The sequence below is a fragment of the Microcoleus sp. S13_C5 genome (genome assembly GCF_036700845.1).
Classification (GTDB): Bacteria; Cyanobacteriota; Cyanobacteriia; order Cyanobacteriales; family Microcoleaceae; genus Microcoleus.
Genome location: NZ_JAUBPR010000031.1, coordinates 1 through 57,671 on the forward strand (window position 1 = coordinate 1; position 57,671 = coordinate 57,671).

Annotated in this window: 52 protein-coding genes (1 of these 52 running past the window's edge); 23 read left to right on the forward strand and 29 right to left on the reverse strand. The window is 45.1% G+C overall.

Features of this window, described 5'->3' with window-relative positions; genetic code table 11:
- Positions 1-188: 188 nt before the first annotated feature.
- Entirely contained in the window at positions 189-569 is a 381-nt protein-coding gene (locus QUA04_RS11110) for a pentapeptide repeat-containing protein (RefSeq protein WP_333256708.1), read from the forward strand.
- Positions 542-667, forward strand: coding sequence for a pentapeptide repeat-containing protein (locus QUA04_RS11115; protein ID WP_333256710.1), 126 nt, complete (start codon positions 542-544; stop codon positions 665-667). Before QUA04_RS11110 ends, QUA04_RS11115 begins: the two co-directional genes overlap by 28 nt.
- 88 nt (positions 668-755) lie before the next feature.
- Here QUA04_RS11115 and QUA04_RS11120 read toward each other — a convergent pair whose 3' ends face one another.
- The 3 genes from QUA04_RS11120 to QUA04_RS11130 all read right to left on the reverse strand — a co-directional run bounded on the left by QUA04_RS11120 (position 756) and on the right by QUA04_RS11130 (position 3,037).
- The gene (locus tag QUA04_RS11120; protein WP_333256713.1) at positions 756-1,298 is read right to left on the reverse strand and encodes a hypothetical protein; all 543 of its coding nucleotides are present in this window, start codon (positions 1,296-1,298) and stop codon (positions 756-758) included.
- 101 nt (positions 1,299-1,399) lie between these two features.
- On the reverse strand, positions 1,400-1,915 hold the full coding sequence (locus tag QUA04_RS11125; protein WP_333256715.1) for an isoprenylcysteine carboxylmethyltransferase family protein: 516 nt from the start codon (positions 1,913-1,915) through the stop codon (positions 1,400-1,402).
- A gap of 177 nt (positions 1,916-2,092) precedes the next feature.
- Positions 2,093-3,037 (reverse strand): aldo/keto reductase, encoded by a 945-nt coding sequence (locus QUA04_RS11130; protein WP_333256835.1) that lies wholly within the window; start codon positions 3,035-3,037, stop codon positions 2,093-2,095.
- 151 nt (positions 3,038-3,188) lie between these two features.
- Between QUA04_RS11130 and QUA04_RS11135 the strand changes: the two genes are divergently transcribed.
- The 3 genes from QUA04_RS11135 (at position 3,189) to QUA04_RS11145 (ending at position 5,776) form a co-directional block, all read left to right on the forward strand.
- Positions 3,189-4,622, forward strand: coding sequence for a BCD family MFS transporter (locus QUA04_RS11135; RefSeq protein ID WP_333256719.1), 1,434 nt, complete (start codon positions 3,189-3,191; stop codon positions 4,620-4,622).
- Between the two features lie 93 nt (positions 4,623-4,715).
- Entirely contained in the window at positions 4,716-5,546 is an 831-nt protein-coding gene (locus QUA04_RS11140; RefSeq protein ID WP_333256722.1) for an inositol monophosphatase family protein, read from the forward strand.
- Between the two features lie 65 nt (positions 5,547-5,611).
- Positions 5,612-5,776 carry a hypothetical protein gene (locus QUA04_RS11145; protein ID WP_333256725.1) on the forward strand — a complete coding sequence of 55 codons (165 nt, stop codon included), beginning with the start codon at positions 5,612-5,614 and terminating at the stop codon, positions 5,774-5,776.
- 465 nt (positions 5,777-6,241) lie between these two features.
- On the opposite strand, the gene QUA04_RS11150 is transcribed toward QUA04_RS11145, so the two are convergent.
- The 4 genes from QUA04_RS11150 to QUA04_RS11165 all read right to left on the reverse strand — a co-directional run bounded on the left by QUA04_RS11150 (position 6,242) and on the right by QUA04_RS11165 (position 9,026).
- Complete coding sequence (locus tag QUA04_RS11150; protein WP_333256728.1) at positions 6,242-6,823, reverse strand: NAD(P)H-dependent oxidoreductase; 582 nt, start codon at positions 6,821-6,823, stop codon at positions 6,242-6,244.
- Between the two features lie 38 nt (positions 6,824-6,861).
- Positions 6,862-7,743 (reverse strand): ChaN family lipoprotein, encoded by an 882-nt coding sequence (locus tag QUA04_RS11155; RefSeq protein ID WP_333256731.1) that lies wholly within the window; start codon positions 7,741-7,743, stop codon positions 6,862-6,864.
- 549 nt (positions 7,744-8,292) lie between these two features.
- The gene (locus QUA04_RS11160) at positions 8,293-8,655 is read right to left on the reverse strand and encodes a cupin domain-containing protein (RefSeq protein ID WP_333256734.1); all 363 of its coding nucleotides are present in this window, start codon (positions 8,653-8,655) and stop codon (positions 8,293-8,295) included.
- Between the two features lie 95 nt (positions 8,656-8,750).
- Positions 8,751-9,026: a hypothetical protein gene (locus QUA04_RS11165; RefSeq protein WP_333173128.1), complete on the reverse strand. Its 276-nt coding sequence runs from the start codon at positions 9,024-9,026 to the stop codon at positions 8,751-8,753.
- 160 nt (positions 9,027-9,186) lie between these two features.
- Between QUA04_RS11165 and QUA04_RS11170 the strand changes: the two genes are divergently transcribed.
- From QUA04_RS11170 to QUA04_RS11185, 4 genes are all read left to right on the forward strand, one after another.
- On the forward strand, positions 9,187-9,825 hold the full coding sequence (locus QUA04_RS11170) for a peroxiredoxin (protein WP_333256737.1): 639 nt from the start codon (positions 9,187-9,189) through the stop codon (positions 9,823-9,825).
- 195 nt (positions 9,826-10,020) lie between these two features.
- Positions 10,021-10,602, forward strand: a complete 582-nt coding sequence (locus QUA04_RS11175; protein ID WP_333256739.1) for a Uma2 family endonuclease — start codon at positions 10,021-10,023, stop codon at positions 10,600-10,602.
- A gap of 65 nt (positions 10,603-10,667) precedes the next feature.
- Positions 10,668-11,642 carry a cysteine synthase A gene (locus QUA04_RS11180; RefSeq protein WP_333256742.1) on the forward strand — a complete coding sequence of 325 codons (975 nt, stop codon included), beginning with the start codon at positions 10,668-10,670 and terminating at the stop codon, positions 11,640-11,642.
- 141 nt (positions 11,643-11,783) lie between these two features.
- Positions 11,784-12,083, forward strand: coding sequence for a (2Fe-2S) ferredoxin domain-containing protein (locus tag QUA04_RS11185; protein ID WP_333256744.1), 300 nt, complete (start codon positions 11,784-11,786; stop codon positions 12,081-12,083).
- Between the two features lie 14 nt (positions 12,084-12,097).
- On the opposite strand, the gene QUA04_RS11190 is transcribed toward QUA04_RS11185, so the two are convergent.
- The 7 genes from QUA04_RS11190 to QUA04_RS11220 all read right to left on the reverse strand — a co-directional run bounded on the left by QUA04_RS11190 (position 12,098) and on the right by QUA04_RS11220 (position 19,699).
- Positions 12,098-13,330: a hypothetical protein gene (locus tag QUA04_RS11190; protein WP_333256747.1), complete on the reverse strand. Its 1,233-nt coding sequence runs from the start codon at positions 13,328-13,330 to the stop codon at positions 12,098-12,100.
- A gap of 164 nt (positions 13,331-13,494) precedes the next feature.
- Positions 13,495-13,782, reverse strand: a complete 288-nt coding sequence (locus QUA04_RS11195; protein ID WP_333256750.1) for an HNH endonuclease — start codon at positions 13,780-13,782, stop codon at positions 13,495-13,497.
- 163 nt (positions 13,783-13,945) lie between these two features.
- On the reverse strand, positions 13,946-14,569 hold the full coding sequence (locus QUA04_RS11200) for a heme-copper oxidase subunit III (protein ID WP_333256754.1): 624 nt from the start codon (positions 14,567-14,569) through the stop codon (positions 13,946-13,948).
- A gap of 150 nt (positions 14,570-14,719) precedes the next feature.
- The gene (gene ctaD, locus QUA04_RS11205) at positions 14,720-16,525 is read right to left on the reverse strand and encodes a cytochrome c oxidase subunit I (RefSeq protein ID WP_333256757.1); all 1,806 of its coding nucleotides are present in this window, start codon (positions 16,523-16,525) and stop codon (positions 14,720-14,722) included.
- A 78-nt stretch (positions 16,526-16,603) separates the two neighbouring features.
- Positions 16,604-17,605 carry a cytochrome c oxidase subunit II gene (locus tag QUA04_RS11210; protein ID WP_333256759.1) on the reverse strand — a complete coding sequence of 334 codons (1,002 nt, stop codon included), beginning with the start codon at positions 17,603-17,605 and terminating at the stop codon, positions 16,604-16,606.
- Between the two features lie 221 nt (positions 17,606-17,826).
- Positions 17,827-18,585 carry a class I SAM-dependent methyltransferase gene (locus QUA04_RS11215; protein WP_333256838.1) on the reverse strand — a complete coding sequence of 253 codons (759 nt, stop codon included), beginning with the start codon at positions 18,583-18,585 and terminating at the stop codon, positions 17,827-17,829.
- A 97-nt stretch (positions 18,586-18,682) separates the two neighbouring features.
- Entirely contained in the window at positions 18,683-19,699 is a 1,017-nt protein-coding gene (locus QUA04_RS11220; RefSeq protein WP_333256841.1) for an LD-carboxypeptidase, read from the reverse strand.
- A gap of 73 nt (positions 19,700-19,772) precedes the next feature.
- Between QUA04_RS11220 and QUA04_RS11225 the strand changes: the two genes are divergently transcribed.
- Both QUA04_RS11225 and QUA04_RS11230 read left to right on the forward strand, forming a co-directional pair.
- The gene (locus tag QUA04_RS11225; protein ID WP_333256762.1) at positions 19,773-21,206 is read left to right on the forward strand and encodes a carotenoid oxygenase family protein; all 1,434 of its coding nucleotides are present in this window, start codon (positions 19,773-19,775) and stop codon (positions 21,204-21,206) included.
- Positions 21,207-22,020: 814 nt separating this feature from the next.
- Entirely contained in the window at positions 22,021-22,842 is an 822-nt protein-coding gene (locus tag QUA04_RS11230; RefSeq protein ID WP_333098608.1) for an SDR family NAD(P)-dependent oxidoreductase, read from the forward strand.
- A gap of 428 nt (positions 22,843-23,270) precedes the next feature.
- On the opposite strand, the gene QUA04_RS11235 is transcribed toward QUA04_RS11230, so the two are convergent.
- From QUA04_RS11235 to QUA04_RS11245, 3 genes are all read right to left on the reverse strand, one after another.
- Positions 23,271-23,498: a type II toxin-antitoxin system RelE/ParE family toxin gene (locus QUA04_RS11235; RefSeq protein WP_333256844.1), complete on the reverse strand. Its 228-nt coding sequence runs from the start codon at positions 23,496-23,498 to the stop codon at positions 23,271-23,273.
- A gap of 77 nt (positions 23,499-23,575) precedes the next feature.
- The gene (locus tag QUA04_RS11240; protein WP_333256765.1) at positions 23,576-23,851 is read right to left on the reverse strand and encodes a type II toxin-antitoxin system ParD family antitoxin; all 276 of its coding nucleotides are present in this window, start codon (positions 23,849-23,851) and stop codon (positions 23,576-23,578) included.
- Between the two features lie 33 nt (positions 23,852-23,884).
- Positions 23,885-27,064, reverse strand: a complete 3,180-nt coding sequence (locus QUA04_RS11245) for a tetratricopeptide repeat protein (RefSeq protein ID WP_333256768.1) — start codon at positions 27,062-27,064, stop codon at positions 23,885-23,887.
- 147 nt (positions 27,065-27,211) lie between these two features.
- Between QUA04_RS11245 and QUA04_RS11250 the strand changes: the two genes are divergently transcribed.
- Together QUA04_RS11250 and QUA04_RS11255 are read left to right on the forward strand one after the other, a co-directional pair.
- A complete protein-coding gene (locus QUA04_RS11250; protein WP_333256771.1) occupies positions 27,212-27,475 on the forward strand; it encodes a hypothetical protein in 264 nt (87 codons plus the stop codon).
- Positions 27,476-27,535: 60 nt separating this feature from the next.
- Positions 27,536-28,366, forward strand: a complete 831-nt coding sequence (locus tag QUA04_RS11255) for a hypothetical protein (RefSeq protein WP_333256774.1) — start codon at positions 27,536-27,538, stop codon at positions 28,364-28,366.
- Positions 28,367-28,391: 25 nt separating this feature from the next.
- Here QUA04_RS11255 and tsaB read toward each other — a convergent pair whose 3' ends face one another.
- From tsaB to QUA04_RS11270, 3 genes are all read right to left on the reverse strand, one after another.
- Positions 28,392-29,093, reverse strand: coding sequence for a tRNA (adenosine(37)-N6)-threonylcarbamoyltransferase complex dimerization subunit type 1 TsaB (tsaB, locus tag QUA04_RS11260; protein ID WP_333256776.1), 702 nt, complete (start codon positions 29,091-29,093; stop codon positions 28,392-28,394).
- 2 nt (positions 29,094-29,095) lie between these two features.
- Positions 29,096-30,808, reverse strand: a complete 1,713-nt coding sequence (locus tag QUA04_RS11265; protein ID WP_333256779.1) for a serine/threonine-protein kinase — start codon at positions 30,806-30,808, stop codon at positions 29,096-29,098.
- Positions 30,809-31,027: 219 nt separating this feature from the next.
- Positions 31,028-31,276: a Ycf34 family protein gene (locus QUA04_RS11270; protein ID WP_006632635.1), complete on the reverse strand. Its 249-nt coding sequence runs from the start codon at positions 31,274-31,276 to the stop codon at positions 31,028-31,030.
- Positions 31,277-31,383: 107 nt separating this feature from the next.
- On the opposite strand from QUA04_RS11270, the gene QUA04_RS11275 reads away from it, so the two are divergent.
- The gene (locus QUA04_RS11275) at positions 31,384-32,640 is read left to right on the forward strand and encodes a CCA tRNA nucleotidyltransferase (protein ID WP_333256782.1); all 1,257 of its coding nucleotides are present in this window, start codon (positions 31,384-31,386) and stop codon (positions 32,638-32,640) included.
- 121 nt (positions 32,641-32,761) lie between these two features.
- On the opposite strand, the gene QUA04_RS11280 is transcribed toward QUA04_RS11275, so the two are convergent.
- The 4 genes from QUA04_RS11280 to QUA04_RS11295 form a co-directional block, all read right to left on the reverse strand.
- On the reverse strand, positions 32,762-33,109 hold the full coding sequence (locus QUA04_RS11280) for a DUF952 domain-containing protein (protein ID WP_333256785.1): 348 nt from the start codon (positions 33,107-33,109) through the stop codon (positions 32,762-32,764).
- A gap of 19 nt (positions 33,110-33,128) precedes the next feature.
- Positions 33,129-34,718, reverse strand: coding sequence for a CocE/NonD family hydrolase (locus QUA04_RS11285; protein ID WP_333256788.1), 1,590 nt, complete (start codon positions 34,716-34,718; stop codon positions 33,129-33,131).
- A gap of 161 nt (positions 34,719-34,879) precedes the next feature.
- Positions 34,880-35,332, reverse strand: a complete 453-nt coding sequence (locus QUA04_RS11290) for a cupin domain-containing protein (RefSeq protein WP_333256791.1) — start codon at positions 35,330-35,332, stop codon at positions 34,880-34,882.
- 213 nt (positions 35,333-35,545) lie between these two features.
- The gene (locus QUA04_RS11295) at positions 35,546-36,316 is read right to left on the reverse strand and encodes a cysteine hydrolase family protein (RefSeq protein WP_333256793.1); all 771 of its coding nucleotides are present in this window, start codon (positions 36,314-36,316) and stop codon (positions 35,546-35,548) included.
- A 548-nt stretch (positions 36,317-36,864) separates the two neighbouring features.
- Here QUA04_RS11295 and QUA04_RS11300 point away from each other — a divergent pair.
- The 5 genes from QUA04_RS11300 to QUA04_RS11320 all read left to right on the forward strand — a co-directional run bounded on the left by QUA04_RS11300 (position 36,865) and on the right by QUA04_RS11320 (position 42,501).
- Complete coding sequence (locus tag QUA04_RS11300; RefSeq protein ID WP_333256796.1) at positions 36,865-37,998, forward strand: serpin family protein; 1,134 nt, start codon at positions 36,865-36,867, stop codon at positions 37,996-37,998.
- A gap of 131 nt (positions 37,999-38,129) precedes the next feature.
- Positions 38,130-39,332, forward strand: coding sequence for a glycoside hydrolase family 10 protein (locus QUA04_RS11305; protein WP_333256800.1), 1,203 nt, complete (start codon positions 38,130-38,132; stop codon positions 39,330-39,332).
- A gap of 14 nt (positions 39,333-39,346) precedes the next feature.
- A complete protein-coding gene (locus QUA04_RS11310; RefSeq protein WP_333256803.1) occupies positions 39,347-40,024 on the forward strand; it encodes a TIGR02117 family protein in 678 nt (225 codons plus the stop codon).
- Positions 40,025-40,163: 139 nt separating this feature from the next.
- Positions 40,164-40,937, forward strand: coding sequence for a 1-(5-phosphoribosyl)-5-[(5-phosphoribosylamino)methylideneamino]imidazole-4-carboxamide isomerase (hisA, locus tag QUA04_RS11315; protein WP_333256806.1), 774 nt, complete (start codon positions 40,164-40,166; stop codon positions 40,935-40,937).
- Positions 40,938-41,091: 154 nt separating this feature from the next.
- The gene (locus tag QUA04_RS11320) at positions 41,092-42,501 is read left to right on the forward strand and encodes a cation:proton antiporter (protein WP_445242315.1); all 1,410 of its coding nucleotides are present in this window, start codon (positions 41,092-41,094) and stop codon (positions 42,499-42,501) included.
- 101 nt (positions 42,502-42,602) lie between these two features.
- Here QUA04_RS11320 and QUA04_RS11325 read toward each other — a convergent pair whose 3' ends face one another.
- The 4 genes from QUA04_RS11325 to QUA04_RS11340 form a co-directional block, all read right to left on the reverse strand.
- Positions 42,603-43,607 carry an ADP-ribosylglycohydrolase family protein gene (locus QUA04_RS11325; protein WP_333256809.1) on the reverse strand — a complete coding sequence of 335 codons (1,005 nt, stop codon included), beginning with the start codon at positions 43,605-43,607 and terminating at the stop codon, positions 42,603-42,605.
- A gap of 229 nt (positions 43,608-43,836) precedes the next feature.
- Positions 43,837-46,668 carry a PAS domain S-box protein gene (locus QUA04_RS11330; RefSeq protein ID WP_333256812.1) on the reverse strand — a complete coding sequence of 944 codons (2,832 nt, stop codon included), beginning with the start codon at positions 46,666-46,668 and terminating at the stop codon, positions 43,837-43,839.
- A 41-nt stretch (positions 46,669-46,709) separates the two neighbouring features.
- Positions 46,710-47,804 (reverse strand): BMP family protein, encoded by a 1,095-nt coding sequence (locus QUA04_RS11335; protein WP_333256815.1) that lies wholly within the window; start codon positions 47,802-47,804, stop codon positions 46,710-46,712.
- A gap of 110 nt (positions 47,805-47,914) precedes the next feature.
- Positions 47,915-50,089 carry a glutamine synthetase III gene (locus QUA04_RS11340; RefSeq protein WP_333256818.1) on the reverse strand — a complete coding sequence of 725 codons (2,175 nt, stop codon included), beginning with the start codon at positions 50,087-50,089 and terminating at the stop codon, positions 47,915-47,917.
- 918 nt (positions 50,090-51,007) lie between these two features.
- Here QUA04_RS11340 and QUA04_RS11345 point away from each other — a divergent pair.
- From QUA04_RS11345 to QUA04_RS11360, 4 genes are all read left to right on the forward strand, one after another.
- Entirely contained in the window at positions 51,008-51,271 is a 264-nt protein-coding gene (locus QUA04_RS11345) for an HNH endonuclease (protein ID WP_333160440.1), read from the forward strand.
- Between the two features lie 66 nt (positions 51,272-51,337).
- Positions 51,338-52,033, forward strand: coding sequence for a hypothetical protein (locus QUA04_RS11350; protein ID WP_333256822.1), 696 nt, complete (start codon positions 51,338-51,340; stop codon positions 52,031-52,033).
- Complete coding sequence (locus tag QUA04_RS11355) at positions 52,030-52,791, forward strand: DUF1822 family protein (protein ID WP_333256826.1); 762 nt, start codon at positions 52,030-52,032, stop codon at positions 52,789-52,791. Before QUA04_RS11350 ends, QUA04_RS11355 begins: the two co-directional genes overlap by 4 nt.
- 174 nt (positions 52,792-52,965) lie before the next feature.
- On the forward strand, positions 52,966-56,253 hold the full coding sequence (locus QUA04_RS11360) for a CHAT domain-containing protein (RefSeq protein ID WP_333256829.1): 3,288 nt from the start codon (positions 52,966-52,968) through the stop codon (positions 56,251-56,253).
- A 446-nt stretch (positions 56,254-56,699) separates the two neighbouring features.
- On the opposite strand, the gene QUA04_RS11365 is transcribed toward QUA04_RS11360, so the two are convergent.
- Positions 56,700-57,671 (reverse strand): IS5 family transposase gene (locus tag QUA04_RS11365; RefSeq protein WP_333256832.1). Its coding sequence is split into 2 segments (ribosomal slippage): positions 56,700-57,505 and positions 57,505-57,671, totalling 1,404 coding nucleotides; it runs 431 nt beyond the window's last position; the frame shifts between segments, so codons are not numbered across the junction.

Sequence of the window (57,671 nt, forward strand, 5' to 3'; positions counted from 1 at the left end):
AATTCCGGCACTGTCTTCTCCATGTGCCTCACCTTATCAGATTTTTTTGGTTTTTGCTACCCCCGTGAACTTCTACGAAGATTGTAAGTGCGATCGGGCTGGCAACTTTTAGTATTATTGCCTTAGCAACTACAGGTTTAATAATTTTCGCAGCGAACCGTTCGTCAGTCAAGCATCAAGTCCGGCAATTGCTGACAGCGAGGGAATGTCAAGGTTGCAATCTTTCCGGGGCGAATTTGAGCGAAGTTTTTCTGGAAGGCGTCAATTTAGAAAAAGCCAACCTGAAAGATGCCAATTTGTGGAGCGCGCATTTGGTAAATGCTAACTTGAAACAGGCAAATTTGGCTAGGGTTTACCTGATAAGCAGCAATTTGGCCGGGGCAAGTTTAGAGGGAAGCAATCTAGAAAATGCGTTTTTAGAGGATGCTTATTTGGGAGCTACTAACTTGCAAAATGCCAATTTAAAAGGTGCTTTCATGAAAGGGACTTTTCTGGTTAATGCTAACTTGGAGGGGGCGAATTTGGAGGGGCGAATCTGTGGATGCCAAACCTGGAAGAGGCTAATTTAAAGGGTGCTAATTTGAGGAATGCTTTGCTGCTTAGTACCAATTTGGCAGGAGCGAATTTAAAGGGGGCGATTATGCCGGACGGTACTAGGCATGAATGATAGTCATTAGTCATTAGTCGTCTTTAATACTGCTCTCCCTGGTCTAGACAATTGCAATTTACCGTTCTCGTGCGTTAGTCTTAATTGTCTAGTTTAAATACTCAACTTTCTGAATCTCAGAGCTAAACATTTTCCATTTTCCATTATATTTGTTGAATTGGTGCCTTAACACCATTCTATTATTTCTGAACTGCGGGCCTCTAATTTTTGTTGTGGTTTGATCTACTGTAACTATCGCTGTATTGCCTGAAATGGTTGCCACATCAAATTTGTTCATTACATAATTCAAATCGTAGATAGAAAAATTTTGTGCAATCGCATTTTTTGTTAGTTCAAATCCTGGAGACTTTTGGTCTATTGTCGTCATATAAACTTCTATATTTTCTTCATTCAAAGCTTTCAAATTTAATATGACAACTGATTTAATTGCTGCTTTTTCACTGTTGACATCAGCTACGACTAAATTTGGTTTTTGTTTTCTAGGTGAGGTAGTAGTCTGAGAGTCGGTAAAGTGAAAGAGATTTTTAGGTGTTTGAGAAGGGTTTGTGTTGGTAGCGTAACTGCTGAGCAATAATGATAAAGCTGCGAAGGGGAATGCTGTTTTTAACAGTTTGATATTTAAACGTAGCATGGCTGTTAAAATTCATAATTAATTACGCCCTTTATAGCATAAATCACAATTAATGTCAATCTGTTAACTTCGCTCGGTTTTTTTTATGGGCAATCGAGCTTTTAATAAATTCCGGGAAGTAGTTTTTTGACTCGCTGGCTGTATTGTGAATAGTGTAAATATTTTTCGTTTAACCAGGTTTCTTCGCGGCTGGCTTTGAGGTCGAAAAATATTATTAATATTGCGCTGGCTATTAAGTGGGATATGCTCATTTGAAAAAGTGTCCAACCGAGGGCTGCTAAAATTAAGCCACTGTATAATGGATGTCGCACTATTCCGTAAATGCCTGTTTGGACTAATTCTCCGTCTTCTCTGGGATACGGTAAAGGTGTGAGGTTTTTTCCTAAGTCTATCAATCCTTTGATGATGAAAATTAATCCGCTTAAGCCGAGAATAATTGCTACAATCCCGGTAATAGCAACTAATTGAGTTGATTGAATTTTTAATCCTGGCAGTTGATAAACTGGTAAGATTACAAAACCTGTGAGCAATCCTCCTTGAAGCAGGACTAAATATTCGCCGCGGCTGTTATTGCGCCAGCCTTCGCGCGTGAAGCCCCAATCAGTTAAGATTTTCATAGTAAGACGAAGTTCGGCAACGGATTTTGTAACGGATGTAACGGATGCAAGGAAGAAGGAAGAGGTGAGAAGAAAGTGAACTGTAGGTTGGGTAGACTGAAGTAAAACCCAACCTACGGCGAACAGCGAACAGTCAACAGTGAACAGTCAACAGTGAACAGTCAACAATTAACAAATTTATTCTAGCCAGGGACGAGTCATTAGTTCTAGTTGATTGACTTCATCTGGGCTCAAATTCCAACCTAATGCACCTGCATTTTCTTGGGCTTGTTTGGCGGTTTTGGCGCCGGGAATGGGGATAACTCCGTTTTGGCATATCAACCAGTTTAGGGCAACTTGGGCGGGCGTGCGATCGCGCTTTCGACCCATTTTCCGCAGCGTGGACATGACTAATTCAATTTTTTCGAGGCCGCTTTTGGTGAAGCGGGAGTCCATTTTGCGAGCTCCTGTAGGTGGTTCTTGGGCTGTATATTTGTCGGTGAGCAATCCTTGGGCTAAGGGGCTATAAGCTAAAATTGTGACTCCCAATTCGCCGGCTGCACTCACAATTCCTTGTTTTTCTACTTGCCGCGACAGCAAGGAGTACCGGACTTGATTTGTTGCTAGGGGAACGCCTCTGGCTGCTAATATTTTGTGGGCTTGGCGCATCTGTTCTGCGGAATAGTTGCTTACTCCTACTGCTTGAATTCTGCCTTGTTTGACTTCATCCGCTAAGGCGTTCATCAGGGTTTCTTGGCTGAGTAAAAAAGTGAACGGCCAGTGAACTTGGTAGAGGGTTATTTGTTCTACTTGCAAGCGTTTTAAGCTGGCACTCAAGGCTTCGGAAACTGATTTTCCTGTAATCCGCCAAGGTACGGGGCCGAATTTGGTGGCTATTTGAACGGGTTGGCTGGTTTTTTTGATAAACTGCCCCAGCAATTCTTCTGACAAGCCGTTACCGTAGACTTCGGCTGTGTCGAAAAAGTTGACTCCGCTGTCTAGGGATGTTTTGAATGCTGCTTCGACTTCGGCGGCGCCGTAGTTGCTGCCGTAGTTCCAAAATAGTTTATCGCCCCAAGCCCAAGTTCCGACGCACAGGGGAATGACGGCTGGGCCATTTTGTCCTAGGGTAATGGTTGTCACGGTTGGTAAATCCACAGTTATTGATTCTCTTTATTTTTATATGAATTGATACGAATAATCGCGATCGAGCTTCTAGCCTGGGGAAGAATGGCGGCGGGTTGCGATATGTCAGTTACTATAAATGCAAATGCTGTGTTTATTTTGAATAGTTATGTCGATCGACCGTTTGCCAGATTCAAGATTAACAGATTCCGCGACTCCTGCTATCAAGAGAGTTACCCTCCTGACTATGTTCCGGTTGGGTTTGTTTCAGATGGGATTGGGCATGATGTCGATTTTGACCTTGGGGGTGCTCAATCGCGTCATGATTAAGGAGTTGGCGATTCCGGCTACTGTGGTGGCGGGTACGCTGGCTATGCACCAGTTTGTGGCGCCGGCTAGGGTGTGGTTCGGGCAAATGTCTGATGCTAAGCCTTTGTTTGGCCATCACCGCACAGGTTATGTGTGGATGGGCGGGGTTTTGTTTGTGATTTCTGCTTTTTTGGCGGTGCAGGTGATGTGGGGCTTGGGCGGCAGTTTGGAGGCTGTGGGATGGACGAGTCCTACTTACGGTTGGGTGGGTTTGTTGGGTTTGATTTTTGCGCTTTACGGTATTGCTATTTGTTCGAGTTCGACTCCTTTTGCTGCTTTGTTGGTGGATGTTTCGGATGAGGAAGATCGATCAAAGTTGGTGGGTGTGGTGTGGTCGATGCTGATGGTTGGTATTATTATTGGGGCGATTGTTAGCAGCGGTTTGCTAAAGCAAATTGATGGGGATGTGTCACGGGAAGTGTTGCAGGCTTCGATTAATGGTTTGTTTGTGAAGGTGCCGGCGCTTGTTTTATTTTTGGTGGGGATTGGGACTTTTGGGGTTGAGAAAAAGTATTCGCGCTACGGGGTGCGATCGTCTGCAGTGAATCGAGAAGATAAAATTACTCTGGGAAGTGCGCTGCGGATTTTGACTGCTAGCCGCCAAACTGGTTTGTTTTTTACTTTCCTGCTGGTTATGACAATTTGCTTGTTTATGCAGGATGCGGTTTTGGAACCTTACGGCGGGGAAATTTTTAAGATGCCGATTTCGGAAACTACGCGGTTGAATGCTATTTATGGTACTGGTACTCTGATCGGTTTGAGCGCAACTGGTTTTTTAATTGTGCCGCGCATTGGCAAGCAAAATACGATTAGGTTGGGCTGTTTGTCGGTTGCTGCTTGTTTTGGCTTGATTATTTTATCGGGGTTTACTGGTAATCCAATTGTGTTTAAGTCGGCTTTAATGTTTTTTGGTTTTGCTTCGGGAATTACCACGACGGGTGCGCTGAGTTTGATGTTGGATTTGACTGCTGCAGAAACTGCTGGGACTTTTATTGGTGCTTGGGGTTTGTCGCAGGCGATGGCGCGTGGTGTGGCGACGATTAGTGGCGGTGCTATTTTGGATTTGGGCAGAAGTTTGTTTGGGCTGCCGATGTTGGCTTACGGGTTGGTTTTTGCTGTGCCGGCGGTGGGTATGATTCTGGCTGTTTGGCTGTTGGGTAGGGTGGATGTTGGGGAGTTTCAGGATAATGCTAAAAGTGCGATCGCAACTATTCTTGAAAATGAATTAGACTGATGAGTTGTCAGTTGGCAGGTGTCAGTTGTCAGTTGGGCTGTGGCAGTTGTTAGTTCCAATAATCAATAACCAATAACCAATAACTAATAACTAATGACTAATGTTTGGGATTCTATATTAAGTTTTGCACGGGTTACTGTCGAGAGAGTCGGACAGCAGTTGTTGCAAGATTTCGGTTCCGTGCAAGCGGATGAGAAGGATGACGGCAGTTTGGTGACGAAATCCGATAATTGGGCGGATGCGGAAATTAGAAGTGCGATCGCATCTGCTTTTCCCACTCACGGGATTTTAAGTGAGGAAGGCGAACAGGTTTTCCCCGATACTGAATGGTGCTGGATTGTCGATCCTTTAGATGCTACAACTAATTTTGCTAGGGGAATTCCGATTTGGGGTATTTCTTTGGGTTTGTTGTATCGTGGAACTCCGGTTTTTGGCTACGTGCATTTGCCGCCAATTAATCAGTCTTTTCACGGTTTTTTTGCACCTGATTTTTCGGGTGGCGTGTTTGATAATATGCCTCAAGGTGCGTTTTTAAACGGCAAGCAAATTCGGCCGACTGCTGATAAAATGAGCGGCAATCATTTTTTTAATTTGTGTTCGCGGAGTGTGGGAATCGGGCCTCATCTTCCGAGTAAAGTTCGGATGTTGGGCATGGCTAGTTACAATTTTTTGACTGTGGCTTCGGGTGTGGCTATGGGAGGGGTGGAAGCGACTCCGAAAATTTGGGATATTGCGGGGAGTTGGGTAATTGTAAAGGCTGCTGGTGCGGTTTGGTTGCCGCTGGAATCCCAGGGGATTTTTCCGCTGGAAGTGGGGAAGAATTACGGGAGGATTTCTTATCCGACTTTGGTGATGAATCGGCAGGAGTTGGTGTCGGTGTTTTTGCCGTTTGTGGAGGCTTGGAAAAAGAAAAAAATGGGGTAATTTACGTAAAGCGAAGCTATCCCGTAGGAAATCGAACAATTTTTAAATAAAACTGCAGGGCAGGCGTGACGGAGGAGTCTCCCACGTCTGCCGTGCTGTTTGGAAGAAATATACCGACCGATGACCGATGGTTCAAGTATGCCTACTCTCGTCGATTTGTGCCAATCTGCGATCGGGTGGTTTTGTTTTACGTCGATCGGGTGATGCGGTTTTGGTACAATTTGTGGTAATTTTTGAACTCGATATTATATCGGAGAAATAAAATTATACCCGTTTTCAAGTAGAGGCACAAGGGTAAATAGATTTACTGCGGTGTGGGAAAAAGTAGATGAGTGGTATGTTGGCTATGTTGAAGAGTTAGCCTGGGGGAAGATACAAGAATAAACCTTGGAAGAAACTCGGAAAAGTCGGCGGTTGGCGATCGCACTAATTTCGATAGCACAATTTCAGGGATTCACCAGACGGATGATTTTCTAAGTGCAATTCTCAAGCGTGGCTGCTGGTTTTAGCAGGTGCTGATTTTGGGTCTTTGGTGAATTTCATGTTAATTTGGGGTTGAGAATAACAGCCAATCAACTATGATCTATCGTAGCAATTCTGCGATGCGATCGCACTTGATGCAGCCAGCGAAATAACAGATGCTGGGATTGGGACACAACCTTGCTGTGTCCCTACTGCAAAATGAATTTATTGCTTCAGGCGATTAATTTCGACAGCACATTAGACAACTTAGCACCGAGAGTTTCAACAGCGTCCTGCTGTTTGGGATCTTTCATCGTACCGTCAGCATTAAATGCTTCAAAAGCTTGGGGAATTGCTTTCTGATCGGGGAGCACCAATACGTTAATATTCCCCAGGATCGATCGCAAATGCACTAATCCCCGCAAACCGCCGAGTCCGCCTGGGGAAGCACTCATAATTACCGCTACTTTGCCAGTAAATGCCACCAATCCCGGTTCACCCGGTGCTGGGCGCGATACCCAATCGATCGCATTTTTCAACACAGGCGTAATTGAACTGTTATACTCAGGGGAAGCTATCAAAAACCCGTCATGCGCTACCATTAATTCCTTCAATTTTCTGGCATTTTCTGGCATTCCCTCTTTTGCTTCCAAATCTTCGTCAAATAGCGGCATCGGCAAATCGCGCAAATCTACATAAGTAACTTCTGCACCTGCCGCACTAGCCCCAGCCGCCGCAACTTTTACCAGCAGTTTGTTATACGATCCTTCGCGGGTACTTCCGGCAAATGCAAGTATTTTTGGTCTGTTTGTCATTGATTTTTACCTGATTATTGTTTCCGCGTATAATTGTACTATTTCGAGTGACTCCAAACAAAGTCAGCAATGGGTCTATCTGCCGACAAAACAGGATTGTCACTGGAATTGAGTAAAACCGATCGCACTTTTACATTCCCGACACCCAAACGCCTCTCGACGCGACTGGGAATGCCGTAACCGTAAATAATGTGTCCTTTACCCGCCAACACCACAACTTGATAGTCAGGGTTTGCTTTGACAAATTCAGCTATTTTTTCCGCCATCGTTTCGTCCCACAAAACTTGGGCTTGCAAGAATCTTTCAAAAGCCGTACTATTTCCCTGTTCTGCCTTTTGGTGTTGCTGGTAAACTTCTAGCAGCAGTTGCCGATATTCGGCGTTGTCGGTGTGAATTTCGGATATTGGGGGAATGTGCTTTTTTTCCTCTGCTGTGAGGCTTTCTAAACCTTGACTGGCAACTTTTCTCGTTACTTCGGATGGTGTATTTAAGGCGAGGACAGGTAGTTGATTTTCTTTGGCAAACCGCAAAATGGGGGCGTAAGATTCCCAGGGAAAACGCCATCTGCGATTGTACTCTGTTTGCTCGACTAATTGCTGTTCAGTCAGTTTACCTGCTAAGTAGTTGTCGATCGCACTTTGAAACGGACGCTGAAACATTTCCATCGCGATCGCAATTTTCCGATTTTGCCGCTGCATTTCTCGGATAATCGCCAGTTGAGCTTGATGGTCTTCAGCGCTATCGTGGGTTTCGCCCAGATACACGACTTTTGCCTTTACCAACTGTTGCAGAATCTCTTGGTTAGTGTAAGTTTGCCCAGGTTGAGGGTTCGTCGTCGTTTGCGCTGTTACTGCACTGCTGCACAGCAGGAAGAGACCGATCGATAAGGCGCACAGTTTGATGAGTTTGGTTGTTTTCATACAAATATTATGCCGTTTCTCGCAGCAGCAAGCACAGCCGAACTCTACTATTTTAGCTGAGCAGCTAGAAAGCTCAATGCTTAATTTAACTTCATAATTATCCGCAGTTACTTCTAAAAATGTAAAGTTTAGTTGCAGGTACTTGCGCTTCTAGAAGAAGGTGCTAAATTAATAATATGAAGCGAACAAAAAGCTTCTATGACAGATACAACCTCTAGATACCACAGCGAAGTTCACAATAGAATCTAAGGAGTAAAAACGCTGTTTAATCTCACATCTGTCTCATCAAAAAACAATAGCAGCACCCACCAACAAAGCTGATACTTCCTCAACTAATTAGAGGGGAGCAATGCAACTGAATCCGACGATTATTGCAACTCCACATCGAAGTTGAAAAAAGAGGAAATCACTCGGTACATATGGCTGGGTGCTGTTGTTGTTAAAAGAGATTTTCGGTTTGTGATGTTTTTTTCACTAGAGGCAGAGCCTCTAGATATGCGTTACCCCGCAGAGCCGGGTAACGAGACTAAAATGAGAAAAACTAGAAAATTACTGGAAAATTGTCTCGTCTTCCTTTCGCCACGCGGGATCGACGATACACATAAATATTAGCGGCTCGGTGCCACAGTTGTAAATAAACTGCTTGGCGTTTGGCGGAATGTAAACTGCATCTCCGGCTTCCACGAATTGATTTTCGTCGTCGATGTGCATTTCTCCAACGCCGCTGAGGATATAGTAAACTTCAGAAGTTGTCAGGGAGTGCAGCACAGAAGTTTGTCCCGCTGGCAAAGTGGCGTGGGCTAAACTGTAACGCAAATCCACAGCTTGTTTGTCTGGATGCAGCAATTCTCGCAGTTGAGTACCGTCGCCAGCAATAAACTCATCGCAGGCATTTAGCTTTTGAATTAGCATTCTTTCCCCTCTCCTGAAAATCTCTTTACCACAACTTAAGTTTAATTGAAAGAGTCAGAGATGTTAAGAAATATGTAAAGCGGCGGTCGGATTTTTTAACCGTAAATTCCCGAATGCCCTCGATAATCAGGACAGTCGATCGCATCTTCAGATAAAGCTATAGTAGGCTGAACGGGACACTTGAGGTGGTAGTCGCCGGTGAAAAATACGCAGTTAGCACAAGGGATTTGGTGCATCCGCTGAGCTCGACGCAGGGAGTCGGTGACAGCACGCCCGACACTCAAAAAAAGCAAAAAAACTAAACCCCAGGCGGACACAAAACACAGCGGGACTAAAATAGGCTGTATTGCCTTCAGCAGAAAGTAAAGCATAGCAAGAAAATTTAGCGGTATAAGCCACACATACATTACAGTAGTGGAATTGCCGATCGATCGACCAAAAAGTTTAGAATCCTTTACAGCTCGATCGAGAAACCGGGCAATTATGGCATGATAAGGAACAGTCCTTAAATAAAATTAGAGGAAATCAGTTATGACTCTGCGATTAGGCGATACAGTTCCCAACTTTACCCAAGCTTCGTCTGAAGGGGAAATCAATTTCTACGACTGGGCTGGGGATAGCTGGGTCGTGTTGTTTTCCCACCCGAAAGACTACACTCCAGTGTGCACCACAGAACTCGGTGCAGTGGCCCGTCTAAAGTCTGAATTTGACAAGCGGGGCGTCAAAACCATTGCCCTCAGCGTCGATGATGTGGATTCTCACATGGGCTGGATTAAAGATATTGAGGAAACTCAAAATGTCACCCTCAATTATCCGATTTTAGCAGATGGCGATCGTAAAGTCTCCGACATTTACGACATGATCCATCCCCACTCGCTGAATAACTTAACAATCCGCACAGTTTTTGTGATTGACCCGCAAAAGAAATTGCGTTTGAGCATTACTTATCCGGCGAGCACAGGTAGGAATTTTAATGAAATTTTGCGAGTTATTGATTCCTTGCAACTTACCGACAAATACAGCGTTGCGACTCCGGTTGATTGGAAAGACGGCGACGATTGCGTAATCGTACCTTCGATTACCGACCCGAAAGAGTTGGAAGAGAAATTTCCTAAAGGTTATACGCCGATTAAGCCTTATTTGCGGATGACTCCTCAGCCGAATAAATAGGTTTAAAATTCCTGGACGCAGAACCTAATTATGTAAGGTGTGTACTGCACACCTTACCTCTATAATTCGCCAGTTCAACCAGCTTGTAGTTAGGGCTTGAGTCCTTAATCCTGATTTTTTAGGACTTTAGTCCTCGCTACAAACAAAGAAATTGTGTAATCTTGTGTAAACACTTTAGATTTGAGGAAAGGCTAAATGCTGTCATCAACAATTGTGTTGCGAATACCGCCCAAATTGCAAATGACAGACGACGAGTTTTTCGAGTTCTGTCAAATCAATAGTGAGTTACGCATTGAACGCAATAAATCGGGAGAATTGCTAATTATGCCTCCTACTGGTGGAACAACAGGAAATCGCAGCGGTAGCGTCTTTGGAGAGTTGTATATTTGGGCTCGCCAAGATGGAACAGGTATGTGTTTTGACTCCAGTACGGGATTTAAGCTTTCAATGGGTGACAGGTCTCCAGATGCCTCCTGGATTAAACTGGAACGGTGGAATACTTTGTCACCAGAACAGCAAGATAAATTCCCACCTATTTGCCCTGATTTTGTAGTAGAACTGAGGTCTGCTTCTGATAATCTCAAGCCATTGCAAGACAAAATGCAAGAATATATGAGAGAACCAGGAGTGCAGTTAGGCTGGTTAATTGACCGCAAAAATCGCCGAGTTTATATTTACCGTCCTGGTTTGCCAGAAGAATGTTTGGAGAATCCGGCTACAGTTAGCGGCGACCCCGTTTTGCCTGGATTCGTACTCAATATGAGCAAGATTTGGTAAAAGTGGTAGCAATAAATATCAACTTATTGTAAAAATTAATCATAGGATACACACACGCAAAAAATATGGATATTAAAAACGGCTTTGTAGGCACAATCGGCAACACCCCACTAATTCGCTTAAACAGCTTCAGCGATGAAACAGGCTGCGAAATTCTCGGCAAAGCAGAGTTTCTCAATCCCGGCGGTTCTGTAAAAGACCGGGCTGCTTTATACATTATCAAAGATGCAGAAGAAAAAGGCTTGCTAAAACCGGGCGGCACTGTTGTTGAAGGCACTGCCGGCAATACTGGCATCGGTTTGGCTCACATTTGCAACGCTAAAGGTTACAAATGTTTGATTGTGATTCCCGATAACCAATCTCAAGAAAAAATCGATGCTTTGAAAACCTTGGGCGCTGAAGTTCGGACTGTTCCCGCTGTTCCTTACAAAGACCCAAATAATTATGTCAAATTGTCGGGAAGATTGGCTGCAGAAATGGAGAATGCAGTCTGGGCAAATCAGTTTGACAATTTAGCCAATCGCCGAGCTCATTACGAGACAACTGGCCCGGAAATTTGGGAACAAACAAACGGTAAAATTGATGCTTGGGTAACTGCTACTGGTACTGGCGGCACTTTTGCGGGCGTAGGAATGTTTTTGAAAGAAAAAAATCCTGCTATTAGAATTGTCTTGGCAGACCCGATGGGCAGCGGGCTTTACAGTTATTTCAAAACTGGGGAAATTAAGACTGAAGGTAGTTCGATTACTGAGGGAATTGGCACCACCCGCGTCACTGCAAATATGGAGAATGCCCCGGTAGACGACGCCATCCAAATTAACGATACTGAAGCTGTCCGGGTGATTTACCAACTCCTGAGGAAAGAAGGGCTGTTTATGGGCGGTTCTGTGGGGATTAATGTGGCGGCGGCTGTGGCTTTAGCGAAGCAATTGGGGCCTGGACATACGATTGTTACGGTACTCTGCGACGGCGGGGCTCGGTATCAGTCGCGTTTGTTCGATCGACAATGGTTGGCTTCCAAAGGCTTGTCACCAGATTAATCGTAGGGTGCGTTGCGGCGCACCTTAAAATTTGGGAATATATCAAATCTGGGCAATCTGGGCAATCTGGGTATATATGCGCGCACCTATTCCCATGCTAAGAAAATAGCATATATGTAGCAGAATGTCAAGTAAAAAAACATGAAAATGATCGAATCTTCTAGGCAAGTTCTTGTTTGCCAAAACCGCACTTGTCGCAAGCAAAATTCAGCAAAGGTACTGGCAGCTTTTCAGAAATTGTCACCATCAGAAGTCGAAGTTGTTGCTAGCAGTTGTTTGGGACAATGCGGCAACGGGCCGATGGTGTTGGTGCTACCAGAAGAGGTTTGGTACAATAGCGTTTGCCCTGAAGAAGTGGCGGCAATAACGGATCAACATTTGCGGGGAGGAAAGCCGGTAGAGAGGATGCTTTACCGCAAGTTTCACCGACTTTCTCATTAGTCGATCGCCCGCGTTTAAAATTCTTCCGCAAACAACCGACGGAGAATTTCCGTGACTTCGGCGCAAAATCTGGCGTCGAGTTCGATCGCTAGGCGATCGACACTGGTGGAACCGCCTACAGCTTTTTCTGCCCGCAAACTCATGGCTAAAGTTCTGAGTTTTGACGGCTTTCCCGCCGCCTTCGGCCGTTCGTCAACAAACCGTACTAAAGCCACATAAACTGTTTCTAGGGTTCCCCTGATCGAGCTCAGTCCGTAACCCAATTTTGAGATAATTACTGGAGAAGTGATGAGGCTATCCATCCCCAAAGTTTTAATTGCTACGTCCACATATCGAGCGGTGTCATGTCCCATTGCTCTGACAATGCTTTCTAGGCTGTTCCACTGAGCTCCTTTCATGCGCGATCGCTGTTCGATGTGGAAGTGCCATCCTAACATGGAAATCAGCCTGGTTAAATCATAAGCAGATACGGAATTTTTTTGTTGGGTGCTGTTTAAGGCGGCACTTAGCAGCACTTGTTTTTTGGTGAGATCGAAAATTTTGGGGTTGTTGTGATAAGGATTTTCGCCGTAATCGCCGCGAAAAATTAGGTCGTTATTGCCAGTAGCGCTCTTCAGCCATTGCTCTAGTCCTATGCGAGTATCGAAGCGTTTGAACATCGCGGCTAAGGAGTTTGAACTTGCTATATTTGAGGCATAGCTAATCATGTCTTTTGCTACGTCGTAAAAGTAAAAATCGTATTTTAGCCCGTTGCCATCTCTAACAACGCAGTTGTCAATGTCGCAGTCGGGATATTTGCTATTTACTTGACTGACGATATTAAGCAGTGGGATAATTTTAGTGGCACTCCACTGCTCAGTATTGGTAAGTGCGTTTTTTCCCAGCCACTGCCCCTGAATTTTGCCGTCTACAAAAGTACCAATGCAAACGCATGCTTGTTTGATGTCTTCGTGAAGAAAGTTTAAAGCTTGAGAGTCAATTTGAGGTAGTTCTCCTAAGCTGGGAAAGGGGGTAAGTTTGAGGAGATTATTGGGTCCGGGAATATAGCTAATTACTTTTAAGCCGTCGGGTTTCTGTTTGAGATAATCGGGATAGTTTTTAATTTCTTGTTGGTAAGGGGATTTTTCAATGCCCCGGTCTAAAAAGGCTAATTTGTTTATGTTAGCTTGGGCATCTATTTCCATTTGGAGGTAGTTTTTGAAGATGCGCGCTCGGTCTTTTGCAAGTTCGAGGGAGGTGAGGTTCATGATAATTGTTGGCAACTTGTTACAAATAAGTAAATCACTATACTAGGATTTACGCAAACAAACCGGGTTTCTATGTAAAATTTGGGTTAGGGAACGAAAAATTTATGAATAAACCGGCTTTGAGACAGTAACTGCGCCCAGGACTATATATCTGAGTTCGAGCCCTACGATCGAGCTTTTTTGCCGCGTACTTGAATGCGTTTGTCGGTTTTTTGTTTCTTAATCCAAGAGACAAATTTCTGGAGTTCAGGCTCATTTTTGAGCTTTTCTAGGGTATTGAGCTCTTGGGCGAGGTGTTTGTTCTCAAATAGAGAGTGAATCTGGCGGTGACAGGCTGAGCAAATATCGATTGTCGGGCTTGGGTCTTCGTTTTTCCGCTTGGTGTTTTGTTTGGGGATGAGGTGATGGGCGGTTAATGCTTCCATTTGTCGATCGCACAATTCGCACTGCATAATTTTCTCAATGCTGCTGGATAGGAGAATTGCTACTTTTAGTTTAGCGCGATCGGCTTTGATTCATGTGAATGAAAGTCGATCGCACTTTCCCAACAATAAAAAAACCCCCAATTGGGGGTCATACAAATCTCTTGTGGCAGAGGTTGAAAAGCCTCTGGGATCACAAAATATACAGTAACAGAAACAAAACAATCCAAATCACATCGACAAAGTGCCAGTAAATCTCAGTCGCTTCGATTCCGAAGTGGTGCTCGCTAGAATAGTGACCTTGCGCGCGCGATCGCCACACCACCGCCACCATCAGCAGCACTCCCAACGTAACGTGCAAGCCGTGAAAAGCAGTCAAAACGTAAAAGCAACTGGCATACAAATTCGTCGTCAAGCCAAACTCTAAATGAGTGTATTCGTAAACCTGACCGAACAAGAAAACGGCTCCCATCGCAATAGTTACGAGCAGCCAATTCCGCATTCCGGCCGCATCATTTTTTTTGATTGCAGTATCAGCATTGTGAATCACAAAACTGCTAGCAATCAGAATGATCGTATTGATTCCCGGCAGCAATAACTCTCGCGCCGGCGTACCTTCAGGAGGCCACACGGGGGCCATCGCCCGATAAATCAAATACGCAGCAAACATACCGAAAAATATCATGCCTTCAGCGCACAGGAAGACAATTACACCTAACATTCGGTGGTCGGGATGCTCCACACCATGTGCCTCTACCTCAGCCTCGTGGTGGTAATTCAGGGCTGTTTTTGCCGGATCTATCGCTGGAATTTGCATAAGAAATTGGTAATGAAGAAGTCAGTTGTCAGTTGTCAGTTGTCAGTTGTCAGTTGGCATTAGTCATCAGTCATTAGTTAACAGTCAACAGTCAACAGTCAACAGTCAACAGTCAACAATGCCCAATGACTAATGCCTGATGACTAATAACTATTCGCCATCTTGACTTTCATCAGCAGGAGAATCAACATTTATCTCTGATTCAGGAGCGACCAAAGTGGCAGTACCGCCAAAGAAAGTTGAAGCTTGAGCCTCCGCAATAGGAATACCTGTTTTCTGGGCGTTGCGGGTGGCATTCTCCCTCAACTTGAGTCTGAGACGTTCCCCAGTATGCTGAATTTTTTCCATGCCGTAATCGTAAGGCCCCGTTGCCAATACCGGCACTCCTTCAAAATTTTCGATGGGGGGTGGTGAAGTCGTCATCCATTCCAAACTCAAAGCTTGCCAAGGATTGTCACCTGCTTTCGGGCCGTACCTCCAGCTCCAAATCACATTAATGATAAAGGGGATTGTAGACACTGCCAGCATATAAGCACCAACAGTACAAATGACATTAATTGTGGTAAATTTCGGGTCGTACATTGCCACGCGCCGAGGCATTCCTTGCATCCCCAAAGCGTGCATCGGCAGGAAAGTTACAGTAAAGCCAACATAGGTTAAAACAAAGTGAACTCTACCCCAAAATTCATTAATCATCCGCCCCGTCATTTTGGGGAACCAGTGGTAAAAAGCAGCGTAAATGCCAAACACTGAGCCGCCAAATAGCACGTAGTGTAGGTGAGCGACGACAAAATAAGTGTCGTGAACGTGAATGTCGAAAGGTACGGAAGCCACCATGATCCCGGTGATGCCGCCGAGGACAAATGTTGAGATAAAACCCATCCCAAATAGCATGGCGCTGACAAGCCGGAGTTTTCCTCCCCAAATAGTTGCCAACCAGCTAAATATTTTAATCCCAGTGGGTACGGCGATGATCATAGTAGTGATCATAAAAAACATCCGCAGCCAGCCGGGAGTGCCGCTGGTAAACATATGGTGCGCCCACACGATCAAGCCCAAAAAGCTGATCGCGAGACTGGAATATGCGATCGCCAAATAACCAAAAATTGGCTTGCGGGAATGCACCGGCAAAACTTCTGAAATCACCCCGAAAAAGGGCATAATCATAATGTAAACTGCCGGGTGCGAATAAAACCAGAATAAATGCTGGTAGACGATGGGATCGCCGTTGCCGGTCGGGTTAAAAAATGCCGTCCCCGCTAACAAGTCAAACGACAGCAAAATCAAAGCTGCGGCTAAGACTGGAGTAGCAATCAAAGTGAGCGCTGAAGTCGCAATCATCGCCCAGCAAAACAAAGGCATTTCATTGAGACTCATGCTCGGAACGCGCATGGTAAAGATGGTAACGGCAAAATTCACCGCCCCCAAAATCGAAGAAGTTCCCAGAATCAAAACGCTGAGAATCCAAATTTCTTCCCCGGCTTGAGCAGTAACTAAGCTCAAAGGCGGATAGGAAGTCCAACCAGCCTGCGGAGCTCCTACCAAAAAACTGCTCAACAGCAACACGCCGCCTACGGGAATCATCCAAAAGGCGATCGCATTCAGCCTGGGAAATGCCATGTCTTTTGCCCCAATCATTAAGGGGATCAAAAAGTTAGCAAATCCGGCTCCGGCGGGTACGATCCACAAGAAGATCATCACCGTCGCGTGAACAGTAAATAAACTGTTGTAGAGTTCGGGGGTGACAAAATCGGCGTCGGGGGTGGCGAGTTCTGTTCGCACCAAAGTTGCCATCACGCCGCCGATTAGATAGAAAATAAATGTTGTGACTAGGTATTGAATACCGATGACTTTGTGGTCGGTATTAAAAGTGAAGTAGTCGCGCCAATGTCTATCGGCGGGCGCTGTTCCGCGAGCCTCAGTGTTTGCACTTTCTTGGAACTGTGCTTGTGTCATAGTTATTAGTCATTAGTTATTAGTCATTAATTATTAGCTCAGGATCAAAGACCCAGTGCCAGGAACTAATGACTATTTTTAGTGATGAGTTGGGTGAAGTTGTTCTAGGGTTTCGGAATTAATTTTTATTTCCCTGACGTAGGGAGCCAAAAATTCACCGTCTGACAATTCCCCAGGATTGACTGCAACTGCTTGCTCTAAGTTTTGACTGCTAGCAACTTGCTGGCTTTGCAGCCAAGTGTCGAATTCTTCTGGCGTGTGAACGACTGCTAAAGCTTTCATCGCTCCGTGATAAGCGCCGCACAATTCCGCACAAACAACCCGGTATTCGCCGGTTTTAGTTGGTGTAAATCTCAGTTCGCTCGGCCGCCCAGGAATTGCATCTTGTTTGAGGCGAAATTCTGGCAGCCAAAATGCGTGCAGCACGTCTTGAGCTGAGATATTTAGCTGTACGTCGCGGTTGACTGGCATATGCAGTTCGCCGGAACTAACGCCGCTTTCTGGATAGCTAAAAATCCAGGCGTACTGCAAACCTGTGACATTTACAACTAAGTCTGCTGGTTTGTCTTCATTTTCTGGGGAAGCGCCTACGCCTAAAGCAACGAGTTTTTGAGACGGAATTTGAGGGGCGTTTTGGGGTGTATCTGAGAGTGTGGCTGCGATCGCACTTCCCCGCATTTTAGAGTGCGCTTGCATAGTGCCGTGGTCGTGATTGCCCATCGGATCGAGGCCTCCCATTGAGTTGTAAATCTCAAAACTGTAGACTCCGATTCCTAAAATTATCACCGCCGGCACGGCTGTCCAAAGAATTTCTAAGGGAAAGTTGTCATGCCAAGGCGGCCCGTCTGTGTTGTCTCCTTGACGGCGGCGATATTTAATTGCTGCAAAGATGAGAATTCCCTGGACCATGATAAATAATCCAGTGGAAATGGTCATCATTGTATTGAAAAGTGCGTCTATGTCGGATGCTTCGTCAGAGGCGGCGATCGGCATCAAACCGTGATTCTGCCCGTACCAGAGACTGATCAGAGTCACTACGATGCCGGCGAGCATGGTGAGGATGGAACTTGGAATGTTCACGCTGGTACTTCTTAATAGCGACACTTCTTCGCTTGAAAAATGAAGGAAGCGCCTCTGGGTTATCAATTTTTAATTGTAAATGGTATTTTTAGTAAAATGTCTATCTTAAGGGTTACTTAAGGCTTAGTATGTGTGACCGAGCGCCCGCGTACCTCAAAAATACGTCTTTTGTACCTTGACAAAAATGATTAAAAATGGTACACAATCGCTCTGTTTGGCTGCTAAATTTGAGATGGTTTCTCAAACACCATCAAATGCTGCTGGGGTAACATATCTTTTGTCTCTTTCCATACTAAACCGACGGCGGCCATTTCTTTTTTCACCTGCTTCTGCGTCATTTTGTGCAAACCTTTAATGGGAATCAGCGGGTTTTCGCCCCGATACTCGATCGATACCGTGCGGCCTCCCGGTTTGAGTGCTTTCACAATTCCTTGCATCATTTCTCTGGGATATGCAAATTCGTGATAAGCATCCACCATCACAACTAAATCTACGCTGTTTTCCGGCAAATTTGGATTGTCGATACTTCCCAAAACTGGCTCAACGTTAGCAATATTTTTTTCTTGTTTATTCAATTTAATAAAATTAATCATTTCCGGCTGCACGTCAACGGCCAAAACCTTTCCTTCTGGAACTAAGGGAGCTATGCGAAAGCTAAAATATCCCGTTCCAGCTCCAATGTCGGCTACAATATCGGTTGGTTTTAAATCGAGATTGTTGACTAATCGAGCTGATTTTTCCTCCATGCCGCGAGACGGTCTTTCTAGCCAACCAGCACCTTGATACCCCATGACTTGAGCAATTTCTCGACCCATGTAAAATTTGCCGGTGCCGTCGGGATTGTGGAGTGTTCGCTGCTGATAAATTGGGTCGCCATTTGCGGTTTTACTGGCTGCTGCACAAGCATTGAGCGGCAACAGGCAAATTATTGCTAAGATAATTGCTGCTAGCGGTTTGATGAATTCTCGGTTTTTCACGATCGTCCTAATTGTATGTTTAATTTTTTCATTAGCAGGCTCTGCGCGGTCATCCAGAACCAGAGGAAGAGTTTCGCGAATATCGAGAAGAGTTTAAGATTTAGCTGACAGCGGATTCTAACAATTGAATTGTACCAGAGTCAGCGTCGATTTCGACTTCTTGGCCGATCGGCAAAGTGAACTGCTCCCGGATGTGTCCGACCATTGAACCATACCATGCGGGAATCTTCAAAGGGCGAATGTGGTCGGACAAGACTTGAGGTAAGGTTAGGGACTCTTGGGGTTTTTCAGCTTCGCACTTGGTACACTGTCCGAAAATAAAACCTGAAATTTTATCGAGAATGCCCGCTAATTTGAGCTGCGTCAACATTCTATCGATGCGATAAACTTCTTCGCCAACTTCCTCGACAAACAAAATACTGTTTTCCCACTGCGGTAAATAAGCCGAACCAACCATTGCTGCGATTACTGATAAATTGCCGCCGATTAGTTTTCCCCTAGCTGTTCCGCGCCCGATTGTTTGAACTTGCACGCTTTGGGAGTTTTGCATTGTCACAGAACCTCCCTCAAACAAAACTTTTTTGACGTAATCCACTGTAAAGGGGCTCCAAGTTGACGCACCTAAAGGGCCGTGAAAAGTAACTCTATTAGTTTTAGCATAAATCGCCAATAGCAGCGCGGTAATATCGCTGAATCCCATAATAATTTTGGGGTTGTTGCGGATAATATTGTAATCCAGGAGTGGCAATATCCGACCACAGCCCCAGCCGCCCATCCCGGTAAAAATAGCTCGCACTGAGTCATCGGCAAAGGCTGCGTTGACATCAGCGGCGCGATCGGCATCCTTGCCTGCTAAATAGCCGTAGCGGTCGTAAAAATGCTCTCCCAATTTAACTTTTAATCCCAGCTTTTCGATAACTTTTAAAAAATCCTCGATTTCTTTTTTGTAGTTGAAAGCAGCAGGATTGATTAAAGCTACTGTATCGCCGACTTGCAGGCGGCGCGGCTTATCGATCGCACTTTTGGGAGATAGGTTGGTTTGGGCGATCGGCAAAAGCTGAGTACCAATAGCAGTCAGCCCAAAAGTTGTGAGCAGAGCGCGGCGGCGGAGAGTCATAGCTGTCAGGTAATTTTTGCTATAATTGTATAGCAAAATCTCTGCCATATCAGTTTAAAATTGCGAGTTTACAATGAAAACCGACACTAAAATCTCAGCTAAAAAATCTTGGGCTCAAGCTTTAGCCCGTCCTGCTGCGGAGTTTCCGCTGACTCAGCTATTGATTAAAAGCGGTAAAATTCCCGCAGGATTGCGCGGCACTCTCTACCGTAACGGGCCCGCACGTTTGCAACGCGGCGGCATGAATGCGGGACACTGGTTTGATGGCGATGGTGCAATTTTGGCTGTACATTTTACCGATGTCGGTGCTGCTGCTGTTTATCGCTACGTGCAGACAGCGGGATATCAAGCTGAGGAAAAAGCTGATAAATTTCTCTACAGTAATTATGGCATGACAGCACCGGGTCCGGCGTGGTTGCGGTGGACTAAAACTGTTAAAAATGTTGCCAATACTTCTGTTTTAGCTTTGCCAGATCGCCTTTTAGCTTTGTGGGAAGGTGGCTTGCCTCACAGCCTCGATTTGCAAACTCTGGAAACTCAGGGAACGGACGATTTAGGCAGTTTAGAGAGCGGCTCTTCTTATTCAGCTCACTGCAAGCGCGACCCCATTACTGGGAATATTTTTAACTTTGGAATTACACAGGGTGCTAGTACAAAGTTGAATCTCTATAAAAGCGATAGTACAGGCAAAATATTCCAAAAAGCAACAGTTGCTTTAGATGGAATTCCGATGATCCACGATTTTGTTTTTGCAGGGAAGTATCTCATATTTTTTGTGCCACCGATGCGACTAAAACCTTTACCGGTTTTAGCTGGAATTAGCAGTTACAGCGAGTCTTTTGAATGGAAACCCGAGTTAGGAACGCAGATATTAGTTGTTGACTCTGAAACTCTATCTTTAGTTAGTCGCGGCGAAACCGATTCTTGGTTTCAGTGGCATTTTGCTAACGGTTTTGTCAAGAAAGATGGTTCGGTAGCTGTAGATTTTGTGCGCTTCGCTGACTTTCAAACTAATCAGCGGCTGAAAGAAGTAGCGGCGGGCGAAACTCGCACTGATGCGGAGGGGACTCTGTGGCGGGTGTGTCTAAATCCTCAAACTGGCAAAGTGACAGCAGCCGAAGAATTGCTGGATCAACCGTGCGAGTTTCCCACGGTACCTGCTTCAGAAATAGGGCAAGACTCGCGATATATTTATCTGGCAATGTATCGGCCTGACGTTGATATTGTACCGGAACGTTATGGTGCGATCGCCCGTTTTGACACGCAAAGCCGCAATCTCACAATTGCCGACTTGGGCGAAAATCGCTATCCCACAGAGCCCATCTACGTTCCAGATATTTCGTCGGAGAAAGGTTGGATAGTAACAGTTATTTATGACGGCAATTCTGACAGCAGCGAAGTCTGGATATTTGACAGCGATGGACTTTCTCGCGAACCTGTTTGCAAGCTAGAATTGCCCGGTGTCATACCTTTGGGCTTTCACGGCACTTGGAAATCGGCAGTCTGAGAAAATTGTAAAGAAGTGTTGCGGAAGATTTATTAAAAATTGTTGCCGCTTCTCTGTCAAGTTGTTAAGGTGTGTGTAGATAGGAAATTCTCATATCTAGGAGGTGTGGAATTGATAATCTGCATTGCTCAATTATCCTGTGCCAATTCGCACGAATCCCCGGCGATTGTAAGTCGCGGTTGCACAGGATATCGTCTGCCTCTGCGGACTAAAAAAAGAGGGGTAATTAAGCCCTGCCGAATAACCAATCCCCGGCGTATATTCCCGGCTACACAGGCAAAATCCGCCTCCACGGAGTGAAGAAAGAGGGGTTATCGAACCCCGGTAAATGACAAATTCGCGGTGAATCTCCCCGGTGAATAAATTCGCGGCTACGCAGGCAAAGTCCGCCTCCGCCGACTGAATAAATCCCCGGCTGATAACCAATCCCAGCGAATAAATTCGCGACTACACAGGCAAAGTCCGCCTCCGCGAACTGAAAAAAAAGCGGTAATAAAGCCCGCTTGGTCATGATTTCCGACTAGGTTTGCCCATCTCAAATTTGTCTGCTTGCATGAGGTTACATGACCAGATATTTGACTGATTCCTGGCAAACCAAAAGTTTAGTTCAACTCACGCGCACGTTAGCGATTCAACAGTTTTGGGTTTTGAGTTAACCCCACGAATAAATTAGGCTTATCGGAACAAGATAGCCTTTTCAACAATTATGAATTATGAGTTGTTACCGCCAAAACATCCAACTCATAACTAATAATTCACAACTCACAACTCATAACTCCGTGCCGCAGTGAGCATCTACCAAAAGGTTTAATCTATGCAACTTCAAGGAAAAACAGCTCTTGTTACAGGAGCTTCGCGCGGAATTGGGCGATCGATCGCCCTGGAATTAGCGAGACAAGGAGTCAAACGTTTGTTGATTGTGGCGCGCAACCGCAAGCAATTAATTGAACTGGCAGAGGAAATCGATGTTTTGGGCACAGAAGTAGTGCCGTTAGCTTTGGATTTAACTCAGTCAGTAGCGGTGAATATTGCGATCGCCCAAGCTTGGCGAGATTGCGGCCCGATTCACCTGCTAGTCAACTGTGCAGGCGTTGCCCACCAAGCATCATTCTTGCGTTCCCCGCTGCCGTTAATCGAGGAAGAAATCGCCTTAAATTTGCTCGGAACCTACACAATTACCCGCTTGATAGCTCGGCGAATGGCGACTCAAAAAGAGGGAACAATCGTCAATGTTTCCAGCTTAATGGGCAAAATTGCCGCTCCCACAATGGCGACTTATTCTGCTACCAAATTTGCGATTTTGGGATTCACCCAAGCTTTACGCAGCGAGTTAACTCAGTACAATGTTCGAGTCACAGCTTTGCTGCCATCTCTAACAGATACCGACATGGTGCGAGACTTGGAGCAATTCCGGTGGGTAGTGCCCACAACTCCCGAAAAAGTTGCCCTAGCACTGGTGGCGGGATTGCACAAAGATGCGCCGGAAATCTTAGTAGGATGGCAAAGTCATCTAGCAGTTTGGTGTCACCGAATTGCGCCTTGGTTGCTGGATTTTGTGTTGCGGATGGCGACTCCAGAACTTCGGGATAAATCGCGGGGCCGCAAATTGCGGGAGGCTTTAGCTAGCGGGCGATAAACCCTTTTATGGGCGGGCAAGATGCCCACCCCACAAGAAAACTCATTCTTTTGTGGAACAGGCATCTTGCCCGTTCGCCCAAGCCCTACTCCCCACAAAAAATTTGATGTGTTGTGGAACGGGCATCTTGCCCGTTCCTAAGCGCACCTTACATTTGGCAAACACGTTAACTGTTAGTCATATCGTTTCCGGTAGCATCGGAATGATATAGAGGACACGGCGTTGTGCCCATAGGTGTCCACTTAAGACTCAAACCCTTGATCAATCTCGCTTTTAGCTTAGTCTAGATCCCCCTAAATCCCCCTTAAGAAGGGGGACTTTGAGAAGAATCTTGTCCCCCCCTTTTTAAGGGGGGCTAGGGGGGATCTAAGTTTAATAGTCAAAAGCCGTCTGTGACTAGGTTTTACCTTAAGTTGACACCAATGATATCACTCATCCTCATCAGAAAATAGCGACGGTAAATCCCGTTCTCCCCTCACCACCCTGATAATTTCAATTCCACTGTCTATCGCCCGATAAAGAATAATGTAACCCATGAGAGGAAGCCCCCGCACAGAAGCAGCTAGTTCCTCGTAACTACGGCCCATATTAGGAAAGTTAATTAAATTGCGACACTTTCGATTGAACTCCTCGACGAACTGTTCTCCGGATTCAATATTTCTAGCTGCAAACTAATCCGAAATTTCATCTAAATTGATCCTCGCTTCTGGAGAAAGAATGTAGCGACTCATCTTTAGTTATCCCGCATTTTGCAAAATTTTTCCTGCAATCTTGCTATGACTATTTCTCCATCAATTCCTTCACCGCGATCGAGTTGAGCTATTCCTGTTGATACTTTTGAGCGCGTTTCTTCTACCCATTTTTGATAGCTGTTGCTCTCTTTGGGCTCGCTGTTGTCGGCTAGGAGTTCTAATGCCGCTGCGATTACGTCCTCCGCCGAAGGATATCTGCCACTTGTAACTTGTGCTTCTATGAATTTTTGCTGCTCAGGCTTGAGAGTAATTTTCATGGGGTTTACCTCTGAGAACCTTTAACTATTATATCATTTCCATTCCCCTTGCAAGGTAAAAGCCGCCCAATAATAGGGAGACTTCCATTTTTCCTGCTGCATCATTTCGATCTGTGCCGCCCTCAAAGCTGCCGCCGGCGCTAACTTTTGTTGCAGCATTTTTTGATAAAACTTTTGCATTAACACAGCAGTTCCTTCATCATCCACACTCCACAAACTCACCGCCACCCGCTGCGCCCCCGCATACATAAAACCCCTTGTTAATCCCACCATTCCTTCGCCTTTAACATTCTGTCCCATGCCCGATTGGCAAGCACTTAAAACCACTAAATTTGCCGCCAGTTTCAAGTTGAAAATATCCGTGAGGCGCAAAAAACCATTGACAAGATTGCCTTTGTCATCTACCATCGACATCAGAATTCCTGACAGTTCTGGATTTTGGCTGTTGGCAAGGCCGTGGGTGGCGAAGTGAACGATTTGATAATTGGCTAAATTTCCATCGGTAGCAGTAGTGCGACTGGCATCAAAATCAAATATTTGACGGCTAGAAGCTGAGGGGAATAAGCTGAATATTGTTTGGGCTTCTTGGCGGGTAAATGGTAGGCGTTCGGGCGGCCATTGCCGATTAGAAGCACGAAGCGATAGACTTAAACCGAGATTATTGAATGCTAGCTTTTCGGTAGTTTCCGGGGTAAGTTTTCCTTTGAGTCTGTCATCGTCGGGACTGAAAACCGGATCGGCTAAAATTGCTAAAGTTTGGCTTTGTGGTTTTCTGTCTCCGTAATTTTGCCTGAGAATGGCGAGACTTGAGGCAGAAGGCAGAGTGATAATTTCATGTTCGATAATTAAGGGAACATTGGTATTTTGTCCCCTGGTTGGGGAAATAGTTAAAGCTTGAAAAGGGGTATAGTGCAGCACGCCGTCGGGAACAATTAATAAACGTTTGTTTCCTAATTGGGCTGCTGCGGGTTGTAAAATCACTTGACCCAGATTTGCACTTGCTTGGGCAACTTGTTGGGGAATATCTCTCTGGATTGGGCTAGTTATTGCCTCTAGGAACTCCTTAGCTGCTGTTTCAATGTCAACCTGTTTTGGTAATTCATAGCTGGTTAGTCCGGTTGATGTCACAACCCACAAATAACTGCGGTCTTTGCCGAGGGAATACTGCAATAAAATCGTGTTTTCATCAAGAATCTGTTTCTGAATTTCAGGCAGCGTTAAAGGTTGGGGTTGGGTGAGGGCAGCGTAGCGGGGGCTGGTGGTACGAATTTGGGCTTGAATTTGCTGATATTGTTCCAAAAGTGCGAGGCGCTGTTTGTCGATTTCATCGATTTTAGTCGCGTTGGGATTGGGGGTGCTGAGTGTTACGATGCGCTGCTTTTCAATAGCATCTAGTTGCTGTTGCAGGCTCTTTTCTTGTTGCAGTAACTCGGGGGAAATACCTTCGCGAATGTTGGCGTTACTTTCAAAGAGGAGTTCGAGGAGGCTGCGAGCCCTCGAACGTTCGCTAGCTTCTAAGGCTTTAGTATCGTAACCGGATTTAGGATTAGTTTTGTGCAGTTGCATTAACAAATCGATGTAGAATTCGTAGGAGTCCTGTACTGTGGCAAAGTAGGAGCTGCGGAGTTCAGGGCTGGCAATTTTGGTGCGGAGGTTTTCGATGATTTTGATAGAGGATTCAATGTCGTTGAGGGCTTCGGAAAGATTGTTTTGGTCGCGTTTGACAGAAGCCATGCTGTAAAGGGTGAGAGCTTCCCCTGAGCGATCGCCTACTGCCCGAAATAGGGGAAGCGACTGGCTGTAATACTCTAGCGCTTTCTGTTGTTCTCCCAATTCTGAGTAGACACTGCCGATGTTCTTGAGGGTGGCAGCTTCCCCACCGCGATTGCCTACTGCCCGAGTTAGGGGAAGCGACTGGTTGTAATACTCTAGCGCTTTCTGTTGTTCTCCCAATTGTGAGTAGACACTGCCGATATTGTTGAGGGTGGCAGCTTCCCCTGAGCGATCGCCTACTGCCCGTCTCAGGGGAAGCGACTGGGTGTAATATTCTAGCGCTTTCTGTTTTTCTCCCAATTTTGAGTAGACATTGCCGATGTTATTGAGGGTGATAGCTTCCTGTGGGCGATCGCCTACTGCCCGAGTCAAGGGAAGCGACTGGGTGTAATACTCTAGCGCTTTCTGTTGTTCTCCCAATTGTGAGTAGACTAAGCCGATGTTATTGAGGGTGATAGCTTCCCCGCCGCGATCGTCGGTTGCCCGAGTCAGGGAAAGCGACTGGGTGTAATACTCTAACGCTTTCTGTTTTTCTCCCAATTCTGAGTAGACTAAGCCGATGCTGGTGAGGGTGACAGCTTCCCCACCGCGATTGCCTGTTGCCCGACTCAGGAGAAGCGACTGGGTGTAATACTCTAGCGCTTTCTGTTTTTCTCCCAAATCTGAGTAGACACCGCCGATGTTGTTGAGGGTGGCAGCTTCTCCCCTGCGATAGTCGGTTGCCCGCAATAGAGGAAGCGACTGGGTGTAATACTCTAGCGCTTTCTGTTTTTCTCCCAATTGTGAGTAGACACTGCCGATGTTAGTGAGGGTGGCAGCTTCCCCGGCGCGATCGCCCACTGCCCGCAATAGAGGAAGCGACTGGGTGTAATACTCTAGCGCTTTCTGTTTTTCTCCCAATTGTAAGTAGACAGTGCCGATGCTGGTGAGGGTGCGAGCTTCCCCACTGCGATCGCCGATTGCCCGTTTCAGAGACAGGGACTGGTTGTAATACTCTAGCGCTTTCTGTTTTTCTCCCAATTCATCGTAGACAGTGCCGATGCTGGTGAGGGCGGTAGCTTCCCAACGGCGATCGCCGAGGGTTCGACTCAGAGGAAGGGATTGGCTCCAATACTCTAATGCTTTCTGTTTCTCTCCCAAGTCTAAGTAGATTTTGGCAAGACCAAGGAGGCTAAGTGCTTGCCCTCTATTGTCGCCTGCTTGCCGAAACAGCTTTAATGCTTCTTCGCACTTGACGATCGCACTTCTTTTTGCTTGGGTCGTTCCTTGCTCGTACAGTTGTAGTCCTTCGTTTAATGCTTTTGCAGCACCTTCGTTACTGTTACTTTGTGCTGTTTGTACGACTTTGCCAACGGGTACGGCTACTGCCACTGGCTGACTTAGCAGAACCGAAAGTGTGATCGATATACCAGCCAAAAACCATTGAGCGCGATCGAACATAGCCACCCCTTTTGTATTTTTTTCAATTTTAGTCGCTAGCCTGCTTAGTGTTAAGGCAGGAAGAAGTCAGGGCGATCGGCATATTTGTTAGAGTGAACGAGTAGTGCGATTCCCTACGGGATAGCTACTCACGAACTTTTTCCCAGCATGAACAACATCCTAACTACCCCCGAGCCCGTAACAACCCACTGGGATTGCCCAGAATGCGGCGGCACCGGTACCCTGAGCCCAGACATTTGCCCTGTTTGTCTCGGAGCAAAATACATCGATGTCGCTACAATAACGAACTGGATGCTCGATTTCATGGAATCTCGCGGCTGCGATCCTGATGAAATCGAGCAATTGCGAACCGAAAACCCAGACCCGCTAACATTAACTTTTTGCCTCGAAATTTGTATCGCGCTTAAATAAACAACGAAAACTTATGTTATAATTTATAGCATTTAAAAAATAATGCCAATTTGAACTGAGATGAGCGCTATCAAAGCAGGACAAAAATACTCAAAAAACAATATCTATAAAGGCTTCAATTTTGAACAGCACAAACATTTGGGGCTATACATTAAACACCGGAGAGATGAAGCACTAAGCCTGAGTGTTGTATCTAGTTGGTGCTACGGTAAAACCTCAAAAGTTCGCAGGCTTGCTTGCAAGCTGCAGAGTGCATTGTCAACTCTTAAGTCTAACCTAGATGACATCGTTTGTGCTGAAGTCCCACCCAATCACGTTCTTTTCAGAAACGGCTACAACTCTGAAATTGATCCAATAGAATGCTACTACGGGCCAACTGAGTTCGCTGAACAGTGGGACAATGAGTTTAGCGCGGGGTTTAGAGAAGAATTTCATGAACAACCATCAGGAAAACTTTCTTTACCCCTGAATCTACCCAGACCATATAAAGGCTTCACGCTGGACGAACATCTCCACGTAGCTAGGATTATGTGTTGTCAGATTAGGCAGTCAGCAATCACAACCATCCTGATCTGGAATGCTTATGGAAGCAATTCTAAGGCAACCAAGGCAGCTTATAAATGGTGGAAAGCGGCAACTGCCCTAGTCTCAGAACTTCATGAAGTCTCAGGTGAGATTGGTATATATGCCACAACATATCCTAGTGACGAAGCCGATCGACTTGAGGTACAAATTGCTGCCGATCAGAGCTTTGCTGAGCCGCTGAGAATGCCATTGCAAAAATCTCTTCTTCAAAAGGCTGTGGTGGCTAATACCGGAAAAGTCACTAACGATACGTACAACCTGGATCTCGGATTGGATTGGCTAAAAGTCAACATCACTTATCCCTAATTACCAAATTCCCTATTCCCAATATTCAGTGTCCCTTAACCGGATGTTGACCGTAAAAAGGCAAAGCATCCGACCAATCAGGACGACTTCCCATTTTCCACTCCAAATAAGCCAATTCCAACACACTAGAAACCGACCAACCCAACTCGCTACCAACTTCAATTAACTGATAAGAATTTCCCCAATTATCCAACTTTTCTTGCCAAGATTCAGGAGTCATCACCGTATCAGGAAACAACTCAGTTAAACCAGAATCTTTGTTAACTGAATAAACCGCCCCAAACAATTGTCCGCGCTGTGCAGGCATTTGCAGCGCAATATCCTCTCTCAAAAGCCCCCCCTTAGCAAGGGGGGGTTCTAATTCCAAAAGCCCCTTAGTAAGGGGGGGTTCCGCCCAAGCCACAGCCGCCAAAGTTGAAACCGCAAAAACCGGAATATCCAACTGTTGAGCCAAAGTCCGCGCCGTAACCATTCCCATCCGAGTCCCCGTGAAACCTCCGGGCCCCTTCGCCACAGCAATAAAAGCCAAATCCGCCCAAGTTTGCGGCTGAATAAACTCGACTAAATACTGATGCAAATGAGTTGCTAAATCCCGATCCAAATTCCAAGTTTGGCAGCGAGAATCCCCGCCAAAATTGCTGATGGCTAAACCGAGCTCGCGACTAGCGGTGTGCAGGGCTAAGCCGTATTTTTTAACAGATGTTCCGTCTTGGGGATTGCTATTCACGATTACTGATAATTTTCCTTAACAAAAAACAGGGGTAAAGCCACAACTAAGCAACCCAAAAGAATGCCAAATATTCCCGTATTTAAAATCCTGGAATTCCCCATGCCCCCAGTCATCAAAAACAGCACAACTAAACTTGCGAATAAATTTTTATTGGCAAATTCTTTGTGTTGGGAAACTTGATGCTTCACCGTCATAAAACCCGACGTAACTATTAGCGCAAACCAAGAATTAAAAATTACTATTTGAGAGCCAAAGATAAACCAAACTAAGGCAAACATTAGCGCATCTATCCAAAAATCCTGAGTTTTCAACTTAGGCAGCCAAAATTCTTGGGTAGTAACAGGGGCGATTTTCTTGAGTAATTGATTGTGTTTCAGCCGCACGAGTTTGTTTCTCAATTGAATCTTGGGATCGATTTGCAATATTTGCTTCCACTCCGGGCGGCGAGAATTGTTGACTCTTCCCAACAGCTTCACGGCTGCGACTTTATTTAACTGCAAATCGGTGAGTCTGGTGGCAATTATTTGAGATAAGTGCGGATAGTAAACGGGGTTATCTTCGGTTCTGTTGATGACGATATTGAGCTGTTGCTTGGCTTGACTGACTTGGATTGTAACATTGTAGGGGGCGAGATCCTCTTGTAAAGCTTGCTGAATTTCGGCTTGCTGTTGGCGAGTAAAAAGCGACACACCGGGCGCAGGTGTAACCACCCGTTCTGCGGGCATTTCCGGCGCGTCTAGCACCGGCTGTGCGTCTAAATACACTGGTTTGGGGTTCAAGTGCCGGATGACTGCTGATGCTGAACTGTAGCGCCGATTGGTGGCACTTTGGAGCATGGTGTCGAGGATGCGGCCGAAATCATCGCTAACAGCAGTCTTCAAATAATTTCGCCAAGCCCAAGAATCCTCTGTACTGTCGAACAAATCGAAGGGAGGAATTTCAGTCAGCAAGTGAATGCAGGTAACGCCCAAACTGTAGATATCGCTAGCAAAAACTGCTTTCCCCATCAATTGTTCTGGGGCTGTATAAGCAGCACTGCCGATGATTGTACCAGTTGGCTGCAAGCCGTTTGCTGTTACTTTCTTAGCTGCACCAAAGTCTACTAAAACAATATCTTTTTGGAAAGGAGAGGGTTGATAGGAATTTTCTAAGGCGGGTAAAGGGGCTGGAGATAGGCGGCGGCGAATTATATTTTCGGGTTTGATATCGCGGTGAATGACTTTGGATTTGTGGACGAAGTGGAGCACTGGCAATAAATCGTTGAGAATTTGCCGAATTTGAGTTTCGGTGAATGCTCCTTTTTGTTCTAATTCTCGGGCTAGGTTTTTGCCGTCTATAAATTCTTGTACTAAATACTGTCTCCCGTCTTGTTCAAAATGCGCGATTAATTCGGGAATCTGGGGATGTTTGCCCAAGGTTTCTAGCTGGGCTGCTTCTTGGTGAAATAGTTGAGCGGCTTTTTCGGCTGCGGTATTTTGCGGAAAAAATTGCTTGATTACGCACTGCGAAAAAATCAGGGGTTTGGTTTCATCAACTGCTAGAAATGTTCGGCCAAAGCCTCCTTGCCCGATCGGCTTTATGGTTCGGTAGCGAGATGCTGATGGCGTTTCTGCGTCAAAAGTTAACAACAAATTGGAGCCGCAACTTTGGCACAATTCTGCATCCCCTGGGTTGTGCGGATTCTGACAAGTTGGGTTTAAGCAATAGCACATTGGATTTTAGATTTTAGATTTTAGATTTTAGATTTTTAATTGGGAATGGGGAATGGGGAATTGGGCATCGGGCATCGGTAATTGAAAATTGAAAATTGGGAATTGAATATTGGAAATTGAAAATTGAAAAGCGGGTAAAAAGAAGAAACAAGAAAATGAGATCGTTTTATTTTTTGGTTCTTCCTTCTTCCTTCTTCCCTCTTCCTTCTTCCTTCTTCCTTAAGTCGGGACGAGTTCGCCTGGCCGCAATTTTGCCCATTTGCCGGTCTCTTGCTTGAAACTCTGACACCCCACTACATCCCATTCCATTTCAATTTCGTCTTGGCGGGGACGGATGTTGACGTTGATGGTGGGTTCTACGGGGTCGAAATCGGGTGTTTCGGTGAGGTGAAGCTGTTCGTGCTGTTCTTCTACGGCGTGGTAGGTGAAGCAGCGGTCTACATAGTGGCAGTTAATACAAATACACATTCTTGATATCCTCTGTGCATTTCAAAAAGATTGGTGAAATTTGAGCTTTCTGTTAATCTAGCGTAGCAAGAGTTTAATTGTTTGTAAGTTTGTAGATTTTTGTTGCAATGCCGATTAATTTGCCCTCTTCATTATCTCCTAATACTTGGCCGTTTGATTTGAAACTGCTGACACCGCCTGCTTATCTGGTGGGCGGTGCGGTACGGGATGCGTTGCTGGGCCGCCGATCGCACTATTTTGACTTGGATTTTGTCATGCTAACACGGGCGGTGAAGACTGCTCGAAAAATTGCCGATCGCACGAATGGTGGATTTGTCTTGTTGGATGCGGAACGCCAAATTGCGCGGGTGGTGTTTGCGGGCGGTACGGTGGATTTGGCGCAAGCGGAAGGGGGGAGTCTGGAGGGGGATTTGCTGCGCCGAGATTTTCGGATAAATGCGATCGCCTACAATCCTTTTACAGGAGAAATCATCGATCCTTTGGACGGTCAAACTGATTTGCGGTTGGGTGTGCTGCGGATGATTTCGCGGTCAAATTTGGAGGACGATCCGCTGAGGTTATTAAGAGCTTACCGCCAAGCGGCACAGTTGGGTTTTGCGATCGAACCTGAAACTCAATCGGCCATTCGAGAATTAGCGCCGCTGTTGAGTCGGGTAGCGGTGGAACGGGTGCGGACGGAATTGGGTTATTTGTTGAGCAATCCTAACGGTGTTCCTTGGATTTGTCGCGGTTGCGAAGATGGTTTGTTTTCGATTTGGTTTGAAAGTGCGATCGACCGTTTTGATATTTTGACAAAAATTGACGCCTCTGCTGACAAATTAGGGGCAATTTACCCGGAATTAGGGAAGGAATTCGGGCGTCAGATTAGAGATACAATTAAAACGCCTTTGTTGGCTGTGGCGAAGTTGGCTATTTTGGCAGATTCCGACCCGACAATGGCTGAAACGCAGTTGCTGCGGTTGAAGTACAGCAATGTGGAGATTAAAAGTGCGATCGGGCTTTTGAAATACTTGCCACAATTGCAAGCAAAACCTATTGCGGAAATGTCTTTGCGAGAACAGTATTTTTTGTTTCGGGATGTGGGAATAGTATTTCCCGTTTTAACGGTTTTGGGGGTGGCTGCGGGAGTTGCGGTTGAGGATATTTCACTGTTAATTAATCGCTATCTGGATGCTGATGATATTATTGCTCATCCCACACAATTAGTTAGCGGCAATGATTTAATGGAATATTTGAAATTGCCCAGAAGTCCGCGCATCGGTCAATTTTTAATGGAGATTCAATTAGCGCGAGTGGAGGGTAGAATTGCAACTCGCGAAGATGCGCTGAAATTGGCGGCAGAGTTGGTTAATCAGTCAGTTTAAATTGATAAATTTCAGAAATTAGAACGGGCAAGATGCCCATTCCACAAAATTTAACTTTCCCGTGGGGTGGGTTTCTAGCCCGCCCTAAGAAGTTAGTTTACAATGCTAAAAAATCAGAATCTTAAACAACATTTTTTAATTCTTCCGGCAATTCAAACTTGCCATCGTCACCCGGTTCAAACTCAACAACTTTCAACACAGCATCAACATTCAGCGGCCCGTAAATGTGCGGGTAATTATCACCCGCCGCCAATTCATACTTAAGTTCAGCTTGCACTTTGTCCGAGTCAATCCAAAGCAGCAGCAATCCTGTTTGTCCCACAAAAAATTTATTAGCAGATCTAAGAACTTGTGGCAGAGTCGAACAGTGGATAAATCCTTCAGTATCTAGCGTATCGCCGCGATAGGATTGAACCTGTTTTGCTTCTTCCCACTGTTGGCTGCGGGTGATGTGAAAAATAATGCTCATGATTGAATAAATTCTAGGTTTAATTGAGAATTGGCAGCAAAATTTGAGAGGGACAATTCCCGCCACAACTTACTGTCAGCGTGATAATTTTAGCATCGATCGTCCGGGCTTCACCGGGAGGCGCGCCCGTTCCCGGATTCACGTCGTAAGCGGGAAAACAAGCCGCACTCAAACTCAGACGCAACGCATTACCTTTGGCAATTTGCATACAAGTTGCTTGCAGCACAATTCTTACAGGTGTTTCGCCTGAATTCACCCGCACGTAACCTTGACTAAAATTGTAAACGCTGCCACTATCTTTGACCTCAGAAAGTATCGCACACAAATCAAAACTCGGCGCATCGGCGGTACAAAATACTTCGACAATTATATCTCCAGCTAAGTGCAAATCTGCTGTTAGCGGTGCCGAAGTGTATGTTAACACATCGGTGCGGCAGTCAATAGTCGATCGCTCCATCGAACCGGCAGGAAATGCAGCGTGACCTCCGAAGGATGGCACGGGCCGCCAAGGGTCATGGACGAATAGATCCTCAGTGCAAACATCCGAGCAACTCTCTGTTAAAATACCCGCATCTTCTCTCATCGCGGCAAGTCCATTACTTGCTAAAAAATAAGATTTATGATTATTAGGCCATTTATCAAATTTCCGCCAATCATTCCTCCCCATCTCAAATAGCGAAATCGGCCGTTCGTCTAATATTCCTGTATCAACTCCTTTGAGGAAGCGATCGAACCAGCGAATTTGCAACTCATCCACAGGATTTGAAGCTGCAAAACCATAATCCAACGCTCCAACTTTTCGCCCCCAAGGTAAATGCGCCCAAGGGCCAATTATCAAATGCTGCGGACAGGAACTCCGGCTCGCCATTTCCTTGTAAAGATGGATTGTTCCCCGCAAATAAGTATCAAACCAACCGCCAATGTGTAGCATTGGCAAGTCTAAATCTTTGATGTTTGGCGATAAGTTTTCCCAATAGTCGTTGGGTCGATAATTATCCAACCAATCGTGGTAATATAAGTCGGTGGCAAGATTTTTAATAATCTCAGGACGGGCGGGTAAACTATCGTATAGCGGGAGATTTCTCGAAGCTGCATAAAAGGCTGGATAGGCAGAAATATCGCCTTTTAAGCGAGCGGTTTCTGCGGCTAGCTGAATGGCCCAGCCGAGATTTGATTGCAGACAAAATGCGCCGCCTTCATAGGCCCAATCTGCGTATAAATTGCCGCCTACCATTGCCGGACAAATTGTTATTAATGCGCTGGGTTTAGCCGCCGCCGCATAGAGTTGAGTCATGCCTTGGTAGGAAAAACCGTACATTCCGACTTTGCCGTTACTTCCCGGCAAATTAGCTGCCCAATTGACGCTATCAAAACCGTCTTGTGTTTCGCTAACAAATAGGTTAAATTCGCCTTCGGAAGTGCCGCGTCCCCGCACGTCTTGGATAACAACGATGTAGCCGTGTTTGGCGTACCATGCGGGATGGGAATATACTACTGTAGAGGCGATCGCCCTTCCGTAAGGTTGCCGCATTAATAATACTGGAAATTCGCCCTCCGCATCAGGGCGGTAGATGTCAGCATCTAAACGAACCCCATCTTTAGTTAGCATTGACGCTGTTTCTTTCGGACAAAGTTTCAGCATAAATCCTAAAAAACATCAAATAAAAAAGTTTGTAGTAAGGGCTTTAGTGCTTCTTCTAAGGATGGAAACCCTGACTACAAACCTGATGAAATAGTTTTCATCTAAGCACTCAACTCCTTACTACAAACCTAGCAGGATACGAGTACATCCGATCGCCTGAGAACTCTCATATCTTCCTCATCGAGTTCGACTGGTGTGCCGCTGCGAATTAGTTCTACAAAATCCTCATTCGGCACCATGATGCACAAAGTGTACAAACGTTCACTGCCCGTGTTCTCAATTAGGTGAGTGCCTGTTGGAGGCACTAACAAACTATCTCCCGGTTGAATACCAACTGTTTTGCCGTCGCAGGTTGCTTGCCCTTTGCCTTTGAGTACAAAAAACATTTCTACTGCGAATTGATGGCGGTTGGGAGGAGTTTTGCCGCCCACATCGAAAATTTCCACGCAAACAGTTAACGAAACATTAGCTGTTACCGGATCGAAGACGATAGCTAATCTATTAGTATCGCCCGGACTGATGCGAAATGCTTGGTAGTCTTTCGGAGACTTTATAACAGGAATCACGCACTGGTTTGTCATTTTTTTATTGTTAGTTGTCAGTGGTTATGTTTCTGCTGTCATTAGTGAGAATCCAGAGTCATTAGTCCGCCGCTCAACCTCCAAAGTTTATTAATTTCACAGGAGAGTTCGCTGTCAGAGCAGGAAGCGAGATATATAGGCTTTGCTGTACGGGACTCTCGCACTCCTAAAAAACGCTTTTTATACTCCAGAGGGATACTCCCCTGATGACTGCTATTTAATTGCTTCTAACATAGCCTGAGAATCCGACAAAAAACCAAAACATTGTTTAACGTTATAAAGAGTAGCTTGCCAGCAATACTCGGGAGATGTCGTAGCTGTACAATCTTTGACTAAAATACAGTCGTAACCGAGGAAATTAGCATCTTGCAGGGTAGCCATGACGCACTGATCGGCGTTTACTCCTCCGAAGAAAAGTGTAGTTCTGCCGAGGTTCCGCAAGATACTATCTAAAGGAGTATCCCAAAAGCCGCTCATCCGATATTTATCAACACAAATATCCTCCGATTTTGGTTTTAATTCATCGACAACCTGCGCCGCCCAACTCCCTGCCATCAGTACAGGTGCGTTGTTTTTTGGCAGCGGATCTCCCAAACCTACGCCGTCGCCTGTGGGATTGTAAACGTGACGGGAAGCTGCACTAATATTGAGCAAATCGGGGCGGTTCCCCCAGTTAATCCAAATAATTGGTATTGCGTGCGATCGCAATTTTGGCAGCAAATTTGTTAAAGGATTAATTGGAGTTCTGGCGGGCGTTACATCTACGCCAATATGTGCTAGCCAACCGTCGGGATGACAGAAATCGTTTTGCATATCTATCACCAACATTGCTGCTTTTGCTAAGTCCAAACGCAGAGTTTTAGTTTCTGTTTCAAGGGTAACAGGTTGAGGCGCGATCGGGGATCGGGTGATATCAGCAATTTTGGCATCAACTTTCCAAGCATTCGGCGGTACGCCCAAAGTGCGGAGAGAATCAGGATTCATATAGATTGTGAGTCAAAAACAATTTCAATCTTATAACTATTTGATGGTTACTAACTTGTCCTATCTTAAATCTTTGTTATAATTAAGTATCCGTGGCAACTTTTTTATAACTTTTAGGATTTATTAACTTTATTACAGTTGGGCGCTCGCAAATCTTAGCGCCTGGGAATCATACAATAAAAATCCATATAAATTTACAAATCTCTTTTCATAAAATATGATGCCCTCCTTGGCTACAATATCAAGTACCATTAGATACCCTATTTTAGGGAACAATCACCACCCTTAAACGTTAGTTAAATTATCGCCTACAGCCTCAAACAAAAAATATAGATCACAATAAAGGCAGTCAAAGTAAATTAATTAACACAGGTAAGTCATAATAGTAAAATAAGATAACTCCACAACTAGAGATAACAGTTATGTCTTAGAAAACCAGGCTGGCTACTGCCGCCATCATTACATTAGCAATTTTCGCAGGATTAGTGCCGCCACTAAAAATTAACGCAATCAACCTCGCAAATCCCAATCACTCAGAAATTGTAGCCATGACACCCCCTAACAACCAGAGAAATGTAGACGCCAGACTTGTTGCAGCTAATACCAAATTTGGTTTTAACTTGTTCCACACCCTCACCAAACAACAGCCGAATCAAAATATCTTTATTTCCCCTACTTCTGTCGCCCTCGCACTGTCAATGACATACAACGGAGTTAGCGGAGCAACCAAACAAGAAATGACAAAAGTTCTCGAATTTACGGGAATGACTCCGCAAGAAATCAACGCAGCAAATCAAGCTTTGCAAAATAGTTTGCAGAAAGTTGACCCCAATGTCCAAGTATTAATTGCCAACTCGCTTTGGGCGAAACAAGGCTTCTCCTTAAAACCAGAATTTCTGCAAATAAATCAAGAATACTACAAGGCTAATCTGAGCGAACTCGACTTTATGAATCCGCAAGCTATTAGCATCATTAACAATTGGGTGAGCCAAAAAACTCAAGGAAAAATTGATCAAATAGTCGAGGAAATTAGCCCTGCTCAAGTCTTGTTTTTGATTAACGCAATTTATTTCAAAGGCAACTGGCAAACGCCCTTTGATAAATCTCAAACTGCCAACAAAACTTTTTCTTTAAGCGACGGCAGTTCAAAACAGCATCCGATGATGTCTCAGACAGCCATTTATGGGTACTACGAAACAGACAAATTTGAAGCAGTTAGTTTACCTTACGGCAAAGAAGGTTCTGTGAGTATGTATATTTTTTTGCCCAGGCTCAATAGCAACTTGGAAACTTTTTTGCAGGAATTAACAGCCGAAAACTGGAATAAATGGATGCAAGAATTTAGAGAAATAAATTGTATAATTGAAATACCCCGCTTCACAATGGAGTATAAAGTTGAACTCAAAAGCACACTCATAGCTTTGGGAATGGCAGGAATTTTTGAAATCTCAAAAGCCGATTTTTCTCCGATGACGGATGACAACGTAGCAGTAGCTTCAGTAAAACACAAAACATTTGTCGAAGTGAACGAAGAAGGTACAGAAGCAGCCGCAGTGACTTCCATCGAGTTATTCAGAAGTTTGCCTTTTCTAATGAATGTAAACCGTCCCTTCTTTTGTGCCATTCAAGACGATACTACAGGAACAATATTATTTATGGGTACAATCGTTGACCCGAAATAATATCAAAAATAGTAGGTGCGTCAGGAAATGTTCGATCGACTTTTAATACAATAACCCTAGCTGGCGCACCCTACCAAGCTAATTATACGGTAAAATATCAGTCTAAAAATAATCATATTTGCGACAAATTGATGATTAAATTGCACAAATGGCAGCGGATACTGGCTTTAATAGTTGTTTTTACGATCGCCCTTACCTCCTCCGCGATTTTATCCCCCCGTCTCTTGGCTCAAACCCCGCCCAAAACCCCAGCAACCGAATTGCGCGGCGTCTGGCTGACGAACATTGACAGCGACGTTATTTTCTCTCGCAACAACATCATTGACGCTGTAAATCGACTCGATCAACTCAATTTCAATACCATCTATCCCACGGTGTGGCAAGGAGGCTATACGCTTTATCCCAGCGCTGCCGCCGAACGAGTATTCGGACAGTCGATCGACCCATCGCCCGAATTGAAAGATCGAGACATCCTCCAAGAAATTATAGCACAATCCCGCCAAAAAGGTATAGCAGTAATCCCCTGGTTTGAGTTTGGTTTCATGGCTCCCGCCGAATCGGAATTAGCCACACTTCACCCCGACTGGCTGGCGCACCGGCGCGACGGTTCAACTATTTGGAAAGAAGGCAAACACGAGCGAGTTTGGCTGAATCCCTTTCATCCCGAAGTCCAGCAATTTATCTTAGATTTAATCCTAGAAATTGTCGATAATTATGATATAGATGGCATTCAATTTGACGACCATTTCGGCTTGCCAGTAGAATTTGGCTACGAGCCACTAACAATGTTAATGTATCAGGAACAAATCAAAAGCCCTCCCTCCGACGATGCCCGTGAAACCTTCTGGGTGCGCTGGCGTGCGGACAAAATTAACGACTTCATGGGGCGAGTTTCCCGCGCCATCAAATCCCGCAAAGAAAAATGTATTGTCAGCTTATCTCCGAACCCTTTTCACTTTTCTTTACCCGCCCACTTGCAGGACTGGTTTACCTGGGAAAGACGCGGCTACATCCAAGAAATTGTGTTGCAGGTTTATCGCAGCGATATCAAGCGTTTTAGTGCCGAACTGGAACGGGAAGAAGTAAAATTAGCTAAACTTCACATTCCAACTGCGATCGGCATTTTGACTGGTCTTAAAAATAATTCTGTACCCCTAAAACAAATTCAAGAACAAATGCAAGAAGTGCGAAAAAGAAATTTCGCGGGCGTGTCGTTCTTTTTCTACGAAAGTTTGTCGAATTGGGCTAATGAAACCCCTGAACAGCGCAATTCGGCATTGCAAGAATTCTTTCCCACAAAAATGCAGCGTCAGCCATCCGAAGGCACAAGTTAAAACCTACAGTTAAAATGAGAAAAAGCATACAGCGCTTAGGAATTGTCATCTTATCTTTGACCGCTTTCTTAACAATTGGCTATCTAACTCCGAGAAAGTGGGGAAATTACTCGCAAGCAGATTGCACAATCTCTCTATACATTTCTAAGGAAGGCATCCACACCGAAATCATCGTTCCCGTTAAAAATGAATATTTTGACTGGAATCAATTCTTACCGCTAACAGAAATAGGGCGGGATGTCACTTTTGATTATAAATATTTGTCTTTTGGCTGGGGAGATCGAGCTTTTATGTTGGAAACTCCCACATCAGGAAGTATCAACCCAGTTACAGCTTTCAAAGCCCTATTTCTCCCTACTCCCTCTACCGTACACGTTCAAAGTTATCGGAGTGTCCCCCAAAGTATAGAAACCAAATGTGTTAAAATTAGCAGCAAAAATTATATTAAGATGGTTAATTATATTAAAAAATCCTTTCAACTAGACGCAGCAGGTAATAAAATAAAAATTAGCTACGGCTACGACAACAGCGATAGTTTTTATGAATCAAAAGGCAGCTACTCTATTTTGAGAACTTGCAACGACTGGACTGCCGAAGCTTTGCAAAAAGCTGATGTCAATACTCCTTTATGGTCTACGTTTTCTTCTGCGATTATGTTTCATTTAAATAGCGGTTGCGAATGTAAAAAATAAATGGTAATCGGTAATACCATTTTAGATTTTAGATTTTAGATTTTAGAATTCGGAATGAATGATTATGTAGGGGTTGGGAGATTGCCTAAAGTTGCATTCTTTTATTTAGCTGGTATAATTACCAATTTGAGGAAAAATTATGAATGTAATTCCAGCGATCGACTTATTGGATGGAAAATGCGTCAGATTGTATCAGGGAGACTACGCGAAGTCTCAAACTTTTAACGACAACCCCGTCGCAGTCGCCAGACAGTGGGTAAATGAAGGCGCAACCATGCTGCATTTAGTAGACCTCGACGGCGCCAAAGCAGGTCATCCCGTCAACCAAGCAGCCATTGAAGCGATCGTCCGATCAGTAGACGTTCCCTGTCAAGTAGGTGGGGGAATGCGCGATCGTGCTTCTGTTGCTGCTATCCTCAATTTAGGCGTTCGGCGCGTCATTCTCGGCACTGTCGCCGTCGAAAAACCGCAATTAGTAGGCGAATTGTGCGCCGAATTTCCCGGCCAAATTCTGGTTGGCATCGATGCCAGAAATGGTAAAGTTGCGACTAGAGGCTGGCTAGAAACTTCGGAAGTTTTAGCAACAGAATTGGCGCAAAAAATGGCCGAGTTAGGGGCGGCTGAAATTATTTACACCGACATTCACCGCGACGGTACTATGGAAGGGCCGAATTTGGAATCTTTGCGCGAAATTGCTAACGCTATTTCGATTCCGGTGATTGCTTCCGGTGGCGTTAGTTCTATCGCAGATTTGTTGAGTTTGTTGGCTTTGGAACCAATTGGTGTCAAAAGTGCGATCGTCGGTAGGGCAATTTATACCGGCGATATCTTGCTAAAAGAAGCAATTCAAGCAGTCGGACAAGGGCGGTGGCAGGATGTACCGCCAGATTTGGGTTCTTCGAGTTTTGCTTGATCGTCATGTGGAGTTAACTGGCTACCCAATATGTAACAGTTATCAATTTTCTGACTCACAATCAACAGTCATCAGTCAACAGTCAACAGTCAACAGTCAACAGTCAACAGTCAACAGTCAGCGTAGAATCGTCTTTCTTACCATAATCGTACCCATGTTTTTGAACCATACAATTACAGCTTTAAGTTCTGGGATGGCATCCCTAGTTGATCCCATACCTTTGTTAGCAACTGTCGAGGCAGAAAATTCGCCGATCGTTATGAGCGGAGTTTTGCTCAGTTTGGTAGTGATTTATCTCGCCAGTAAAATCGGCGCGGAAGTAGCTCTAAAATTGGATTTTCCGCCGGTTTTGGGTGAACTTGTAGCAGGGGTGATTATTGGAATATCTGCTTTACACTTGATCGTTTTTCCCGGAAGCGAGCTGTCAGCATCCAACTCAGGGATTATGACTGTTCTGCAATCGATTAATCATCTATCCCCTGCCGCACTCACGAGTGTCTTTGAATCGCAGAGTGAAGTCATTGCAGTGCTAGCTGAATTAGGCGTGATTATTCTGCTGTTTGAAATTGGCTTAGAGTCGGATCTCAAACAACTCAAGCAAGTTGGAATTCAAGCTACCGTTGTCGCCTGCGTAGGTGTGGCAGTTCCCTTTGCCGCTGGTACTGCGGGCTTGATGATAATTTTCCACACGGCAGCAATTCCAGCAATTTTTGCGGGGGCAGCTTTGACGGCAACCAGCATTGGAATTACATCTAAAGTGTTGTCTGATTTAGGACAACTGAACTCTAAAGAAGGTCAAATTATTGTCGGTGCGGCGGTGATTGATGATGTGTTGGGAATTATTGTCCTGGCTGTTGTCGCCAGTTTAGCCAAAACCGGGGAGATTGATGTTGTTAATGTCATCTATTTGATTGTCAGTGCAACTGTTTTTCTGCTAGGTTCGATTCTGTTGGGGGGCATCTTCGACAAAACCTTCTCGGCGGTGGTGGGTCAACTCAAAACTCGCGGCAATATTATCATCCCGGCATTTATTTTTGCCTACTTCATGGCTTTTCTGGGCAATGCAATTCATCTGGAAGCGATTTTGGGTGCCTTTGCTGCGGGCTTGGTGTTGGATGAAAGCGATGCCCGCCAGGAGTTGGATGAAATGGTGAAACCCATCGCCGATTTATTTGTACCCATCTTTTTTGTAACGGTGGGGGCTCGGGCGGATTTGGGGGTTTTGAACCCAACAGTGCCGGATAATCGGGCGGGACTTTTGATTGCCGTATTTTTGATTGTGGTTGCGATTTTGGGCAAGATCGTAACAGGTTGGGTGGTGTTTGGTCAGCCTGGAATCAATCGATTGGCGATCGGAGTGGGGATGATTCCTCGGGGCGAAGTCGGGTTAGTTTTTGCCGGCATCGGTTCGGCGAGTGGGGTTTTGGATAAACCGTTAGAAGTCTCGATTATTATCATGGTGATTCTGACAACTTTTTTGGCTCCGCCTTTTCTGCGGATTGCCTTTGGCGATACGGTAGAGCCTCCTGCTAGTGGGGAACTTTCTAGCGAGAAAATCGTTTGATAGAGGGAATTTGAGTCTGGACGATCGACTGATTTAGAAACAAATGTCGATCGTCCAAATTTATTTAGCCCTAATCATAAGTCCTAAGTTGTGAGAAGCGACTACAACTTGACTTTCAACTGATAACAATTGTCAGCGAGTTTAATCAGTTCGCCCAGACGCCAGCTACCCTGATCGTTCAAAAATTCCGCTAGTTGATTCGGGATGGCTTCTAGGCCCAGAAATGCCCCGCTGATGGCACAAGCCATTGCTGCGGTGGTATCCACATCGCCACCGACGGCGATGCTAGTGCAGAGAGTTTCCCAGTAATCTTGAGGCGTTCTCAAAAACGCATATAAACTCCACAAGACGCTACCGACTACAAAAGGGGAAATTCCTTGCCAAGAGTGCTCGTAGTTTGACGGGAGTCCAGCTCTAGAAATCAACTCTACGGCTGACTCTGGAGGCAATTTGACCCAATCAATCAAATCTTTGAGCAAAGCAGCAAAGGAAGGATCTACTTCTCCTACCCATTCGCTCAGTTGACCGAGAAATGGCTCAGTTTCAATCATGTCAGATTGAAGCGCGCTCGCCACAGCCCCGGCGATCGCCACAGCCCCGGCAGAACACCGCGAATCTTGATGGGTGATGCGCCCTTGATCGCAAGCAGCTTGTACAAGCTGGGACGGGCGATCGTAGAATATTAAGCCGATCGGTCCAGCCCTCATCGCACTGCCATTACCAGCATTGGGAGCACGAGTACCAGCTTCTTGCCAAGCAACGCCCCGAATCAGGCGGTTTGCAGCTTCTTCTGTCGATCGACCGCGCCCGACAATGCGCTGTTGAGCGAAAATGTCAGCAATACGGGTGGCGTAGTCGCTGGGGTCGAATTCGCCACAAGCGAGGTAGCTTTGGAGGAGTTCGCGGGCGAGTTGGGAGTCGTCGGTGTATTGACCAAAAGGAAAGCCGAAGCGATCGCGATCTTTGATTTTTTTGAGTCTAACTTCGTAGCTAACAAAGTTTTGGCAAACTTCGGGAGGATAGCCTTCTACTCTACAGCCTATAGCGTCGCCGAGACACTGACCGATCAGACAACCTCTAAATTGTTCGAGACGCGGGACTGCCATTTATGTAGTTTTAAGTATGTCGATCTAATCTTATGTTAAATCCCCGACTTCTTAAAGCCTGCTGTAAAGAGTCAGAGCGCCCGCTGCTAGCATTAACTACTTGTCTACCCCTTTTTTTTCTTGAATTTGAGCTGACCACTTTTCTTTTATTTACCCAAATCATTCAGAAGCGAGATAACAGTTTCCAAGCTACTTAATAAACGCTATATATAGAGAAATGCGATCGCAGTTATTTACCAACAAGTGCTAGAGCACCGCTTTGCAAGACAGGAATTTCAATTCGGAACTCTGTTCCTTGATGGGGTTGAGAGAAGCACTGGATGAAGCCACCGTGCTTATCAACTACAATTTGATAGCTGATGGATAGCCCTAATCCAGTTCCTTTACCCGTTGGTTTCGTGGTGAAGAAGGGATTGAACACCTGTTGTATAACAGTTTCCGTCATCCCAGGCCCATTATCTTGAACTTGAATTACTACATTTTTTGAATAACCGGGCTGAGTTTCGTTTGTCACTAGCTTAGTCCGAATAGTGATGCGATTGGGATTCTTTGGGATGTCTTTTGTATAAGGCTGATTGTCGTAGTTTTCTAAAGCATCGATCGCATTGGCCAGAATATTCATAAAGACTTGGTTCAACTGTCCGGCATAGCACTCTACTAGCGGTAAGTCGCCGTACTCCTTGACAATTTCAATAGCAGGATGAGCCGGATTTGCCTTCAGTCGATTTTGCAAAATCATCAATGTGCTGTCAATTCCCTCGTGGATATCAACTGGCTTCATTTCTGCCTCATCTAGCCGCGAGAAGTTTCGTAGCGACAGGACAATTTGACGAATGCGATCGGCTCCTACCTTCATTGAAGTCAGCATTTTGGGCAAATCTTCACTAATGTAGTCCAGATCGAACTCTTCAATTTTTTCCTCAATTTGGGCATTAGTTGGATAGGTTTGCTGGTAAAGCTGAATCAACTTTAGTAAATTTTGCGTGTAGTCCGCAGTATGGCTCAGGTTGCCATAGATAAAGTTGACTGGATTATTAATTTCGTGAGCAACACCAGCAACCAGTTGCCCCAAACCTGACATTTTCTCTGCCTGAAGGAGTTGGGCCTGAGTTTGCTGCAAGGTTTTGAGTGCAACCTCAGCTTCCTCTTTTGCTTGCCTTAACGCAGCTTCGGCTTGCGTGCGCTCAGTAATATCCAGTGTCAAGGATGCAACTCCAACAATCTTTCCACCCTCCCCTACTAAAGGCGTATTGAACCATTCGCAAATAATGGTTTTGCCGTCTCTGGTAATATTTTCGTTGACACTGTTGATTCCTCCAACCTGACTCAACAACTCGTTCATAACTTGATCGACTATCTTTCTGGCAGACGCAGGCACAATTAATTCTGCGGCATGGTGTCCGATCGCCTCTGTAGCCGTGTAACCAAAAATCTGCTCTGCCGCTGGATTCCAAGCAGTGACTTTAAAGTTTAAATCCCATTCCACAACTGCCAGTGCACTTTGGCGGAATAGAAAAGATAGCCGCTGCTCCGACGCTTTGAGTTCTTCTTCTGCCTGTTTCCGTTGAGTAATGTCAATGCCTGTTTTGATGATGTACTCAATTTCACCTCGATCATCGACTAAAGCAGTATCTGACCAGGCAATGAGTCTAAGTTTTTGATCTTTGCTCACCCAACTGCCTTCATACTGTTGGGGAAAATTACCAGATTGTAAAGACTCAAAAGCAGTTTTGGCTTGTCCAACTAAGTCTGAGTTCGGGAACAAGTCCCAAATGTAGCGCCCTTTCACTTCACTAAACGAGTAATAAGTCATTTGTTCGCAAGCTCGGTTAAAGCGAACTATTCGTCCCTGCGGGTCGAGCACAACTACCAGGGCACCTGCAATTTCAAGAATAGCTGAAACAAAATTGCGTTCAACTTCAACTGCTTTAATCAGCTCCTCTAACTGGGCTGCCATATTGTTAAAGGCGATCGCCAATGTCCCCAATTCGTTTTGGCTGTCGATGTTGACCCGTGTCTCTAATTGCCCCGCACTGAGTTCAGTAGCTGCCGTAGTTAAGCGCTCAAGGGGCACCACAATTTGCCGAATAAATAGAAAGCCAATGCCAACAGCAACGATCGTCACCACCGCCCATGAGCCTCCCATAACTGAGAGCATTTGGTAAACGGGAGCATAAGCCTCAGCCGTTGGCAGTTCTACAACCACCTTCCAATTCACGCTCCGAACTAAGGCACTGGCACCCAATACTTCTACCTGGTTTAGACCTTGATAAACGTTAAGGCGCTTAGTATCTTGGGATGCTTTCAAGAATTGAAAAAAGGGACGCTTAGAAAGATCTTCAAGTTGAAACGTTTCTGGCTTACGAGCCTTTTGAGCAATGAGAAAATTACGCTCATCAACTACATAGACATAGCCCGTCTTGCCCACCTCTGTTTGGGAAACAATAAACCAGAGAAAGTTGAGATTTACCTGCGCTAATAGCACCCCATCCACCTCATCTCGCTCATTCCGAATCGGAACCGCCAGAATGGTCTTTGGTTCGTGGGTTTGACGATTAATTTCTACAGGACTGACATAATCTTCCTGTTGTTTAAAGGCACGAATAAACAGTGGCGAATTGGCGGGATTTTCTAACTTGAGCGGTTCGTAGGGCGAAACTGACGCGACAACTTGTCCCTTCCGGTTCAAAATCGCAACGGCTTCATAAGCATCATTATGACGACTCAACCCTTCCAACAGGCTCTGCTGCGCTTGAGGTTGAAAGTTGGTGAGTCCTTTGACCCTAGCTAAATAGCTCAGTTTTCGTTTCAAGTCATCTAAATAATTATCAATCTGCCCTGCTGCTGTCTGACTGCGCTCTTCTTGGAGCGATCGCGATTGCTGGATCTGCGCCTGAAAGCTGAGGTAGATCAGCAAACCACCTGTGGGAAGTAAGCTCAGGAGAACCAAAAATATCAAACCATAGCGGAGCTGATTTGCAAGAGAAAAGAAGGGTTGCCAGAGATGTGAAGGGGAGCTTTTGGCAATCGGCAGAGCGCGATCGTTGCGTTGATTTTTCATCGGACGTAGAATCAATATTGGTAAATCAATTAATGCGCGCACTAAGGAGAAACATCAATTTGGCCAGTCGTCACAGCTTCTCGGATGGTCTTAAAAGTCTCCTCTTCCTGAGACGTGAGAGTGCCACGGAAAGGAGCAAAGTCATAGATTTTTTCCTTGAGCCCAAACTTGTAAAGTTTTCCTTCCCAGCGACCTTGCTGGGTTAACACTGCCACATTTAGCACCAGATTGGGAATGTCCTGCAGAACGCTAGTTAGGACTTTGCCGGGAGCCACTTCGTACTGATCCTTTGCCCAACCAATCACAAGGACTCCTGGCTTTTGCGTAACGGCTTTTAGCGCGGCTAACCCTGCCTGATCCGCGTTGATTGCCAAAACATCTACTCCAGAGGCAACCATATCCGTTGCGACTTTGATGGCTTTGTCCGTATCAATCCAAGTGTTGAGAAAAGCTGTCGAGGCTTGAACAGAGGGATTCGTTGCCTTCACTCCCCGCCTAAACAAGGCTTCTTCTTCTTTGTAAACCGGATAAGGTGCACCCACAATATAGCCAACTTTATTGCTTTTGGTCTTCATGGCAGCCAAAGCGCCTGTGAGGTACCCCACCTCACCCGATCGAAAGGCAACAGCCCCCAAATTTTGGTTATTCCCTGGATACGTTGTAACCATGGCAAATTTCGTTCGCGGAAATTCTTGAGCGACCTTTTCGGCAGCTTTGACATAGCCACCACTGCATGCAATTACTAGGTCATAGCCTGACTGGGCATATTTGCGAAGGGTAGCTTCACCATCTTCATTGTCAAGGCCAGTAAAGTCTACCTGAGCATTAAATTTATCTTTGATTAGGTTTAACCCTTCAAAGCAGGCTTGAGCCCAACTGTTCTTGTCTTTGGAGCCTGTGACGACCAACGCCACTTTAAAGCTGCTAGAGGTACTTGCTTCAGGGGAAGAGTTTACGTTCGGAGTCGATCGACTGCAACTGATCGCAAAAACCAGAGCTAGAGCCACCAGAGTCATTTGTTTGAAAAGAGATTGAATTCGCATAATAGCTTTTCGCAGCAAGGTTACTTTTTCTACGCCGATAAATTTGTTGAACGGTATCTCAACAATCTTCACAACTCTTACTCTCGATCGCATTTAATGACTCTGACAAATTCAGCGTCACACTCATTTAAGCTCAAAAACAAGTAAGGACACGGCACTGCCGTGTCCTTACAACTCTAACCTGCAATTAACCGAATTTGCGATTACTTAACAAACAGCATTTCTTGATAAGTAGGCAGCGGCCACAAATCATCAGCCACTTCACCTTCCAGAGCATCCGCATACTTGCGAACCTCATCCATCAAAGGACGAATTGTTTGCGAAGCATACTGCATATGGTCTTCGGTCGAAGCAAAATCGTGCTTGCTCAAAGCATCACTCAATTTGCTTGCAGTATCCATCATGGACTTCACCAACACCGCTACTTTTTCGGCACTTCCCTTTTCCAGTTCAATCCCAATCTCTTTCAATTTAGAAATCGTGCCGGAAAGTTCAGCTAAATACCTCACTGCTGCGGGGTAAATAATGGTTTTTGCCATGCTTATTACCAGTTTTGCTTCGACTTCAATTGCCAGCAAATACTGCTCTGCATAAACATCGTAACGGCTTTCCAATTCAACTGGAGTCAGAACACCTGTCTTTTCAAACAAGTCTTCAATGTATCCTTCCTTCAACACGGGCAAAGCATCTGCCGTAGTCCGCAAGTTAGCTAAACCCCGTTCCTCAACAGCCATTTGGTGCCATTCTTCCGAATAGCCGTTGCCGCCAAATACAACCGCACCGTGCTCGTCCATCACTTCTTTCAGAAGTGTTTGGATGGCAGCATTCAGTTCAGTTCCGTTAGCCAAATCGCTTTCTAATTTGTTAGCAATCCAGTCCAAAGAATCTGCAAGAATTGTATTCATCGCCACCAGCGGCCCGGAAACAGACTGACCGGAACCTACTGCACGGAATTCAAATCGGTTTCCAGTAAAGGCAAAGGGCGAAGTCCGGTTCCTGTCCCCAGCATCTTTCATGAAAGTAGGCAGTGTTTCTACACCTAAGTTCATAATTCCCCGACATTTAGAGTCCTTAACTTCTCCCCGGCTAATTTGCCCGAAGATATCTTCTAATTGCGAACCCAAATAGACAGAGATAATTGCTGGTGGAGCCTCATTTGCACCCAATCGGTGGTCATTGCTGGCAGTAGCAACTACGGCGCGCAACAGTGGCCCGTATTTGTGAACTCCGCGAATCACAGCGCCGCAGAAAACTAGAAATTGTATGTTCGAGTGCGGTGTATCGCCTGGGTCTAATAAGTTTCCTTGGGTGGCATTCCCGACCGACCAGTTGACGTGTTTGCCGGAACCGTTAATGCCGGCGAAAGGCTTCTCGTGCAGCAAGCACATAAAACCGTGTTTCTTCGCAGTGTTGCGGAGAATTGTCATGGTTAACTGTTGGTGGTCGCTGGCGACGTTTGCTGCTTCAAAAACTGGTGCAATTTCAAACTGACCGGGAGCTACTTCGTTGTGGCGGGTTTTGGCAGGAATTCCCAGCCGGTACATTCTTTCTTCTACTTCTTGCATGAAGACTTGAACGCGCTCTGGAATCGCTCCAAAATAGTGGTCGTCAAATTGCTGACCTTTGGCAGGAGGTTTGCCGAAAAGGGTGCGACCTGCTAGCAGTAAATCGGGGCGGCTGGTGGAGAAATTGGCATCTACCAGAAAGTATTCTTGTTCGGAACCGCAACTAGAATTGACGGGAGCAACGTCGGTATTTCCTAATAGCTTTAACACTCGGGTTGCTGCTTTGTTCATTGCGGCAATGGAACGCAAAAGCGGCGTTTTTTTGTCTAAGGCTTCACCTGTCCAGGAGATGAAAACAGTGGGAATGCACAAGGTCATACCGTTGTCTGTTTCCATGACATAAGCAGGGCTGGTGACATCCCAGGCTGTGTATCCGCGAGCGGCCGCAGTGGAACGGATGCCGCCGTTGGGGAATGAGGAGCCATCGGGTTCGCCTTGTACGAGAACTTTCCCTGCAAATTCTGAGATGACGGACCCGTCGCCTTGCACTGAGATGAAAGCATCGTGCTTTTCTGCGGTGCTGTTGGTTAGCGGGTAAAATACGTGGGCGTAATACAGGGCTCCTTTGGAAATAGCCCAATCTTTCATTGCTGCTGCAACTACATCCGCTACGGAATCATCGAGTTTTTGACCGGTTTGAACGGTGTTTTTTACTGATTTGAAAATACTTTTGGGCAGACTTTCTTGCATCTTGCTCAGACTAAAAACGTCTGTTGCCCACATATCTTCTAACCGCTTGGGAGGCTGGGCAGGCATCTGTTTGCGGTTGACGATTTGAGAAATTGCTTGAACGCGCGATTGGTTTCCACTCATGGTTATTTTTATTGGGATTGCAGGACGAGTTGTTGATAAAAAATAGATCTTAGCAAAAGTCTAACGATTGACGAATATGTTGGATTTACCCAACGTTTTTAGTCAAAGCTAACTTTGGGGAGAATGCCTTTTTGGCAGACTCTAAAAGATTGGAGGAGCGAGGCGCAATGACTTCGCCCTCCATCGGGTGTGACAATCCTGTGTGAGATGCGGTTGGATTGCGGTTATTAGCAAGAAGATAGATGGCAAGAGCCTGTACAAACTTGAGTCAACATTATAGATGTCTGCACTGCACAAATTTAGTAACTAATATTCACCCTGGTCAGCTCAAAAATTTTGTGCGAATCAATTCCGATGAATTCAGGTCAAAACTACTTATGGTTTTTAACGGTTCGACGATCGATAAATCGCAGTCCAGCAAACAACGCACTCGTTTAGGGGTTTTGGAGAATTATGGAGAGTACACAATCTACACTTGGAGAGTTTAAACAATCATTAACCAAATAAATGTATCGCAGGCTACAGAATTTTAGTTTTTTTTCAGAAAGGTCGATCGCACCGATCGCACACAACCGCAGGATTCCAGTGTAACAGGACGCGGGGCGCTGAAACTGCGGGGCGATCGTACATTTACAGTCCTGGACGCAGGCACACTATATATAGTGTGGGAAGAAAGGGATCTCGCTTTTTCAAACTTTTGAGCAATCGTCATCAGATTAAAAATTTAACTTCTCACAAAATCACCGACTCTCTTATAAAACAAGCGACAGACGTATAGCTGGGTATTTAAGTTCATTTCAATGTGATGAAAAGACTTAAAGCAAATGTTATCCCTCTGTTAGAAACTGCTGCGTAAATTTTTAGCAGGGAGCTGATATGTAAATGAACACGTAACAGCCGCGAGCATCCCAAAGCTTTATGTCCCCAGCTTCAAGACGCAACAAAAGACGCCAACTTCTGGAACTGTACGGAAACCGCTGCCACTGGTGCAACAAGTCGATGCAGAAATCAGAAAGAACCATCGAACACTTACTCCCTAAAAGCCGAGGCGGGTCTAACGCACTCTCTAACCTGCGTTTAGCCTGCTTCAGTTGCAATAATTCGCGTGGAAATAGCCTGTTCCCCCCTCCCGGCAAGAACTTACGCACACAAAGAGCTCAACCACATGAGAAAATAGCTTAGGATTTTCGCACGATCGCGAATTTTCATAGCTAATAAACAAACTAACTTGCTCCTCAAAAAAGTCGCATGGATGACCTAGATGGACGGTTAAGCGCTCTAATTGCAGAGGTGCGCCAACACCCAGCTAACAGTAGAAAATGGCGCTCGGCCATGCACAAGCTCTTATGGGAAATTCAGCAACTACCAGGACTCAAAAAATCAGCCCATCAAAATTATCCTGAAGCCCTCAATCGTACTTTTGAATGGGTTAGTCGCGAGATTGCTAAATTTGAGCCGCGCCCGCCTTCTGTTTCAAAAAGTTTGGTTAACTGGATTAACGGCACTTTGCGTCGGCGAATTCAAGATTTGTATTCTCCTGACAAAAATGCTCCTATTAGTTTAGATGCTCCGATTGCGGTAGATGCTGGAGAAACCACTCGGCTCGAACAGTTACCTGATTTTACGCTCAGCGGGTTGGAGGGCATGATTGAAAGTGCTCAGAAAGAAACCATTCAGCGAATTGGTCTCCAACTAGAACTTTACATAGAACAAGATCCAGAAGGCAAGCTAAAAAATAGCTACCCTGGTTCTAAGCCGGAGTGTAACTGCCAATTCCTCAGCAAAAGAAGAGTGTTAAAAGACCCTCCTGACAAGTTTAAAGATTTAGAAAAAGAGTTAAACGTTAAGTACACAACCCTGCATTCTCACTGGAAGAGAAACTGTGAACCCTTGTTGCAAAAAAAAGCCCTCACTCTAGGATATAAACAGGAATCACAACCATGAACATCGCAGAACTACCTTTGTTAACAGTACCGCTAGAATTAAAAGCCCACGAAATGGCGCGACAGTTGGCAGCCGTTCAAAGTACAGCCCAAAAAGGAAAACGAGTTTACTTGAATGCACTGGCAGTTTACGCAGTTCACAGCTATTTAAAATGGCTGCAAATTGAAACAGATTTGAATGGTTCCGATAGCTTCAAACCCGCCAAAACGGCGCTAGCTAATGTCGCTAACTTGGTAATTACTGGCATTGGCTCCTTAGAATGCCGCCCAGTTTTACCTGGTGAAACAACCATCTTTTTACCCGAAGAAGTAATAGAAAATCGGATTGGATATGTGGGAGTACAGTTTAGCGATCGCCTGGACTCCGTGCAGCTATTGGGATTTGCTCCCAGCTTAGATAGCTCAAATCCACCGCAACAAATAGCAGTAGCAGAACTTATGCCGATCGACACTTTAATTGAACAGATTAGTCGTTTAGAAGAAGCGATCGCCTTCTTAGAAACAGACGATCCGGTGGCGATACAGGTACGCTCCACGATCCAAACTCAATCGCAGAGCAATATTGTTGCCCAATTAGAGCGTATTTATCGAACTTACGAGGAGTACGAGTGGCGGTACGCAGGGGGAGAGATGTTAGCTGGGAGTACCGCAGGAGGGGAGTTTACTCGTGAAAGTGTAGATAGCGCCGACACTGATTTACAAGATTTAGCCGAAGCACTGCTGGAGAAGTTAGCAGAAATATGGAGGGATGCTGCGTAATTTTGGAACGGATAGCTGATGTATATATAGCAAGCCTAAATCATGTGTGTAATTCCCGTAGGGGCGGTGCCAAGAGTGTCCGGTTGGTAGGGGTAGGCGACACTACCCTTACATATTTGTACAAATGATTTAGACGCGCTATATGTAGTCTCCCCTTCGTAACCTGTAAAGAATATGGCAAAAGGATTCGGCCCGAAGAAAGCTCCCCAAACGACCAAACGCCAGACAGCTTATTTCAAGCTGATTCAAGCGCTCCTCAACTGTCCTAGTGGCAGAGAACTCAAGATTTTAGGGAATCACGCCCATCTGATTGACGCGGGTTTGGTGGAAATGATGGCAATGGTAGCTACGATTTTGGTAGCAGATAAGGAGCTTACGAGGGCTAAATTTTTAATTGGTTGGGCTGTTATTTTAACTCAAGAACTGGGATTAAACAATAATTTTTTCAGCGTCGATCCCACTATTTGTTCCCAAGAAAATTTTCTCAGGCAATGGGATTTCATCCAAGAGCAAACCCGGTTTCGTTTATTCTTTCAATTATTAGACGCTATTTCAGAGAGTCGCAGGAATTTCCAAACGGTTGACCAAAGGATAGTGCGAGAAATTAACCTCTTGCTTGAAGCTAATCAAGCTCAACTAGGTGAACACTTTGTTAAGGTGTTGCGATATCACTCGTCTGCGATACTATCTGAAGCACCACCCGCAGGGAAAAAAGGAATCGCTGCTCGCCTTATGATTTTGAGCTACTGCATCCATGAATTTAAAAAAGGAAATGAAGCCAATAATTTAGAGATTGCCATTCCAGGTTATGAAATTGCTGTCACCGTCTTAACCTATGAAGCTTTTCCAGAACAGTGGGCCGCTTGTCAAAACTCTCTCGGTAATGCTTATCACCGCCGTTTTAAGGGCGATCGCGCCGAAAATCTAGAACGATCGATCGCCTGCTGCCAAAATGCCCTACAAGTATTTACCCGCGAATCCTTTCCTGAAATGTCGGCAGAAATCCAACATAATTTGGCTATTGCTTATGGCAACCGAATCCGAGGAGATCGGTTAGAAAATGAAGAATTGGCTATCGAGGCTTCCAAAGCTGCAATGGAAGTTTACACCCGCGAAGCAGAGCCTAAAACATGGGCTAAAATACAAAATAATTTGGGTATTATCTATCGCGATCGCATCTGCGGCCACAAGGCGGAAAACTTGGAAAAAGCGATCGCCTGTTATGAAAATGCCCTGTTATTCCGCACCCCCGAAGAATTCCCTGAACTTTGGGCGCAAACTCAAACGAATCTTGCCTCTGCCTACCGCCATCGACTTCATGGCGATCGGGTAGAAAATGTTGAGAAGGCGATCGCAGCTAATCTCGAAGCTTTGCAAGTTTACACTCAAGACGCTTTTCCATCAGATTGGGCCGGAGTGCAGACGAATCTGGGCAACGCTTACGTGCATCGACTTAAGGGCGATCGAAACGAGAATTTAGAAATGGCTATTGCCGCCCATCAAGCTGCCTTACAAATCTTTAACCAGAATCAGTTTCCTAGAGAGTGGGCTATGACTCAAAGCAATCTAGGCAAGTCCTACTTCATTCTCGGACGACACGAAGACGCGATCGCCTGTTATCGATCGGCAATGGAAGTCTTCACGCCAACTGCTTTCCCCTTTGAATGCCATAAAACTGGAGAAACCCTTGGAAAAATAGCATTTGTAATTAAAGATTGGCAGTTAGCCATTGAGGGATACGGTATCGCGATCGAAGCCGTAGAAACCAGCCGTACTTGGGCAACTTCTGAATTTCGCCGCCAAGAAATTTTGTCAGAGGCGATCGACATTTATGCAAACATCGTGCAAGCTTGCATCAATAATAAGCAGTTAGATAAAGCTGTTGAATACGTAGAGCGATCGCGCTCTAAACGCCTCGTAGACTTAATGGCAAGCAATGACCTCTATTCAAGTGCAGAAATTCCTGCTGAAATTCAACAGTATTTACAGGATTTTGAACGGCTACAGCAGCAAATTGACAAAGAACGAGGGCGCAATCAACCTAGCAACGACTTTGATAATAGCAAACTTGATAACAGTCGCGCAGCACTAGCAGCTTACAATCAAACAATAGCTGATCTGGAAGCTGAAAAACTCCAAATTTGGGAACAACTTCGCCGTTTAGATCCGGTGCTTGCGGGTCAAATTCGAGTCAATCCTCTCGAAGTCCCATCCATCCAGAAGCTGATCGACAAACCTACTACTGCCATTCTGAGCTTTTACACCACTGCTAGCGACACCTTGATATTTGTGGTGCGGCAAAATGAGATTACCCTACACAATTGCACCGATTTAGGATTGGATGCTTTGCACGGATGGATTTTCCAAAATTGGTTAGAAAAATATGTTGAGGATAATAAATCTTGGAAAGAAGAGCTAGTTGGGATGCTAACTGAACTGGCAAAAGAGTTAAATTTGAACGATCTAATCTTATGGCATTTAGACGGAATTTCTGAACTGATTATAGTTCCTCATGATGCCCTTCATCACATCCCTTTCGCTGCACTACCCATCGGAGACAACCGATATTTAGGAGAAAAATTTCTCATTCGTTACGCACCTAGTTGTCAAGTCCTAGAATTCTGCCAGCAGCGTCCTTCCCCCGGCAATAACCTAAACTGTGGCACTATTGAAGATGCGACGGACGACTTGCCTTGCGCCAACTTTGAAGGAGAGCAACTAGCAGTCCTTTATAATATCCCAGACAATCAACGCTTAAAAGGTTGCCGTCAAGCTACAGTTAGTAACTATCGAGAACTGGCGCAAACCGTCCAAATCCTCCATTCTAGCCACCACGCCCAGTCGCGCTTTGACAATCCCTTAGAATCAACATTAATTTTAGGAGATGGCTGCATTACTTTAGGTCAGCTAATGACTCCCGCATGGCGTCTCCCTCAGTTGTCAGATGTATTTCTTTCCTGCTGCGAAACAGGATTGGGATTGACTGAAATTACTGGCGATATCCTTACTTTTTCAACTGCTTTTTTGTCGGCGGGAGCCAGAAGTGTTATCAGTACGCTTTGGGCTGTCGATGATTTAGCTACAGCACTTTTCTCGATCTTTTACTATCAAGAGTGGCAGCAGGGAAAGAATCGCCCAGAAGCTATGAGACAAGCTCAAGTTAAGTTGCGAGAGCTTACGGGCAATACCTTAGCTGCTATTTATAAACCCCAGCTCACAGAACTTTTGAAAGACAAAGGTAGAGAAACCGGCGCGCTCCGCAAAATAGCCGAGGCAGAACGAAATGCTTGCTCCTGGGGTTCCTCAGACTATCAGCAATGGGATGAAGAATTCCAAAAGTACGATCGAATTGGCAACCAAATTTATAATACTCGCAAAAATTTAGAGGAATCTTGTCAGAAAGTAAAGCCTTTTTCTCACCCTTTTTACTGGGCTGCTTTTACCTGCACTGGGATTCGGTAAAATTCTATCACATTTAAATCCTCAACAAAACTCATCCCTGCATCCTTACAAAGTTGGTGCGACAATTAATGAGTAAGTTGATAATTTTTAGTGTAAGGATTCAGGTCACTGAACTCCTTGCTGGGCAAAGACTTTAGATATGGAGCTTGATACTAAATCAATCTCTATTCTCAATAAACCACGAAAAACTGTCACTTCTCCTCGTTTATTGACAATTAACCACGAAAGATAAAAACCCTTATTTTGCCCTAAAACCCTTGCCAGACAAGCGTTGGAGCCGCAAGTTTTTAGACCTGAATCCTTACTTTTTAGTTAGGGCTTGCTGAAAAAGTGAGAAAACAGCATTTAGAAAGATGAGTGAATTCGAGTTCTCCTCGGCAATATAAGTTTTGTCAATTGTGTTCTGGCGAAACATAGCTTTTACCAATGATTGAAGCCAAAAAACATCAAAAAAGGTTTTTGTTATGAAATAGACCGAAAAAAAGCCAAAAAGCCTGCCGTAGCAGGGCAGAAAGATTCATCACCAGAAAAGTTATTGCGATGCTTGTTTCAGAAGTATTATCAAGTTTAGCCATCACTCTAGCGAGGCTAAATCTTCTTTTAGCTTCTCCAAATTTTCCCTCAATTAAGTTACGAATTCTCTCGTCTGATTGAGCTTGTTTTTTCATTGCTTTGCTCAGATTTTTGGGAGGTCTTCCTAGACGGACACCACTCATTCTTATGCCGAGTTCTTTGCACCAAGCTCTATTTTCTTCTGTTCGATATATCCGATCGACATGAATTGATTCAGGGTAAAATCCCGTGAATCGTTTAAATGCTTCTACTTGTATTTTTAAATCTCCTGATTCGTTGAAATTATCCCAACTAATTCGGTCTAAAAATACGTACCCATTTCGACAACTGGCTGACAGTTTTGCCCCAAATTCAACGGATTTCCCAGCTTTCCCTCTCACTATAGGGCGGATATGTGGTTGCTTTAAACTTACTATTCTGTCGGGAATACTATGTTCTTTCTTTTCATACATTGACAACTGTTGACGGTAGACTTCTGCAACTACTAACAGCATTCTATAATGAGATTTGGTTAATAACTGTAGAGCGCCCATTCGCTCTATATTCGCCAAATTTCTTTGGATGTATTGCAGTTGTTTTTTAATTACTTTTCTTCTTTCTTTTTGTCGTGGTTTGCGTTTTTTTGCTATGGTTAGGTATTCTTTCCTGGCTCGGTTTCGATATGTCCTCGGTTTTTTTTAACGGGTGACTTAATTTGATTGTGTAGAGCATCTATGATTTTTTCTGTATGTTCTCTTGCTTGATTTAATAGTCCTAAGTCGGTTGGATATTTAATGTCGGCTGGCGTACAGGTTGCATCTAATATTAATTTTCCTTGATTTTTGGTTTCACTTATTTCTGATGAC

Excerpts from the sequence above, each read along its gene's own strand:
- QUA04_RS11115 (WP_333256710.1), top strand. The coding sequence starts at position 542 with ATGCCAAACCTGGAAGAGGCTAATTTAAAGGGTGCTAATTTGAGGAAT.
- QUA04_RS11120 (WP_333256713.1), bottom strand. The coding sequence starts at position 1,298 with ATGCTACGTTTAAATATCAAACTGTTAAAAACAGCATTCCCCTTCGCA.
- QUA04_RS11125 (WP_333256715.1), bottom strand. The coding sequence starts at position 1,915 with ATGAAAATCTTAACTGATTGGGGCTTCACGCGCGAAGGCTGGCGCAAT.
- QUA04_RS11135 (WP_333256719.1), top strand. The coding sequence starts at position 3,189 with ATGTCGATCGACCGTTTGCCAGATTCAAGATTAACAGATTCCGCGACT.
- QUA04_RS11140 (WP_333256722.1), top strand. The coding sequence starts at position 4,716 with ATGACTAATGTTTGGGATTCTATATTAAGTTTTGCACGGGTTACTGTC.
- QUA04_RS11150 (WP_333256728.1), bottom strand. The coding sequence starts at position 6,823 with ATGACAAACAGACCAAAAATACTTGCATTTGCCGGAAGTACCCGCGAA.
- QUA04_RS11155 (WP_333256731.1), bottom strand. The coding sequence starts at position 7,743 with ATGAAAACAACCAAACTCATCAAACTGTGCGCCTTATCGATCGGTCTC.
- QUA04_RS11160 (WP_333256734.1), bottom strand. The coding sequence starts at position 8,655 with ATGCTAATTCAAAAGCTAAATGCCTGCGATGAGTTTATTGCTGGCGAC.
- QUA04_RS11165 (WP_333173128.1), bottom strand. The coding sequence starts at position 9,026 with ATGCTTTACTTTCTGCTGAAGGCAATACAGCCTATTTTAGTCCCGCTG.
- QUA04_RS11170 (WP_333256737.1), top strand. The coding sequence starts at position 9,187 with ATGACTCTGCGATTAGGCGATACAGTTCCCAACTTTACCCAAGCTTCG.
- QUA04_RS11175 (WP_333256739.1), top strand. The coding sequence starts at position 10,021 with ATGCTGTCATCAACAATTGTGTTGCGAATACCGCCCAAATTGCAAATG.
- QUA04_RS11180 (WP_333256742.1), top strand. The coding sequence starts at position 10,668 with ATGGATATTAAAAACGGCTTTGTAGGCACAATCGGCAACACCCCACTA.
- QUA04_RS11185 (WP_333256744.1), top strand. The coding sequence starts at position 11,784 with ATGAAAATGATCGAATCTTCTAGGCAAGTTCTTGTTTGCCAAAACCGC.
- QUA04_RS11190 (WP_333256747.1), bottom strand. The coding sequence starts at position 13,330 with ATGAACCTCACCTCCCTCGAACTTGCAAAAGACCGAGCGCGCATCTTC.
- QUA04_RS11195 (WP_333256750.1), bottom strand. The coding sequence starts at position 13,782 with ATGCAGTGCGAATTGTGCGATCGACAAATGGAAGCATTAACCGCCCAT.
- QUA04_RS11200 (WP_333256754.1), bottom strand. The coding sequence starts at position 14,569 with ATGCAAATTCCAGCGATAGATCCGGCAAAAACAGCCCTGAATTACCAC.
- ctaD (WP_333256757.1), bottom strand. The coding sequence starts at position 16,525 with ATGACACAAGCACAGTTCCAAGAAAGTGCAAACACTGAGGCTCGCGGA.
- QUA04_RS11220 (WP_333256841.1), bottom strand. The coding sequence starts at position 19,699 with ATGACTCTCCGCCGCCGCGCTCTGCTCACAACTTTTGGGCTGACTGCT.
- QUA04_RS11225 (WP_333256762.1), top strand. The coding sequence starts at position 19,773 with ATGAAAACCGACACTAAAATCTCAGCTAAAAAATCTTGGGCTCAAGCT.
- QUA04_RS11230 (WP_333098608.1), top strand. The coding sequence starts at position 22,021 with ATGCAACTTCAAGGAAAAACAGCTCTTGTTACAGGAGCTTCGCGCGGA.
- QUA04_RS11240 (WP_333256765.1), bottom strand. The coding sequence starts at position 23,851 with ATGAAAATTACTCTCAAGCCTGAGCAGCAAAAATTCATAGAAGCACAA.
- QUA04_RS11245 (WP_333256768.1), bottom strand. The coding sequence starts at position 27,064 with ATGTTCGATCGCGCTCAATGGTTTTTGGCTGGTATATCGATCACACTT.
- QUA04_RS11250 (WP_333256771.1), top strand. The coding sequence starts at position 27,212 with ATGAACAACATCCTAACTACCCCCGAGCCCGTAACAACCCACTGGGAT.
- QUA04_RS11255 (WP_333256774.1), top strand. The coding sequence starts at position 27,536 with ATGAGCGCTATCAAAGCAGGACAAAAATACTCAAAAAACAATATCTAT.
- QUA04_RS11265 (WP_333256779.1), bottom strand. The coding sequence starts at position 30,808 with ATGTGCTATTGCTTAAACCCAACTTGTCAGAATCCGCACAACCCAGGG.
- QUA04_RS11270 (WP_006632635.1), bottom strand. The coding sequence starts at position 31,276 with ATGTGTATTTGTATTAACTGCCACTATGTAGACCGCTGCTTCACCTAC.
- QUA04_RS11275 (WP_333256782.1), top strand. The coding sequence starts at position 31,384 with ATGCCGATTAATTTGCCCTCTTCATTATCTCCTAATACTTGGCCGTTT.
- QUA04_RS11280 (WP_333256785.1), bottom strand. The coding sequence starts at position 33,109 with ATGAGCATTATTTTTCACATCACCCGCAGCCAACAGTGGGAAGAAGCA.
- QUA04_RS11285 (WP_333256788.1), bottom strand. The coding sequence starts at position 34,718 with ATGCTAACTAAAGATGGGGTTCGTTTAGATGCTGACATCTACCGCCCT.
- QUA04_RS11290 (WP_333256791.1), bottom strand. The coding sequence starts at position 35,332 with ATGACAAACCAGTGCGTGATTCCTGTTATAAAGTCTCCGAAAGACTAC.
- QUA04_RS11295 (WP_333256793.1), bottom strand. The coding sequence starts at position 36,316 with ATGAATCCTGATTCTCTCCGCACTTTGGGCGTACCGCCGAATGCTTGG.
- QUA04_RS11300 (WP_333256796.1), top strand. The coding sequence starts at position 36,865 with ATGACACCCCCTAACAACCAGAGAAATGTAGACGCCAGACTTGTTGCA.
- QUA04_RS11305 (WP_333256800.1), top strand. The coding sequence starts at position 38,130 with ATGATTAAATTGCACAAATGGCAGCGGATACTGGCTTTAATAGTTGTT.
- QUA04_RS11310 (WP_333256803.1), top strand. The coding sequence starts at position 39,347 with ATGAGAAAAAGCATACAGCGCTTAGGAATTGTCATCTTATCTTTGACC.
- hisA (WP_333256806.1), top strand. The coding sequence starts at position 40,164 with ATGAATGTAATTCCAGCGATCGACTTATTGGATGGAAAATGCGTCAGA.
- QUA04_RS11320 (WP_445242315.1), top strand. The coding sequence starts at position 41,092 with ATGTTTTTGAACCATACAATTACAGCTTTAAGTTCTGGGATGGCATCC.
- QUA04_RS11325 (WP_333256809.1), bottom strand. The coding sequence starts at position 43,607 with ATGGCAGTCCCGCGTCTCGAACAATTTAGAGGTTGTCTGATCGGTCAG.
- QUA04_RS11330 (WP_333256812.1), bottom strand. The coding sequence starts at position 46,668 with ATGAAAAATCAACGCAACGATCGCGCTCTGCCGATTGCCAAAAGCTCC.
- QUA04_RS11335 (WP_333256815.1), bottom strand. The coding sequence starts at position 47,804 with ATGCGATCGAGAGTAAGAGTTGTGAAGATTGTTGAGATACCGTTCAAC.
- QUA04_RS11340 (WP_333256818.1), bottom strand. The coding sequence starts at position 50,089 with ATGAGTGGAAACCAATCGCGCGTTCAAGCAATTTCTCAAATCGTCAAC.
- QUA04_RS11345 (WP_333160440.1), top strand. The coding sequence starts at position 51,008 with ATGTCCCCAGCTTCAAGACGCAACAAAAGACGCCAACTTCTGGAACTG.
- QUA04_RS11350 (WP_333256822.1), top strand. The coding sequence starts at position 51,338 with ATGGATGACCTAGATGGACGGTTAAGCGCTCTAATTGCAGAGGTGCGC.
- QUA04_RS11355 (WP_333256826.1), top strand. The coding sequence starts at position 52,030 with ATGAACATCGCAGAACTACCTTTGTTAACAGTACCGCTAGAATTAAAA.
- QUA04_RS11360 (WP_333256829.1), top strand. The coding sequence starts at position 52,966 with ATGGCAAAAGGATTCGGCCCGAAGAAAGCTCCCCAAACGACCAAACGC.